A 57,671-nucleotide genomic window follows, 5' to 3' on the forward strand; every position below is an offset into this window, starting at 1 on the left:
GACCGATGTCCTGGAGAACAAGAGGCGATTCAGATCCTTCAACATTATTGATGACTTTAACAGGGAAGCCTTACATATTGAAGTAGATTTTTCCCTTCCCAGCAACCGTGTGGTCTGGGTGCTAAACCATCTGATAAACCGCAGGAAAAAACCCAAGAAAATAAGGATGGACAATGGTCCCGAGTTTATTGCACAGCTTACGGCAGAATGGAGCAAAATGCATGAAATAGAGTTCCAATATATCCAACCGGGCAAGCCAACACAAAATGCGTTTATAGAGCGTTTTAATGGTTCTTATAGAAGAGGGGTGCTCAATAAATACGTCTTTGAAGATATCGATCAAGTAAGAGAACAAACACAAATATGGATGTACGATTATAATAATCATAGACCTCACGACGCACTAGAAAAAATGTCCCCGGTAGCATATGCAAAAAAATATTCTTCTGGGGCTAGCCCCAGAAGAATAAAAAATAATAACTTTATCGAAGTTTTAGAAAAATGAACAGTTCTAATTAAGGGAAGCTTACAGGACGTTTTGTTTTGGGATTGTCATCTCGACGGTAGGAGAGATCTTTTTTCAGGCGCTGTAGGCTGTAGGCAATAAGCAGTAAGCGAGAAATATTTCTCAGCTGCTTCTGTATCGAAAAGACACAGTAGAATGTTTTGTTTTGGGAGTGTCATCTCGACCTTAGGAGAGATCTCTTCTCCGAGTGTTAATAAGCAGTAAGCGAGAGAGATTTCTCAGTCGTACCTCCATTGAAATGACAGCGGAAAGATTTCTCAGTCATACCTCCATCGAAAAGATAGGTGGTTTAAAGCTTTCTTGCAGCTTTACACTTACAAAAAACCGCATAAAAAAAGCAGGTTGTTTGAACCTGCTTTTTAAAAACTAAATAACTTAATTTTTAATTCTTTATAAACTTTTTCTGTAAAGTTTTACCAACAGATTTGTTAGTGATGCTGAGGTTGTAAACGCCACTTTGTAAATGCGACAAGTTTAAGGCTGAGTTAACTTCGGTAAATGAGTTTTCAAAAACCTTTTGTCCAAGCATATTGTATATAACAAAGTTTGTTTCGCCAGTCCAATTTTGTGGCAATTGAACATTTAGGCTCTCCGCGTCCGTTAAGGGATTGGGATAGATAGTTAGATTAGTGCTTTCAAAACTATCTGTTGCTAAATTTTCTTCACCAAAAACAATAGCAAAACGATCTGGCGCAATGCTGGCGCTTTGCTCATTGTCTACGTTAAATGCTATATGGTTTATACCGTTGTCTAAAACTGTGCTTTCTTCTAAATAGTTGTCTTTTAAATAAGCTTGGTAGCCTAAGTTTCCGTTTACTTCTATTACAAAAGTATATGCTTGTTCGCGGTATTGTTCTAAGGTCAATTGCAATACTTCTTCGCTTTGCGGTAAGCTTCTGTATTCTAAAGCTAAGGTTTTTCCGTTAAGGCTGCGACCAAGATTTTCGTCTAAATTGAAAATCTTTTCTGCATCTCGCATTGTTTTATTATTGTCAAAATTTTCGCTAAAATTAATGCGTAAACCATCTGCCGGACTTTCGTTAGCATCAAAAGCTGTTTGGTTATATAGTTTAAGGTTGATAAACGAATGCATTTGACTACGCATAGTTGTTGTAGGGACTGCAGCTGTGTTTTTATAATTTTCCGTAAAGTTTAAAACGGGAGCGCCTCCAGCTGCCGTAGTTTGGAAAAAGGCCGATTGCATTGGTTGTAAAAACTGATTTGCATCACTACCAACGGGATTTGTAGACGCATCGCTTAAATCTATGGTTACATAAGCGCCACGATCACTGATAGTTGGATCCCAAATTGTGTAATGATTTGTATTTACATTGGTGCTGTTGGCCATTACCTGGGTCATATCTACCGCTGCGTGATACGGATTACTAAACAAGTTATAAGCATTTGCTATAGCGTTAAAGTTGGTATAGGTCTGGTTGCCTTGCAAAATGCTTCCTTTTGCGCGCAATTTTGTGTTAGAAGGCGCAGCAGCGTTGCTGGTAATATCGGTACTTCTATCGCCACGAATCATTAATAAATACGGTGTTGTTACAGCAAGTTGGTTATTTTCGGTATCGGTAATGGTTATCCACTCTTGGTTTAGGTTATCAAACCTAAACATAGAAGGGTTTCCGGAAGGAGTCAGATCCAATCCGTTTGTTTGGTCTGCAGTTGTGCCCGTGATATGTGTTCCGTAACCCGGATTTGGATTATCGTTCCAAGCGTTTGCTCCTTCTTGCCAAGCATCATGAATGCTGGTAGAAGTGTTTACAGAAGAATTTACCAATCTAAATGCTCTTTGGGCAGGGAAACATTGTTCTGTAGTAACATCTCCGTTTATCGTGCCGCCAATTGGGGCTATTTGCGCAGTTTTTGCAGGACTTCCAAAATTGCAACGCATATAAATTTTTCCTGCAGTATTTAGCGTGCCGTTAGTAACATTCAGTACGTTGGTAACATTAATAGTTTCGTTAAGTGCTGCATCTATGGTAAGTCCGTTCGAATTGGAGAGAATTAGGTCTCTAATCTCAAAACCGTTACCAGTTATATTCTGCGCTTGACTGCTAGAAGCAAAGTCTAATTTATTGATTGGGTCCGGAAAATTACCTTCATTAATAAAATCGCCAGTTATAGTAAGTTGGTAGTTATTGGATAAGTCTACATAAGCATTTGGTTGAACCACCAAATCACGAATAGAAAAATTAGTTGATAAAACCGGAAAATTAGGTGCATCTGACACTATTAAAATATTTGCAGAACCATTTCCCGGTGGAACATCAGGACACCAATTAGCAGCATTAGAGGTGTTAGAGCTTACTTCCCCAGTCCAAATATAGTCATTAGAACTGCCATATAAATTAGTAAACGCTAAGGCACCTATAGAATTACCGCCATCTTCTTGAATAGAGAATTCTATAGTAGAATTTGGTCCTAAGTACCCGCGCCAAACATCTGGAGTAGGGGCTCCGCCATCCCAAGTGTTGTCAGAATATTCTACAACGCCATCTATGGTTAAAGCTACATCATCATCGTAGCGCGGAATGTCTATTTGATAGTATCCGCAAGGAAAACCTTCTCTTCTGTAAATAAAGGCGTGATTTTCTGAAGTTACGGCGTTTCCATTGTAACCGGGGGCATCGGAAGGGGCGTTGGTAGAGCCCCAAGTTATATTGGTATTAAAATCTAAAGTGTTTTCTGTATAATAACCAGCATACTGGTTAAAATTTCTGTCGGAAAAAACAGCTACGTGCCAAAGATCGCTTCCAAATACTTCAGGATCCGGAGCCGTTTGTGTCATGTGTATAGCGCCGTAAGACGCTCCCTGTCTTTCCATCCAAACCATTTCTACTTCATCGGTTGGTTGCAATTGGCCGGTCCACGCATTATTATGTACATCACAGCAGCTGGTATGGCTCCAAACTACGGTACCATTTACTAGTAATCTAGCGGAATCGTCGTGACCGTCTGCTCCGTTTCTTCCTCGTATATTAAATGTATACGAACCACTTGCAAAACCTTTACGACGGTAAGAAACCATGTGAAAATCATCGGTTACAGCGCAACCTTGATAGGCGGCATTACTGCTTGCGCTTGGACTATTAGTTGTGCCCCAGTAGTCACGAGAATCAAAATTATTGTTTCCAGAACCGTAGCCCGCATCTATATAGTACCCGCGGTAGGTGCTATAATCAAAATTGTTGGCATTGTAAGTGTTTAGGTTGTAGACATAAGCGGTCCATTGTCCATCAATAAACTCGCCTTCTGTAGGATGCGATGAACCTGTTGGAATGCAAGCTTGTGCGTAACTAAAAGAGATGGAGAAAATACTAAGTATTACTAAATAGAATGTTCTTTTTAAAATCATAATCGATATTTATTTTATGGTTTATCCCTTTTATAGGATAACTTGTAATAATATTAACTGTTGGCATAGATGATTTTTATAAAAAAAACACAACTATGCCTTATTTTATCGGCGTAGCTTCTTATATCCTAAAGCTGTTCCTGCAACTAAACCGGCAACCAATAAACCATCAATAGGTACCGTTGGATTTTCATCGTCTACATCGTCTGGAAAACCAATTTGTGCATAGGCATTTGAAATAAACAAAAGACCAAAAACCACTAAGCCTGTCGAGATTATATTTTTAAAAGATTTTTTCACGTTAAAAATGATTAAGGTTTGATAATTTTTAATGTTTCTTGTATGCCTTCTTCTTTGTTTTTCAGTATCAAATAATATAAACCGCTTGGAAAGTCTAAGTTTCTAACGTGCAACTTGCCGTTTTGATTAGCAGGTTGCTGTATTAAAACTTGCTGTCCTAAAACATTATAAATAGTTATTTGATAAGAGGTGTTGCTTTGCGTTCCTACTTCAATAAATAATTGGTTATCTTGAATAGGGTTTGGATAATAGCTAAGCACCCGTTGCTCTATAGTATCTGTATTTAAATTGTCGTCTCCAAAACGTAGACTAAATCTGTCTAAAGCACCACTGGAAGAAGAACTTGGATCTACTGTAAAGCTAAGTGTGTTTTCTGCATTCTCTAATAAAGTAGAGGTGCCAAGATAATTGTCTTCCAAATAAACTTCTTTTTCTATGTTAGAAATATTGATTTGAATTATATACGAATTGGTTCGGTATTGACTAATCTGTAAAGGCAATATTTCTCCAACTTCCGGAAGTTGACGTTTTTCTATACTAAGTAAATTACCGGTTTCGTTACGGGATAAATTTTCATCTTGGTTAAATAATTTAGGTGCATCTTGAAAATCTACAGCATTGGTGTAATTTTCAGAAAAGTTTACTTTCAATCTGTCTGAATAAGAAGCGCCATTGGTAAAGGCTTCTTCTGTAAAGAGATAAAGTCGAATATTTTTATTAGTAACATCGGTAATAGCAGAATTAGATCGGAATACATCACTTCCTGCTTCGTCTGTATTCTTATAGTCTTCTTGAAACTTTATTACGGGTTGAACATTTTGGTTACCGGTAACAAAAAATGCGGCTTGCATAGGTTGTAAAAAACGGTTTGCTTCTGTTGTTCCCTGCGTACCATTAGGTAGTATTTCCGTAGATAAATTGTCTACATCTATTGCTACATAAGCGCCACGTCCTCCAGGTTGACCTGGTGTTGGCGTTCCGCCTAAAGTAGGATCAAAAATATAAAAATACCTTCCTGCATTAGTAGTTGCCGGGTCGTTTAGAACTTCAAGCATATCTACAGCAGCCGGATATGGATTGCCAAAAGCATTAAAATCTCCTTCTACATTGCTAAAGCCTGTATTAAAAGTCTGGTCGCCACTAAGAATAGTACCGGTAGCTCTAATTTTTGTATTGGTTGGGGTAGCAGCGTTAGAAGTTACGTCTATAGCTCTGCTACCGCGTACCATAAGTAAATAGGGCTCGGCAGCTTGCAAGCTGTTAGTTAGCGTGTTGTTAACTGCATCCCATTGTTGGGTGCTATTATCAAAACGGAATAAAGAAGGGTTGCCGCTTGGAGTAGCATCAAAACCGTTGTTTCCATTTATTGAACCGGTAATGTGGGTGCCGTAACCATTGTTTGGATTAAGATTATCTGTAGGTTGTACCCCAGTGTTGTGCACACCTTCCTGCCAATTTGTGTTTATACTGGTACTAGTTGTAACCGGGGACGCGAGCAATCTAAAAGCTCTTCTGGCAGGGAAGCATTGCTCTGTAGTTACTTTTCCGTTGATGGTTCCGTTAGATAAATTGGCTATTTGAGCCATTTCCTGCACAGGTCCTGTAAAATCGCATTGTAAAGTAAGGTTGTCGTTCGTGTTCAAAACACCGCCTTGGTTTACCTCTACCAACTTTTGGACATAAAAAGTTTCTTGGGTAGCCAGATTTATATTTGCGCCCGCAGGATTGGAAATAATAAAGTTGCCAACATTCATTGTATTTCCTGTAAGTTGCTGTGCGCTATCACCAGATAGGCTTAAAATACCATCGCTTGCATTAAATATTCCTTGATTATTTAAATCGTCACTTAAATTTAAGTTTACGTTAGCATCTAGAGTCAATTCAGCACTGTTTACAATAGTAACACACTTTACGGAAGCATCATTTTCTAACAAAGCAGGCAAACCGTTGTTAATTACTAGTTTTCGTTGTGCATCTTCTATTCCCGGAGCACCATTTGAACCGGTACCATATAAAAACTGACTACCATCCCAGGTTATGGGTTGTAAATTATTTATTCTAAAGGTAAAATAGTCTCCGTTGCTAAAATTAACGTTACTAAAACTAACAGTTTCACAAGCATTGGTAACTGAAGAAATTACGGTTGGCGAGGTGAAATTTTCATTATCATCAATCAATAATTCTATGTCTGTATATGCATTGTTTGGAATGTTAAGAGAAGATAGCGCGAGCTCCAAATCAAGCGAGCCAAGATTTCCTATCTTGCCTACACGCCAAATAGCATTTAGTTTTAGATTATCTTCCGCTGTTGCATTACAGTTTAGATCATTTAAATTTAACTTACTATATTCTTTGGTATTAGAGACGATAAAAAGGTATTTTCCTGTGCTAAAATTACTTGGATTTGATAATCTTACAATACCAGTACCAAATTGCGAATCTGTTTTGTTGGTTAATTCTAAACCGGCAATTACAGCTACTAAATCGTGGTCAAAATTTCCTGCTGCAGTAGTATTAAATATATTAATGTATGCGGTAGTTAAATTAATATCGTACTTAGATGCTAAGTAGTTTTGGAGCAATAATATTTCTTCAGAATTTAAAGCGTAATCATGAATGATAAACTCTGCCATTTTTCCGTCAAAATAATTATTGCTGGCGCTGCTTCCATTTAGAATTATACTGTCTGGGTTGCCGCCAATATTTATGTTACCAGAATGTGCATATAACAATCCCACACCAGAAACGCTACCAATGGTATCGCCGTTTAGATACATCGTAAAATCGCCATCTGTTGCGGAAGTTCCGTTGTACGTAAAGGTTAGTACATAACGTTCATTGGGTACAATAGGGGCAGAAATTTGCTTATTGTTCCAATTGTCTCCGGCTCCATCTGAATTTGGTATATTATAGCCACCAACGTATAAATTATTGTTTTCTATAAATACGTGTAAATTCCTTTGGTTTCCTCCCTCTTCGTATAAAACTTGTGTAGTTGCTACATCTAAAGAAGTTTCGAAAGCTACGCTAAAGCTGCGTTGGGAAAAAGGCCCACCAACGTTTAGGTTTATATTATTTGGAATCTCTAAATTATCGTCTATTCCATCAAACTGTATAGCAGGATAGGTGTTGAATTGGTTTTCTAAAAATAAAGGTTGTCTTGAAGTCGAAGTTTGGTTTGCATTATTTGGGTCGTCACCTTCATTTTCCCAGTTGGCTACATTGCTGTTGTTAGCAAGATTTGAATTCTCTGCTCGCCACCAAAATTTTGTATTAGATAGTGTGCTAAGTCCTGCGGGTAGTTCTCTGCTAATTGGTGTAGCCGATGGCAGTAAAAACTTAATATAGTTGCCATCTGCAACGTTTACGTTATCAAAAGTTATTGTACTTCCGTTTACGCTACTAACGTTAAAAAGAGTTGTAGAACCGGTTGTAAAATTACTAGTAGAAGATACTTCTAGTTGAACATCATCAAAGGGTGTGTTGCTGTAATTAAAACTGTCTATATCGAGTCTAAAGGTTGTATTGTTAAAAGAACCGTTTTTAGAAACCCGCCAAGTAGATTCTGTACGGTACAAATTGGTTGCGTTACTACTGCATCCTACAGGAGCAGGAGATAGGTTTGTATTAGAAAGTTGATTACTAGCTATAATTAAGAAATTGCCATCGTTTAGGGTGTTGTTCTGTATTGCGACAATGCCGGTTCCTATAGAAGAAGTTAAATAAGAATCTAAATTATCATTACGACCTATTCCTACAGAATGAAAATCAAAATCACCTTCCGTAGCTGTATCATAAGAATTACGATCGCTTCCCGCGGATATTGCTACGGCATATTTGGAAGATAAATAGTTTTCTAAAGTAATTCGCTCAGAAACATTTAAAGCCTTGGCATAAACTGCCATCTCGGAAATTAAGCCGGTAAAATGAAACTTTTCACTGCCACTATTATTACCATCGTGATAATAACTATCAGCAACCTGTGCCCCAATCACCGCATTATTATGATTATATAATTGCCCAATGTTATTTGCACTTCCTATAGCAACTCCGTTTACAAACGCAGATAATGTACCTGTTTTTGCAGCGTTTCCGTCAAATCTAAAAACGAGAATATAATTGGTGTTTGTTGTTATACTTGTAGAAGCAGAAACATATCCCCACGGGCTATCACTACCATCACTATTTTGTAAGTTATAACCGCCAAAATATAGCATGCCGTTATCTATATAGATATTTAGACCACGTATACTTCCTCCCTCTTCGTAAACAACCTGTCTAGTATTTATATCTCCCCCGGTTGTTATAGCTAGAGCAAAAGTTCGTTTTGAAAATGGCCCGCCATCGTTTAAAAGTCCGGAATCCCCAATTTCTAAATAATCGTTTCCACCGAAAGCTATTGCAGGCAAAGCGTTTACTTGACTATCTAAGAAAACGGGTCTTTTACCAGCAGTGTTTTGAGTAGCATTTAAGATGCTACCGCCAATATTTGTCCAAGAATTTATAGCAGTATTATTGCTAGCAGATGCTAATTGGTCTGCAGCAAACCAAAAAGGGTTATTAGCACTAGTGCCAACCCCGCCAGGACCTTCTTGTGCGCTAAGGTGCGCGCTAAAAGAAGTAAAAATAAGTAATAGAATTGGTAGAAAAGTAGTTTTTTTCATGCAGATAGATGCTTTTGGAATTATATAAATACCTAGAATTCTTATTTCTTTAATTTTTTATAACCTAAGGCTGTTCCGGCAACTAAACCGGCCAGCAATAAACTGTCAATGGGAGCTGCAGGATTTTCGTCATCTACATCGTCATTTCCTCCGGGGAAGCCAGGTTGCGCGTAAGCATTAGAGATAAACAAAAGGCCAAAAACCACTAAGGCTGTCGAGATTGTATTTTTAAAAGATCTTTTCACGTTAAATATATTTAAGGTTTTATAATTTTTATAGTTTCTTGGGTTTTGGTAGTAGCATTGTGCAATACTAAATAATAGATACCGCTAGGGAAGTCTAAGCCGTTAACCTGCAATTTCCCATTTTGAGATTCAAGCGTCTTGGCTAGCACCGTTTGGCCTAGTACATTGTATATTTTTACGGAATAATTAGTATCTGCTTGTCTTCCCAATTCAATAAAAAGCTGGTTATTTTTGATTGGATTAGGATAATAAGAGCGTATAGTCTTTTCAAGATTATCAGTTGCCAAATCGTTGTTTGTAAAACGCAAGCTAAAACGGTCTGTAGCTGTGCTTAATGCATTACCGTCTACTTGAAAACTAATGCTGTTACCACCGGCATTTAATAAAGTAGTGCTTTCTAAATAATTGTCTTCCAAATATACCGGTATATCTAGATTGGAAACGTTAATATGTAGTACATAGTTTTCGTTGCGATATTGGTTAATGTCTAAAGCCAAAACTTCACCTTCTGTTGGGAGGAAACGTTTTTCCATTCCTAGTAAAATGCCATTTTCTGCGCGAGAAAGATTTTCATCTAAATTAGATAATTTTGGCGCGTCTTTATACGTAATGGCATTATCAAAATTAGAAGAAAAATTAATCTTTAAACGATCAGAATAAGAATATCCGTTATCGAAAGCTTCTTCCGTAAAGAGGTATAATTGAATATTTTTAGCTATGGAAGTTGTATTAGTAGTTTCTGAACGAAACACTGAAGTTCCAGCTTGATTGACGTTTTTATAACTTTCTTTAAATTGTATTGCCGGTTGTATATTCTGATTGGCCGTTACAAAAAATGCAGCTTGCATAGGTTGTAAAAACCGATTTGCTTCTGATGTTCCACCAGTGCCATTTGGTAGTATTTCGGTAGATAAATCGTCTACATCTATTATCACATAAGCACCACGGCCACCAGGTTCACCTACGGTTGGATTTCCACCTAAAGTAGGATCGTAAATATAAAAGTGTCTTCCCGCGTTTTTGGTGTTTGGGTCGTTTAATACCTTGCGCATATCTACTGCTGCAGCATACGGATTTCCAAATGCATTAAAATCTCCTTGTGTAACGCTAAAATTGGAAGTAAAGGCTTTATCACCTTGCACAATTGTTCCTTTTGCTCTTATTTTTGTATTGGTTGGTGCAGCAGCGTTAGAAGTCACATTTATAGCCCGGCTTCCTCTTACCATTAACAAATACGGTTCCCCTGCAGTTAATGTATTAGCAAGCGTATTGGTAATCGCTGTCCAATTTTGTGTAGGGTTATCAAATTGAAATAAAGAAGGATTTCCGCTTGGTGTGGCGTCCAAACCGTTATTGCCGGTAGTAGAGCCCGTTATATGCGTGCCGTAGCCATTATTTGGGTTTTGGAAATCACTATCTGTTGTGCCGGTATTATTAGAGCCTTCTTGCCAGTTTGCATTGATGCTGGTAGTAGTTGTTACCGGAGAACTTACCATTCTGAATGCCCGTCTAGCGGGAAAACATTGCTCGGTTGTAATTTTACCTGAAACAACACCGGTAACTGGCGCTACTTGTCCCATTGTTAGGGTAGCAAAATCACAGGTTAACGTAATTTGATCATTGGTAGACAATGTACCTTCTTTTACTTGAAGTACTTCGCTTATTTTTAAAGCTTGTAAAACATCTAATCCAAAAGAGTTTTCCAGCGTTAAATTAGCTAATTCGCCGTTAGCAATTAGATTATTCTGAATAGTTTGCGTGGCAATGCCGGTAAAATATAAAGTAGAACCGGGAGCATCTCCAAAAATTTGCGCGCCGCCATTGGGGTTGAAACTTATGTCGCCGCTAATGTTAAATAAAAAACCATTTAAATCTAAGCTGCTGCCAATTTGTAAAGTAAAATTTTTAGCTCCGGTGTTAGAATTTAACTGAGGGTAATTGGTTGCGCCGGTAGGAATGATAACATCAAAGTTCGCATTGGGTACTTCGTTATTAGACCAATTTCCAGGCTTGTCCCAATCGGTATCAATATTACCTGTCCAGACTGCAGAAGTACAATTGGGACCAGTAATTGTTGTCGTAATTGCTGGTTCTAAGCTAGTACTTTCAAAAATTATTTTATGGTCACCGCCAACTTCAAAACTTAAATCATCAAAAACAACTTGTCCATTGGAGTCGGTTTGTTTTGTAGTTGTGCCAAGTAAAACTCCGGCACCTGTATAAATAGATGCGCTAACACTATAACCGCTTTGCTGAATTGCAAAACCATTAAAATCTTGCAGTTCTAAAGAAATATTCGAATTTAAAACGCCATTACAGTCGGCATTGCTAGCAGAACTTAGAATTTCTAATTTACTGGCTACGCTAATTGCTTCTTCATTATAGGCTAAAAAAGCTGGATCAGATGTCCCGCCTGAGGTATATACTATAGCTGCCGCGTTTTGATAGTTTGTATTGGTAATGCCCATTGTAGATAATTCTGCTGCAAAAAACCTAATATTTCTACTCGTGTTATGAAGCCCGGAATTAGTTTGGGTACTGTTAAAATTATAATAGTCTGCAGTCCAAGACGCAAGCGGCGGATTTGCAGAAGTATTCATCTGAATGGTTATTTCGTTACCGACCGTATTTCCAGAGCCGTCTACGAATTTAATTTTATCTATATTATTACCGGAAGGAGTAGCAATATTAGAAATTACGATATCTGGCGTTCCGTCTCCAATTTTACTTTGCGTAATGCCGTTAGAACTTAATTGAAAAGTAGAAGTCGTACCTGGATCTATATTGGCTATTCCGGTACCCAGATCTAAACCTCTTGGGCCGTCTGTAAGAAAATATGCAGCTTCTGAACCATCTGTAATTGCAGGAAACGGATTTTGATTACCATTATCCACACCGTTGTCTATACCATCATAAATCTGACCTAAACCTATGTAGGCGCTGGAAGAATTGATGTTTGCCAATTCTGCCAGAGGTAAAGCCCGGTAATTTTCAGCAATAAAACTAACGCCTTGATTGGTTAAAATAGCATCGTTAACGCCCGTGGAATATGTATTTCCGTTGTATTCAAAACCTAATAAATGATGTGAATTTATCGGTTTTACTGAATTGATGTTGCCTTGAAAGGAAGACCAGTAGCCTTGATAATCTGTGTAAATTCCGGTTACCTGAGCTTTAAGCCCAATACAAGTGAAAATCGATAAAAGAATTAATACATAGTATTTTTTCATATTTACGCAATTTAATGTACTTCTATACCGTACAGTCTAACAAATTTAAAGTCAATAGTTTGCTCAATAGGTCGAGTTCTACTATTTTAGTTAAAGTGTAGAAAAAAATCGATGAAATGCACTCAATATCGTTTAAAGGTGGTTGAATTTATGTAATTACGAGCAATTTATGTTAAAATTTATGATTTTCACGTGTTAGAGGTAGGTTTTGCGGATTTTTAGTTAATAATATTAATAAAAAATAATAAGTTGTGTAGGGTCATTGTTTATTTAACGTCTCTATGTAAAAAAAGTTGGAGTACTATAAAAGTAACTCCAACTTATTAAAGCTTTTATCTTCTAAAAGAGATAAAACGGTAATAGGATATATTTCCTAAAACGGCAATTTATCTTCTTTAAAATGTAAAAGTAAATTAATCTTTTAGTAAGCCACGCGAAATAACAATCTTCTGTATTTCAGAAGTGCCTTCGTATATCTGGGTAATTTTTGCATCGCGCATTAGGCGTTCTACGTGGTATTCTTTTACATAACCGTTACCGCCGTGAATTTGTACAGCTTCTACACTAGCGTTCATAGCGGTACGTGATGCATGTAATTTTGCCATTGCCCCGCTCATATCATAATTATTACCTTGGTCTTTATCCCACGCAGCTTGCATCACCAAATGTCTGGCGGCGTGAATTTCGGTATACATATCTGCTAATTTGAAGGCGATAGCTTGGTGGTTGCAAATCTCGGTACCAAAAGCTTTTCTTATTTTAGAATATTCTCTAGCCAATTCATAAGCTCCACTGGCAATACCCAGAGCTTGAGCAGCAATTCCTATTCGTCCTCCAGAAAGGGTTTTCATTGCAAATTTAAATCCGAACCCATCGTCTCCAATTCTATTTTCTTTAGGAACTTTTACATCATTAAAATTAAGCGTATGTGTATCGCTTCCTCTAATTCCTAATTTCTGTTCTTTTGGGCCTACTTCAAACCCATCCCAACCTTTTTCTACGATAAAAGCATTAATGCCTTTATGTTTTTTCTCACGGTCTGTTTGGGCAATTACCAAATAATAATCAGCACTGTTTCCGTTGGTAATCCAGTTTTTAGTACCATTTAAAACGTAATGGTCTCCTTTATCTATTGCGGTAGTTTTTTGCGATGTCGCATCACTACCAGCTTCCGGTTCGCTCAAGCAAAAAGCTCCAATCGACTCTCCGGTGGCTAATTTTTCTAAGTATTTGTCTTTTTGTTCTTTTGTTCCGTAAGTCTCCAGTCCCCAACAAACTAAAGAATTGTTTACCGAAACGATAACCGAGGAAGAAGCGTCTATTTTGGAGAGTTCTTCCATTGCCAATACATACGAGATCGTATCCATACCGCCACCGCCGTAATCCGGTGAAACCATCATTCCTAAAAAGCCAAGTTCCCCCATTTTCTTTACTTGTTCTGTAGGGAAGCTTTGCTTCTCATCTCTCTCTATAACACCTGGTAACAGCTCGTTTTTAGCAAAATCGCGGGCTGCATCCCTAATCATTATGTGCTCTTCCGTAAGCTTAAAATCCATCTAATCTATTTTTGTTTATGATATATTTAATGAAACGCTACAAATATAGCTTTTAACTGTCAAATTTTCAATAAATATTACTTAATTTCACAGATTATGAAAAAACAAAGTTATACCGTAGTAGGGGTTATGTCCGGTACTTCCCTTGACGGAATAGACCTTGCTTGGGTAAAATTTGAGTTGCAAAACAACCAATGGAAAATACAACTACTTGCAGCGCAAACCCTTGCCTATACCGAAACTTGGCAAAAGCGACTACAAAATGCAGTTTCTTTATCTGGTTTTCAAATAGAAGAATTAGATAAGGATTATACGCTTTATCTAACCGATATAATTAGTACGTTTTTAAAAGAAAATAAAATTGAAAATTTAGATGCTGTTTGCAGTCACGGGCACACTGTTTTGCACCAACCACAAAAAAAGCTTACCAAACAAATAGGTAATTTGCCAAAATTAGCGCAATTAATACAAGAGCCTGTCGTGTGCGATTTTAGAACGCAAGATGTAGCATTGGGCGGACAAGGAGCGCCTTTAGTACCCATTGGAGATGCTTTACTCTTTACGGAATATGATTTTTGTTTAAACCTTGGCGGCTTTGCAAATCTCTCTACCGTAAAAAACAGAAAGCGTATAGCTTATGATATTACCGCCGTAAACACCGTTCTTAATTTTCTGGCCAAGCAATTAGGAGAAAAATTTGATTGTGATGGAAAGCTGGCTGCTTCGGGTAAAATAAACCAAGAATTACTTAAAAAATTAGATGCCGTTGCTTTTTATCAACAAAAACCTCCAAAATCTTTAGGTATAGAATGGGTAGAAGCTACTATTTTACCTTTACTGAAAGCTTCAAACGCTACAACTGCTAATAAAATGGCTACTTATAATGCGCATATTTCTACTCAAATAGCGACCAATTTATCTACTTCTCAAAAAACTACTTGCTTGGTCACAGGCGGCGGAGCCTTCAATAAACATTTAATAAAAAGTATTGCTGCAAAAACCAAAACCCGTTTAGTTTTACCTGCTTCACAAATAATCGATTTTAAAGAAGCAATAATTTTTGGTTTGTTGGGCGTTTTAAAGTTACGAGACGAAATCAACGTGTTTCAGAGCGTTACCGGAGCTTCTAAAGACCACGTTGCAGGAAAAGTTTATTCTTATCGAAAATCTTCTTAATAAAGTGTTAAGAAGTTTAGGCTTTGTTTATCTTTGTGCAACCCAAAAATCAGCAAACTTATAATGAAAGAATTACTTAGAAAATACGAAAAAAAGCAACCGGAAATTGTTTTTAATTGGAAAGACCCAGAAACCGAGGCAGAGGGCTGGACGGTAATCAATTCTTTACGGGGCGGAGCAGCTGGTGGCGGCACCAGAATGCGTAAAGGTCTCGATAAAAATGAGGTTTTATCGTTAGCAAAAACAATGGAGATAAAATTTACCGTCTCGGGGCCGGCAATTGGTGGTGCTAAATCGGGTATAAATTTCGATCCGACAGACCCGCGAAAAGAAGGTGTTTTAAAAAGATGGTTTAAAGCTGTTTCTCCGCTTTTGAAAACATATTATGGTACCGGTGGCGACATGAATGTAGACCAACGTACAGATGTTATTCCCATTACGCAAGGTTATGGCGTGAGTCATCCGCAAGAGGGGGTATTTCAAGGACACTTTCAAACCAGTGAGCAAGAAAAAGAAATTAGAATAGGGCAACTCCGCAAAGGGGTTTCCAAAATAATAGAAGAAACAAAGTTTCTTCCTAATACACAAAAGCAATATACAATTGGCGATATGGTTACCGGTTTTGGAGTTGCCGAAGCGGTAAAGCATTATTATACTATTTACAACAAAGATATAATAGGTAAAAAAGCTATTGTACAAGGTTTTGGCAATGTAGGCGGCGCGGCCGCTTTTTATTTGGCACAAATGGGCGTTCGCGTGGTTGGAATTATAGATAAAAACGGTGGACTAATAAAAGAGGATGGTTTTGGTCTAGAAGAAATAAAAGAGCTTTATGAAAATCGAAAAGGCAATGCGCTGTATGCAGATAAGATGCTTTCTTTTCATAAAGTTAATGAGGAAATCTGGAAAATGGGAGCTCAAATTTTTGCGCCCTGTGCGGCTTCCAGACTGGTTACTAAAAATCAGGTAGAAAGTATGGTAAATAATGGTTTAGAAGTTATTTCTTCTGGAGCTAATGTCCCTTTTGCAGATAAAGAAATATTTTTTGGTTCTATAATGGAGTATACAGATGAACGAGTAGCTTTACTACCGGACTTTATTTCCAATTGTGGTATGGCACGCGTTTTCAATTACCTTATGCAAGAAGATGCAGTTATAACAGATTCTGCTATTTTTGAAGATACTTCGGCTACTATAAAGGACGGTATACAGCGTATTTACGATAAAAACCCTGAAAATTCTAACCTAAGTAAAACGGCTTTCGAGATAGCCCTAAAACAACTTTTATAGTTTTTTGAAATGACAAGTTTAGTAATCGTAATCTTTGTGCTGGGTTATTTAACCATCACATTGGAACATCCGTTAAAATTAGACAAAGCCGTTCCCGCCTTGCTCATGGGAACCCTAATGTGGGCCATTTTATCTATCGGCTTTAATTATGGTTGGTTTGATATTATTAATTATAAAGGAGACGTGTTTAGCCTTATTGAAGGCGAATCTGCCCAAGATGCCTACGGTTTTAAAAGAAACCTTATGCATCACTTTAGCGAAATAGGTGAAATTCTGTTCTTTTTGCTTGGTGCGATGACCATTGTAGAAATTATAGATTTACACCGTGGTTTCGGGATAATCAAAAAAGTAATTCAGCCTAAAAGCAAACGGAAACTTCTTTGGATAATGGGTATTCTAGCCTTTGTTCTTTCAGCAATAATAGACAACCTAACCGCTACAATAATTTTAATGACACTATTACGAAAAATAGTGGCGCGTAAGCAATACCGCATTTGGTATGCCGGTCTTATTGTAATTGCGGCCAACGCCGGCGGAGCCTGGTCTCCAATTGGAGATGTTACTACCACTATGTTGTGGATAGGAGGCAAAGTGACCGCTTTAGGATTGTCTGAATATGTTATCGTGCCTTCTATATTATGTTTTATTGTACCGTTTTTTATTGCTTCCAGAATGAAAGCATTTAAAGGCAAAGCTATACGAAAAGAATTAATCGTACACGAAGATATGGAGCGTTTGCTAAGTAGTAAAACTATGTTATACGTAGGATTGTCTGCAATTGTTTTTGTGCCAATTTTTAAAGGCATTACCGGTTTACCGCCTTATTTGGGTATGATGTTTAGTTTAGGCGTAGTGTGGTTGGTTTCAGAATATATTCAACCGGTTAAAAACCTTCCGAAAAGACAGAAATACTTATACTCTACACACCGGGCGCTTTCTAAAATTGAATTTTCCAGTATTTTATTTTTCTTAGGAATCTTACTGGCTGTAGCAGCTTTACAAAGCATGGTTTTTGGTGATATAGAAGGCGTGCAAGTAGGTACTTTGCGTTATGCGGCAGAAAGTATATCTAACACAATTCCTAATATGGATGTGGTGGTTATACTGTTGGGAGCTTTATCTTCTTTAATAGATAATGTGCCAATGGTGGCTGCAACAATGGGTATGTATACGTTTGAAGTAGATAGTCCTATTTGGCATTTTATAGCTTATTCTGCCGGGACCGGTGGTAGCTTGCTTATTATTGGCTCTGCAGCCGGCGTAGCCGCAATGGGTATAGAGAAAATAGATTTTATTTGGTATTTAAAAAAAATAAGTTGGTTAGCCTTAATCGGGTTTTTATCTGGAGGGCTAGTCTTTATATTTATTGAGAAATTTTTATATAGTTAAAATTTCAAAGCTAAAAAATTGCTATAAATTTGCCTTTAGGGAAGTAAAATTTTAGAAACCGGATAATTTAAGCCGGGAAAACACGTTATTCAACTTAAACACTACTATTTATGCTAACAATTTTATTGCAGGATGCGGCGCAACAAATTACAGAAGAGACCGATCCGGCGACACAAGAAAAGACCTTATCGTTTATCGAGCTAATTTTTAGCGGCGGCGTGGCCGGAACGGTAATAATTGCAATTTTGTTTGTCTTACTAATAGTAGCTATGTATATTTATTTTGAACGCTTGTTTGCCGTAAAAGGAGCCTCTAAAACAGATCCTAATTTTATGGCGCAAATAAAAGATAATGTTGCCAATGGTAATATAGAAGCTGCAAAAATTAGATGTGCACAAGAAAACTCGCCGGTTGCACGCCTTACCGAAAAAGGAATTTCCAGAATTGGTAGTCCGTTAGAAGACATCAATACCGCCATAGAAAATGCCGGTAGGTTAGAGGTTTATAAGTTAGAAAAAAACGTAAGTATTCTAGCTACAATTGCCGGTGCCGCCCCAATGATTGGTTTCTTAGGAACCGTAATTGGTATGGTCTTGGCTTTTCACGAATTGGCAACCAGTAGCGGTCAAGCTGAAATGGGTAATTTGGCAGAAGGTATTTATATTGCCATGACAACCACAGTTGCCGGTCTAATTGTGGGAATTATTGCCTATATTGGTTACAACCATTTAGTAGTAAAAACAGATAAAGTGGTGCACCAAATGGAAGCAACAGCAGTAGACTTTTTAGATCTTTTAAACGAACCTGCTTAATATGAATTTAAGAGGAAGAAATAAAGTTAGTCCGGAGTTTAGTATGTCTTCCATGACAGATATTGTATTTCTGTTATTGATCTTTTTTATGCTAACCTCTCCGGTAATTACACCAGAAGCTTTAGATTTAATTTTACCCCAAGCCAAAGGTAAAACTACCAACAAGCATAATGTTTCGGTAAGCATTAATAAAGATTTGCAAGTTTTTATCAATTCCGAAAAGATAGCGGGAGATCGTTTAGAATTAGAATTACAAAAACGCCTTAAAGGCGTAGAAGATCCTACTATAATTTTACGTGCAGAAGAAAGCGTGCCTATTCAAGATGCGGTAAATGTGATGGATATTGCCAAACGCAACAAATATAAAATTGTCTTGGCAGTAAAACCCTGATTATGGCTTTTATAAAAACCAAATACGAAAAGAAATCTTTTGTCATAACGACAATAATAACCTTGCTATTGCTTTTTTTGCTTTTCTTTTTTGGATTAACCTATTTAGATCCGCCACCAGAAAACGGTATCGCTGTTAATTTTGGTACCACAGATACCGGTGCCGGAGAACAGCAACCTACACAGCCGGTAAAAACAGCGCCACAGCAAAACACGCCTGCGCCAACTCCGCAACAGCAAGAGGCAACGCCAAATGTTACAGAAGAAGTAATTAACCAAGATACCGAAGAAGCGCCGGTAATAGAAGAAAAAGAAGAGAAGAAAGAAGTTTCTGAAGAGAAAAAACCGGAAGAAGAAGTAAAAGAACCGGTAAAAACCGAAACGCCCCCTAAAGAAGTAGAAGAAAAACCTGAGCCAAAGCCAGATCCAAAACCAGATAAAGCTACTACAGATGCTATGAATAGCATTTTAAATGGTCCAGAGAATAACGGACAAGAAACAGAGGGAGAAGGTAACGATGCCAGTGGTGGCGATAAAGGCGATCCGGATGGAGATCCAACGGCTTCTTCTTATTACGGACAAGGAAAAGGTTTAGACGGAGATGGTAACTATCGCCTTGGCGGAAGAAAAGCTTTAAATAAAGAAAAATTTGTGCAAGATTGTAACGAGTCTGGTGTAGTGGTTGTAAAAATAGAAGTAAACCAAAAAGGCGAAGTAATCAATGCAGTGCCGGGCGTTAAAGGGACCACCAACACGGCCAATTGCTTGTTAAAACCTGCAAAAAAGGCAGCCATGGCAACCAAATTTAACAGTGATGTCAATGCTCCAATAAAGCAAACAGGCTATATAGAATACGAGTTTAAACTTTCTGAATAATAGTATATGAACTATTCTGAAACCCTACAATGGATGTTTCAGCAGTTACCCATGTATCAAAAGCAGGGGAAAACCGCTTTTAAAAAAGACCTTACCAATTCCTTAGCACTTAGCAAACATTTAGGCCAGCCGCAAGAAAAATTTAAAAGTATTCACGTGGGCGGCACTAACGGCAAAGGATCTGTAAGTCATATTTTAGCTGCAATTTTACAAGCGAATAATTATAAAGTTGGGCTGTATACCTCGCCGCACTTAAAAGATTTTAGAGAACGCATAAAAGTAAATGGTAAGGAAGTTTCGCAAGATTTTGTAGTAAATTTTATTGCAGACAATAAGCTATTTTTAGAAAAGCAAAAACTATCCTTTTTTGAAATGAGTGTTGGGATGGCCTTTGACTATTTTGCACAACAAAAAGTAGATATAGCTATAATAGAAGTTGGTTTGGGCGGACGTCTAGATTCTACTAATATTATTCAACCAATTTTAAGCATTATAACAAACATTGGTTTAGACCATATACAATTGCTTGGTGATAGTTTGCAAAAAATTGCAGTAGAGAAAGCGGGCATTATAAAAGAGAATACCCCGGTTATAATTGGAGAAACGCAAAAAGAAACGAAAGATGTTTTTGAAGAAACGGCCAAAAATAGGCAAGCTTCTATAATTTTTGCCGATAAAGAAAACGAGAAAACCTATACCAGCGATTTAAAAGGCAACTACCAACAAAAAAACATACAGACAGCTGTAGCCGCTGTTAAGGTTTTAAAAGATTTGGGGTGGAAGTTAGCAGAGATAAAAACACTTGCTGCTTTAAAACAGGTAAAGCAACTTACAGGCTTTAAAGGTCGATGGCATATTTTACAGAAGGCTCCCAAAATAATTGCGGATACGGCGCATAATGCAGAAGGTTTGCAATATGTTTTACGACAACTGCAAGAAGAAGAATTCGAACAGCTGCACCTTGTTTTTGGCGTGGTAAACGATAAAAATCTGGATACTATTTTGCCGATGCTACCAAAAAAAGGATTGTATTATTTTTGTTGCCCGAATATTCCGCGTGGTAAACCGGTAAAAGAATTACAAGCAGAAGCGGCTAAAGCAAACTTAAAAGGAGACGTATTTAACACAGTTTCAGAAGCTTTAAATGAGGCGAGAGCTAATGCAGATAAGAAGGATTTAATCTTTGTGGGTGGCAGCACTTTTACCGTAGCAGAAATAATTTAATTTTTTTCGATTTTTATTTTGTACAATGTAAAAATGGTTTATATTTGCATCCGCATTACAGCAGTAAGGGCGCGTAGCTCAGTTGGTTCAGAGCACTTGGTTTACACCCAAGGGGTCAGGGGTTCGAATCCCTTCGCGCCCACAGAAAATAAAAGTTGGTAAGAAATTACCAACTTTTTTATTTTTATACCTGGTTCAATTTTCTTGAAAAATTTTTATCACAAATAATCTAAACTTCTTTCTAGGGCCATTTTTCGGGATCCCTTAATCAAAACAGTTCCGGTTTTTATCGGATTTTTTTCTAAGTGATTTGCAAAATCTTTCCAATCAATAAATTTTTTTGCAGCAGAAGAAGTTTTGGTTTTTGAAAAATAACTACCTATTAGAAAAACATTATCTAGATGTAAATTACTCAGTTTATCTACTATCGCCTGGTGTTCTTCTAATGCTTTTTCCCCAATCTCCAACATATCTCCCAGAATAACAGATTTAGATTCGGTTTCTAAGCCTTTAAGATTTTGCAAGGCTAATGTCATGCTAGTTGGGTTTGCGTTATAAGCGTCTAAGATTATTTTAAGCTTATTTTTATTAAGAAGCTGGCTGCGGTTGTTGGAAGGTGTATATTCTTCTAACGCAATTTTAATCTGTTTATCCGGAACTTTAAAATATAAACCAATAGCAACAGCTGCCGAAAGATTTTTAGCATTATAAACACCAATCAAGCGGCTGGTAAGCGTTGTATTGTTATAACAGAGTTTTACAAACGGATCGGCTTCTAAGAAAGTTATCTGAAAGTCTGCCGATTTTCCTTCGCTAAAACTAATAACCTGAGAAAATTCACTTTGTTTTACTTGTAAATCGTCGTCGCGATTGATAAAAATAGTAGCGTTTTTCTTCCGTAAATAGGTATAGAGTTCACTTTTTCCTTTTATCACACCTTCAAATCCTCCAAAACCTTCTAAGTGTGCTTTTCCAAAATTGGTTATATAACCAAAGTCTGGTTCTGCTATTTTACATAGATTCTCAATTTCTTTTTGATGGTTTGCACCCATTTCTACAATGCCTACTTCGGTTTCTTTGGTAAACTCCAGTAAGGTAAGTGGCACGCCAATATGGTTGTTAAGATTGCCGCTAGTGGCTTTTACTTTGTACTTTTTAGATAAAACTGCTTTTACCAGCTCTTTTGTGGTAGTTTTACCGTTGCTGCCGGTAATGGCAATGATATTGAGGTTTAAATAATTTCGGTGGTAGTTGGCTAGGTTTTGTAAACTTTCTAAAACATCGTGTACTAAAATGCACCGGCTGTTTTTTACGTATTTTTCTTCATCAACCACAGCGTAACTAGCCCCGCTGTCTAAGGCTTTCTCAGCAAAAGTATTCGCATTAAAATTTTCGCCCTTTAAGGCAAAAAATAATTGATTGGATTTTAGTTTTCTGGTATCTGTGCAAACGCCGCTACTATTTAAAAAAAGCTGATGAATTTCTGAGGTGGTGGTCATAAGTGTAAAAATAAAAAGTCCTTTAATATAAAATTAAAGGACTTTTGCGAATTAGAATAGCTTTTATAGAAATTTTAATTTCTAGACTTGGTTCCTTTTTGTGATTTTGAACCTACTCGAGACATTGCATTTCTAAACCCGATATAGTCGGTTGCCATATCTTGTGGAAAATATCTACGTTGCGCAGGATCTAGCCAATAAGCACGATCTCTCCAAGAACCGCCTTTATATACACGAACTTCGTTATCTATGAGTGTTGTTCTGCTAGAAGAGCTGTCATATTCGCGTGCCATTTCTCCGGCACCGGTAGAGTCTCTTTCTACGCTTACTTTATGCTTAGGAGCATTATACATACGTTCTGATTCTGCTAAATCGCCAGCTTCACGAAAGTATTTAGAAGATTCTTTATCTCCGTCTCTAAAATCTCTATTATCGCTTTTTGTAAATTGTGTTCTTAGGTAAGTGTCTTCTTCCGTAACGGCTTCTTGTTTAATTTCTCCAGGAAGCGTGCGTGCTACAATGTTACCATTACTTAAGGTGTCAAACTCTATAGAGTCTGAGGTCACTATTTCTACTTTTCCATCTTTACCAATAGCGTTTTTGGTATAAACGTTACCACGGTAATAATTAAAGTCATTAAACTCATCGTCTACGATTGGTCGGTATACATCGGCTACCCATTCGGCTACGTTTCCGGCCATATCATAAAGACCGTAATCGTTTGGAGGGTAACTTTTAATTTCGTTGGTTATATCTGCGCCATCATCACTCCATCCGGCAATACCGCCGTAATCACCATCTCCTTGTTTAAAGTTGGCTAATTGATCTCCGCGGGTTCTTCTTTTTCCGGCTCTAGTATATTGACCGTCCCAAGGATATTTTTTTCTTCCACGATATTTGTTGTAGTCTCTAACACTAGACATTCCTAAAGCAGCGTATTCCCATTCTGCTTCTGTAGGTAAACGGTAAGCCGGTTGTAAAATACCGTCTTTACGCTGTACGTAAGAAGGGGCTTTTGTTCCGGTGCTATCACCTGCGCCGCCTCTTCTGTTGGCCATTCGTTCTGATTCTCTACCGCCTTTGGTCATTTCTTCGTCACCGCCATAAACTTGTGATGGTGCGTTGATATAGGTTTCTGTGTTAAAAGTTTTATCAGCATCTGTTTCAAAGCGAGCACCATCTTTGGTGTACCCTTTTTCTTCTAATAATGCTTCGTTAACACGATCTGTACGCCATTGGCTAAATTCTGTAGCCTGTATCCAGTTTACACCTACTACCGGATAGTTTTGATAAGCCGGGTGACGTAAATAATTATTGGTCATAGTTTCGTTATACCCTAGACGGTTTCTCCATACCAAAGTATCTGGTAATGCGCCTACATAAATAGTTTTATAACGATCTTCCGAAGGAGGGAAAGTCATTTTTAACCAATCTAAGTATTGCAAATACATTCTGTTGGTTACCTCTGTCTCATCCATATAGAAAGATTGTACGTGTTGTTGGGTTGGAGTGTTATTCCAATCATGCATCACGTCGTCCTGCACACGTCCCATTGTGAAGGTTCCTCCTTCAACAAAAACTAGACCTGGCGCGGCTTCTTGTCCACTATATTTGGTTTGATACTTCATATTCCCGTCTTTTCCGGTTAAGTCCCAACCGGTTGCGCGAGAATTATTCTTATAATCTCTAGAGTTGTTACATCCTATTAAAAGGCCTGTAAATACAACTGCAGATAAGGTTTTAAGAGCGATTTTAAATCTCATAATACTCAATAAGTTTGTAAAAATTTTGGGGTTGCAATATAATAATTCGTGCTAAATTAACAAGTTTCTTTTAAGATTTTAGGATTTAAACGTATTTAACGTTTCTAAGTTAATAACGATATGGCTACGAATATAGTATGTTTCTAACAAAAAATATATTTTTGCAGCAATAAATATAATACAAAAAATTATTTAACGTTATCCTTGTTCTATGAAGTTAACCTACGTCATACTTATCTCTGTGCTATTCCCGGCAATGCTTTTAGGGCAACAAAAAAAATTTGTAATAGACTGGCAAGGACAAGCAGATATAAAAACCCTACCAGAACACAAGACGTTTTTTCTTCCTGTTTTTCAAAGCGAAAATTATCAATACGATTATTATAAGGATGCGATTTCATTTGTAGCACAATGGCAAGAAACCGGGCAAATTGAGTCATCTAAGCTTACGCAGGTTTCTTACGCTTCTATTACTGCTACCGAATTAAAAAATCTAAACACCAATAATATACCGCAAGAGCCAAAGTTGCAACTCTCTGCTGCCAAGGCAAAAAACCGTTCTTATTTCGTGTTAGAATTATCGCCCATTGTAAAGCAAAACGGTACTTTTAAAAAAATAACTTCCTTTAGTATAGCCTATACAAAATCTAGCAGTCGTTCGGCAGCTTCTCTTATCAATGCGGTTCCGCCAATTAGTAATTCTGTATTGAGCTCCGGAGATTGGTTTCGGTTTTATGTAGATAAATCGGGGGTATATAAATTGTCTAGATCTTTTTTAGAAAGTTTAGGACTGAACCTGAACAATATTGACCCTAGAACTATTCGTATTCATGGCCACGGCGGTGATATGTTGCCTTTACGGAATAGCGTAAATTTGCACTACGACATTCCGGAAACGGCAATTCAAGTAATTGGAGAAGAAGACGGAAGTTTTGATAACCAAGATTATATTTTGTTTTATGCCAAAGCTGTAAACGATAAATGGAGCCAAGAAAACAAAACCAACCTTAATTTATATGCAAAACGCTCCTATTATTATATAAGTGCTGGCGCGCAAAATGGTTTGCGTATAAATAATTATGCAGAACCAAGTGCTAGCGCCACGCAAACCATCTCTACTTTTGATGCTTACCAATATTATGAGGTAGACGAGCATAGCGTGGCAAAAACCGGCCGGCGATGGTTTGGCGATAGATTTGATGTGCAGAACGAAAAAGAATACACCTTTAATTTTCCCAATTTAGATACTTCCGAACCTATAGAAATCACGGTAAATGCAATTTCTGCATCAGAATCTTCTTCCAGTAGTTTTGCAATTTCCGTAAACGGAAGTCAAACAGACCAACTTACTTATGCTGCTATCAATGATAATGTATATGCAAGAGAAGCAGAAACCACGCAAAATGTTTCGGTTAGTAACGACGAAGTAAAAGTAAAATTAACCTATAATAATGGTGGTAATCCTGCCAGTTTGGGATTTTTAGATTATATAAACATTCACGCCAAACGCCAATTAATTGCTGCTAATAAGCAGTTTGAGTTTAGCTTTACGGAAGCTGCTCTGGCTAACGGAATTGCAGCATATCAAATTTCTAATGCCGCTGCAATAGAGCAGGTTTGGGATATTACCAATTTGCAAAACGTTAGTACAATCTTTAATCAGGACAGTCAAAATACCTTTAGTTTTAAAGCAAACTTAGGCGAAGAGCGAAAGTATATTGCCATAAGTCCACAAGATTATTACACACCTTTAAAAGAAGGAAACCCAAAAGTTGCTAATCAAAACCTAAAAGGAAACGTCTTTAAAGGACAAGACGGTAATTTTCAAGATATAGATTACCTTATTATTAGTCCGGCATTTTTAATGCAACAAGCCAACAGATTGGCCCAGCATCGTTCGCAGCGCGATAATTTAAATATTAAAGTAGTATTAGATACAGATATTTATACCGAGTTTAATAGCGGGAAACAAGATATTGGTGCCATAAGAAATTTTATAAAATACATTTATGACAATGGCAGTCCGGGAAACAAAATTAAATATGTTGGTTTATTAGGCGATGCCTCGGTAGATTTTAAAGACCGCTTGCAAAACAACAATAACATTCTTCCTATTTATCAAAGTTTATCCAGTTTTAGTTTAGGAGCGCGTACCACTGCTTCAGACGATTTTTACGGAATGATGGACCCAGAAGAAGGGACAATGATTACTAACGATAAGCTAGATATTGCCGTAGGAAGAATTTTAGCAGATTCGCCGCAGAGTGCAAAAACCTTTATAGATAAAATAATAGATTACGAAAGTAGAGAGGCCTACGGTAGATGGCGCAACAATTTCTTGCTTATTTCAGACGATGCAGATGTGCCAGGTTCGGGCGGATTTCAGTTGCAAGAAGATTTAGATAGCATTGGCGAAAATATTCGAATAAATAAACCTTTTATTAATGTAAAGAAAATACATAGCGATGCTTTTCAACAAGTTTCTACTGCCGGCGGGCAACGTTACCCAAAAGTAAACGAAGCAATTTCTAATGCTATAGAAGTTGGGGCTTGCGTGGTAAACTATTTCGGGCACGGCGGTGAAAACGGTTTAGCTTCTGAGAGAATTATAACCATAGACGATATAGAAAGCTGGCAAAACAAAAACAAATACAATCTTTTTGTCACGGTAACTTGCGAGTTTACCCGTTTCGATAATCCGTTGCGCTTGTCTCCGGGAGAAATTAATTTAGCAAAGGACCAAGCCGGTTCTGTAGCTATGGTGACCACCACACGAAAAATTAGCGTTATAACTGGGAAGCAGTTTAATTTTGCTCTGGGGCCTTATTTGTTTGACTATGGCAACACCAATAATTCTATTGCCGAGTCCGTTCGGTTAACCAAAAATGAAATCTCCGGTTCAGACAGGCGTGTGGTATTTTATTTTGGCGATCCAGCCATGAAATTAGCCTTGCCCGAACCAAAAATAAGATTAACAGCTATTAACGATAAACCTTTTCCGCAGCAAAACGATACCTTAAAAGCTTTGGATAGAATAAAATTTGCCGGCGAGGTGGTTAATGAAAATGGTAGTTTGTTATCTAATTACAACGGAATTTTATCTACCAGCGTTTTTGATAAGAGAATAGATCGGGAAACTTTAGGGAATGATGGCACAATGGTAGACCACGATGATAATTCTCAAACACCGAGTGTTTTAGGTATTATGGATTTTACCACCTTGGGCGAAATTATTTTTCGCGGACAAGCGTCTGTAAATAACGGCAAATTTGAATTTGATTTTGTAGTGCCCAAAGACATCACAATTCCTGTAGGCAATGGCCGGGTTAGTTTTTATGCAGAAAACAAAGAAGTACTATTAGATAATCGCGGGTATAGCAATTCTATTTTGGTAGGAGGTATAAATGAAAACGCCCCCGAGGATAATTTAGGACCGGAAATACAGTTATATATGAACGACGAAACTTTTGTTTCCGGTGGCATTACCAATTCTTCGCCATTTATTTTGGCAAAACTCGCAGACGAAAACGGTATAAATACTGCCAGTGGCATTGGTCATGATTTGGTTGCCATTTTAGACGGCGATGAAACCGACCCAATTGTTCTAAACGACTATTATGAGACAGAAGTAGACGATTATGCCCAAGGCACGGTAAATTATAAATTGCGCAACCTAGAAGAAGGTTTGCACACTTTGACTTTTAAAGCTTGGGATGTGTATAATAATTCCAGTACAGCAGAAATTCAATTTCGTGTAGCAGACAATCAGGATTTAAAAATTACCAAAGTGCTTAATTATCCAAATCCGTTTCATACTTATACCGAGTTTTGGTTTAACCACAACCGCCCGTTTGAGCCGTTAGAAGTACAAGTGCAGGTATTTACCGTTTCCGGAAAAATAGTCTGGACGCATAACCAATTAATAAATACAGAAGGCTTTTTATCGCGCGAAATAACTTGGGACGGCCGGGACGATTTTGGTGATAGAATAGGAAAAGGCGTATACATTTATAAGTTAAGCGTAAAATCTACGTTATCTAACAAGAAAGTCGAGAAATTTGAAAAGCTCGTTATCCTCTAATTATAATAAAAATCTATATTTGTCAAAATATTTTATACTTGTATGAGAAAAATAACTTTTTTACTGCTAACCGCAATTTTGTTTATTAGCAACAAAACCAAAGCGCAAGACGAAATCACAATTAAAGATAGAACCATTACCACGGCAGTACCGTTTTTATTAATCTCCGGAGACGCTAGAGCTTCTGGTATGGCAGACCAAGGTGTTGCAACCCCCGTAGACGCTTATTCCCAGCAATGGAACCCCGCAAAATATGTTTTTTCCGAAAAGCAGCAAGGCGTAGGTATTTCGTATGTGCCTTATCTTAGAGAATTGGCCAACGATATTAACGTAGGGCAAGTAAATTATTTTAACCGTATTAACGAACGAAGTGCTTTTGCTGCAAGTTTACGCTATTTTAATTTAGGTGAAATTGAAGCGCGAGATACGCCAGATCAAGAAGCCTTATTATTAAAACCTAATCAGCTTTCTTTTGATTTAACCTACGCTTTACGCCTTTCGGAACAATTTTCTATGGCGGTAACCGGTAGGTACATCCGTTCAGATTTACAATTACAAACCTCTAATGAAGACGCTTCTGCAGCAAACTCATTTGGGGTAGATGTTTCTGCTTTTTACCAATCAGAAGAGATTGCTTATAGCGATTTTAATGGGCGTTGGAGAGGTGGTATCAATATCTCTAATATTGGTCCAAAAATAAAATACGACGATGCCGGACAAGAAAGTTTTATACCTACCAATTTTAAAGCCGGTGCCGGTTTCGATTTTATCTTAGACGCCGCTAATACTGTTGGAGTGTATGGCGAGATAAATAAACTCTTAGTGCCAACGCCAAGCGATTCTAATGACGATGGTCGTATAGACCGCGAAGACGATTGGTATAACGAGAGTCCGTTTGGCGCTATATTTTCTTCTTGGGGAGACGCACCAGATGGCTTTAGCGAAGAGTTAAAAGAAATTACTTGGGCTTTAGGAGCAGAATACCGTTATGAAGATAGCTTTGCTTTTAGGTTAGGATATTTTAACGAGAGCGATGTAAAAGGGTTTAGAAAATTTTTATCGCTAGGAGCAGGGTTTAAATACTCTGTAATTAATATAGACGCGTCATATTTGTTTTCTACTGCCAAGAAAACCACCAATCCCTTAGAAGGAAGTTTGCGTTTTAGTCTTTCCTTTAACTTTGGCGAAGAATATACAGAGTACTAAAAATGTTTAGTTAAATCAACAAAATAAAAAGCATCAATTTTTTTAATTGGTGCTTTTTATTTTAGCACAACTATTTGTAACTTTAACCTATGAAAGAAACCGAAATACGGGTAAAATTCGAAGTTTACCAAGACTTGCAAGAATTGCCGGAAAATACCCGAAATTTAATGTCGCACGCCTTTGCGGCAAGAGACAAAGCTTACGCCCCTTATTCAGAATTTTTGGTAGGAGCCGCGCTGCTTCTGGAAAACGGCGAAATTATAACCGGTAGCAATCAAGAAAACGCTGCTTATCCCTCGGGTTTATGTGCAGAAAGAACCGCCATATTTTATGCTGGTGCAAAATACCCGGATGTAAAAATAAAGCAGTTGGTTATTTCGGTAAAATCGCTTAAACGCACCATAAAAGTTCCCACGCCACCTTGTGGTTCTTGTCGTCAAGCTATAGCCGAATATGAGTTTAAACAAAAGCAACCCATTGCAATTTATTTTATGGGAGAAAGCGGAGAAATACTAAAATCAGACTCCTTAATAAATATTTTACCCTTGGCATTTGACAGTAGTTTTATGTAGACCGCTTTTTTAAATCAAAAGTGTTTTGCTTTAAGGCTTATTGTCTTATTTTTGTGCTTGCGTTTCTGGTAACGCCTTAAAAATTAATTTCATGAAAGAGATAACTAAAGAGACATACATTAAGTGGTATGAAGATATGCTGTTTTGGCGCAAGTTTGAAGACAAGTTGGCGCAAGTATACATTCAGCAAAAAGTAAGAGGATTTTTGCATTTGTATAACGGGCAAGAAGCTATTTTGGCCGGGGCATTGCACGCGATGGATTTGAAAAAAGATCGTATGATAACCGCTTACCGTAACCACGTACAACCAATAGGTTTGGGTGCAGACCCAAAACGTGTCATGGCAGAACTTTACGGAAAAAAAACAGGAACTTCAAAAGGTTTAGGAGGTTCTATGCACATTTTTTCTAAAGAACACCGTTTTTATGGCGGTCATGGTATTGTTGGTGGGCAAATTCCGTTGGGAGCAGGATTGGCTTTTGGCGATAAATACCACAAGCGCGATAATGTAACCTTAACCTTTTTAGGAGATGGCGCCGCCAGACAAGGAACGCTACACGAAACGCTAAACTTAGCAATGACGTGGAAACTTCCGGTAGTTTTTTGTGTAGAAAACAATGGTTACGCAATGGGAACTTCCGTAAAGCGAACTTCTAACAGCCTAGATATTTGGAAACTAGGTTTAGGATACGAAATGCCTTGCGGTCCTGTAGATGCTATGAATCCTGAAAAAGTTGCAGAAGCTTTAGACGAAGCTATCTCACGTGCCAGAGCAGGTAACGGCCCAACCTTTTTAGATTTAAAAACCTATCGTTATCGCGGTCACTCTATGAGTGATGCGCAAAAATACCGTACCAAAGACGAAGTAAAAGAGTACCAAAAAATAGATCCTATTATAACGGTATTAAACAAAATAAAAGAAAACGACTGGCTGTCTGAAGAAGAAATTAAAAAGATTAAGAAAGACGTAAAAGATCGTGTGGCAGAATGCGAAAAATTTGCAGACGAGTCAGAATTTCCGGAAACCAACGTAATGTACGATGCGGTTTACGAGCAAGAAGATTATCCTTTTTTATCACATAAATTATAAAACCTATGGCTGAAGTTATTAATATGCCAAGATTGAGCGACACTATGGAAGAAGGTGTGGTTGCAAAATGGCTAAAACAAAAAGGAGATAAAGTAGAAGAAGGCGATATTTTGGCCGAGATTGAGACAGATAAAGCCACAATGGAGTTTGAGTCTTTTCATAACGGTACGCTGCTTTATATTGGTATTGAAGAAGGAGAAGCTGCCCCGGTAGATTCGCTTTTAGCCATTATAGGAGAAGAAGACGAAGATATAGAAGATTTGATAAAAGAAGCTAAAAGCGCTGATAAAGAAGAAAAATCTGACGATAAAACCGAAGAAAAAGAAGAAACCAAAGAAACTTCAGATAAATCTACTACAGAAGAAAAGTCAAAAGAAGAAAGTGAAATACCAGATGGAGTAGAGGTTATAAATATGCCACGACTTTCTGACACGATGGAAGAAGGAACCGTTGCCCAATGGCTAAAACAAGAAGGTGATGAAGTAGAGGAAGGCGATATCTTAGCCGAGATAGAAACAGATAAAGCTACAATGGAGTTTGAAAGTTTCTACAGCGGTATTTTACTTTACATAGGCGTAAAAGAAGGCGAAACCTCACCAGTAGAAGAACTTTTAGCTATTATAGGTCCGGAAGGGACAGATGTTTCTGCTATTGTAGAAAAAACCAAGAACGGCGAAAGTCCTAAAAAATCCTCTTCTAAAGAAGATAAAGAAAACGAAGAAAATTCGGCAGAAAAAGATAGTCAACAAGAAACAGAGGTGCAACATACCAACGATTCTGGAGGACGTATTTTTGCTTCGCCATTGGCCAAGAAAATGGCGCAAGAAAAAAATATAGATTTAACCAATGTAAAAGGCTCGGGAGAAAATGGTCGCATTGTTAAAAAAGATATAGAAAATTACCAGCCTTCACAAAAACCGGCTGCTAAAAAAGAACAACCCACAAAAGCGCCACAAGCAGAAAAACCTGCTTCTAGTGCCGTAGAAGTTTTTACGCCGGCAGGAGAAGAAAGTTTTGAAGAGGTTAAAAACTCGCAAATGCGCAAAACTATTGCCAAGCGTCTTGCCGAATCAAAATTTAATGCGCCGCATTATTATCTAACAATAGAGTTAGATATGGATAAAGCAATGGAAGCTCGTAAACAAATAAACGAGATGCCGGACACTAAAATATCTTTTAATGATATGGCTATAAAGGCCTCGGCTATGGCTTTACGGAAACATCCGCAGGTGAATTCACAGTGGAAAGGAGAGGTTACTCAAATTGCCAAGCATATTCATATTGGCGTGGCCGTAGCAGTAGATGAAGGCTTGGTTGTACCGGTTTTAGAATTTGCAGACCAAATGCCAATGACGGCTATTAATGCTAACGTAAAAAACCTAGCAGGAAAAGCACGTGATAAAAAATTGCAACCCAAAGAGATGGAAGGTAGCACATTTACAGTTTCTAATTTAGGAATGTTTGGCATTGTAGAATTTACCAGTATTATTAACCAGCCTAATTCCGCAATTTTATCTATAGGTACAATTGTAGAAAAGCCGGTGGTTAGAAATGGCGAGATTCAAGTTGGTAACACAATGAAGGTGACTTTAGCCTGCGACCATAGAACGGTAGATGGCGCAACCGGAGCCAAATTTTTACAAACTTTTAAAACCTATATGGAAAATCCGGTAACTATGCTGGCATAACCCATTATATAATCGTATCAAAATCCCGTTTTCAACGGGATTTTTTTATCTTTAGGCTTTTGTCATTTATTTAAGCAACTTATGAAGAAAATTTATCATTTTGTAACACTCGTGTTTTTAGGTTTTGTTTCTTTCGCGCAAGAAACTACGCCAAAGTTAGAGAATAGATTTTTAGAAGAAACTTTAACCTATTTGGCTTCAGACGAGTTAGAAGGAAGAAAAACCGGCACCGAAGGAATAGAAAAAGCAGCGGTTTATATGGAAAATATCTTTACGGAAAGTAAACTGCAACCCTTTTTTACAACCTACAGAGATAGTTTTAAAGTTAAAGGTCAAACAGGTTATAATTTAGTAGCTTTAAAAGAAGGCAACGACCCAGAACTAAAAGAAGAATATATAGTTCTCGGCGCGCATTATGACCATATTGGCAAAGTAAAAAAAGATGTAGATGGCGATTTTATCGCCAACGGCGCCAACGATAATGCTGCCGGTACCACAGCGGTTGTGGCCTTAGCAAAGCAATTTGCGCAAATAGAAACCAAGCGCAGTATTTTGTTTGTACTTTTTTCTGCCGAAGAAGAAGGTTTAGAAGGTTCTAAACATCTGGCTAAGAAATTGGACGAAGCAGAGACAGATATATATGTTTTATTAAATTTCGAAATGATTGGTGTTCCTTTAAAAGGAGAAAGTTACCAAGCTTATTTAACCGGCTACGAAAAATCTAATCTGGCAGAGAAGTTTAACCATTATGCCGGAGAAAAAGTATTAGGTTTTTTCCCGAAAGCGCAAGAATTTCAGCTTTTTAAACGTAGCGATAACTATCCTTTTTATAAGTATTTAAACATTCCGGCGCAAAGCCTAAGCACCTTCGATTTTTCTAACTACGATTATTATCATCACGTAAAAGACGAAAGTGATTTAATGGATTTTGCCCATATGCGCAAACTCATAGAAAGTATGTCGCGCGGAATTGAAAAAATGGCCAACACTCCCGAAAAAGAAATTTACTTAACCCCGAAAAAATAAGACAATGTCTAAAAATATAATTATTACCGGTACCAGCAGAGGTATAGGTTTTGAATTGGTGCAAATTTTAGCCAAAATGGGTCATTCTATTTTGGCACTTTCCCGACAAGAAAAGACGGTAACAGATTTGCAATTAGAAAACGTTCACGCTTTTTCTTGCGATATCAACAACCCGCAGGACTTAAAAAAAGTAAAAGAATATATAGAAGGCAATTGGAAACAGGTAGATGTGTTAATTAATAACGCCGGTAAAATTGTAAATAAAGCCTTTACGGAAATAAATGTAGAAGAGCTGGAAGCGGTTTATAAAACCAATGTTTTTGGGGTTTTCGAAATCACCAAGCTTATCTTGCCTTATTCAAACAAAGAAAGTCATGTACTAACCATTAGCAGTATGGGCGGGATACAAGGCAGTGTAAAATTTCCTGGACTATCAGCTTATAGTTCCAGTAAAGGCGCGGTAATGACCTTAACAGAAGTATTGGCAGAAGAATATAAAGATAACGGTCCAGCATTTAATGTATTGGCACTTGGCGCAGTACAAACCGAAATGTTAGAAGAGGCTTTCCCGGGTTATAAAGCGCCCGTAAGCGCTAATAAAATGGCGCACTATATTGCAGATTTCGCCTTAACCGGACAAGAATTCTATAATGGTAAACTCTTACAAGTTTCCAACTCTACGCCGTAGATAAATGAAAAATATCCTACAGAAATATTTACCCGAGCGGGCTGTAGAACCGGTTTTTGCCTTAATAACGCAAAACGGAGTACATTTAAAAATTGTAAACGAGCGTAAAACCCGCCATGGCGATTATCGTAAAATAAACGGGCATGTAATTATTACCGTAAATGCCAATCTAAATAAGTACAAATTTCTAATTACCCTGGTACACGAAATCGCGCATCTTGTAGCATTCGAAAAATATGGTATGTACATAAAACCGCACGGCAGGGAGTGGAAACACACTTTTAAACATTTAATGCTGCCTTTTATAAATCCGGCGGTTTTTCCGCAGCAACTTTTACCGGTTTTGGCCAAGCATTTTAGAAACCCCAAAGCCAGTAGCGATACAGACGCTCATCTTTCTATTGCCTTAAAAGAATTTGATGCTAAAAACGATAAAAACTATATCTTTGAAATTCCTATTGGCAGTACCTTTAGAATTTATAATGGGCGCGTTTTTAAAAAAGGAAGAAAGCGCGTAAAACGTTATGAATGTTTAGAACTTGCAACCGGGCAAACCTATATTTTTCAGCCCAATGCAGAAGTAGAATTGTTAAAAACCCAAGTTAATGAATAAGAATTATTATGCAGTTATTATGGCCGGAGGCGTTGGTTCTCGATTTTGGCCGGTGAGCACGCAGGCTTTTCCAAAACAATTTCATGATATTTTGGGAACGGGAGATACCCTTATTCAAACTACTTATAAACGTTTAAACAAGTTGGTACCGCAAGAGAATATTTTGGTGTTAACCAATTCTGCATATAAAACTTTGGTGCAACAACAGTTGCCCGACTTAGAAGAAAACCAAATTGTATTAGAACCGGCTATGCGCAATACTGCACCTTGCATTTTATTGGCGGCATTAAAAATTCAGGAAGAAAATCCCGATGCTTTAATGATGGTAGCGCCCAGCGACCATTGGATAGAAGATGAAAAAGCTTTTGTAGAAAATTTACAAATGGCTTATGACGCATGCCAACGACAAGATTTATTAATGACTTTAGGCATTAAACCAACATTTCCCAACACCGGATATGGTTATATACAATACGCAGAAGAAGGTAATACACCTATAAAACCCGTAGTGAAATTTACAGAAAAACCAGATTATAAAACCGCTCAATCTTTTTTAGAAAAGGGAACGTATTTATGGAATGCCGGTATATTTATCTGGAGTATTAAAAGCATTACCAAGGCTTTTGAAAAGCATATGACGCAATTATACACGATGTTTTTAGAAGTTAAATCGGCTTTAAATACCGAAAAAGAAGAAAGTGCTTTATTGCAATTTTATCCGCAGGCAGAAAACCTTTCTATAGATTATGCCATTATGGAAAAAGCCGATAATGTATGTGTGATTCCGGCTAATTTTGATTGGAATGATCTGGGCTCGTGGGGAGCTTTGCACGAACAGCTACCAAAAGATGAAAATAACAATGTGGTAATGCAAGCCAAACCGCATCTTATTAATACCAAAAATACCATTGTTCGTACGCAAAAAGATAAAGTAACTATTATAGATGGTTTGGAAGATTATATAGTGGTAGAAAATAAAAAAGTTTTACTTATCTTTCCGCAGGATAAACAACAAGAAATCAAAGAAATTCGTTCTGCTATTGGGCAAAAATATGGCGAAGATTTGGTCTAATATTTAATGGAAAAAGAACAAAACGCACAAGAAACTTCTAACCAAAAGCTTTCTGAAGACCTTAAAGGAACAGCACAAAGCTTGCGCAGTTTTATCTCGGAACTTTTAGATATTCGTAGTGATACAGACAGAGATTCTACCATAGAAGCGGTAAAAAAAGACATTCCCTTTAAAGGCCACAATGCGTGGATTCTTATCTTCTCTATTTTTGTGGCTTCTATTGGCTTAAACGTAAATAGTACAGCTGTAATTATTGGTGCGATGCTTATTTCTCCCTTAATGGGACCAATTGTAGGAATGGGACTTTCTGTTGCTATTAACGATATAGATACTTTGCGCCGCTCTTTGATAAATCTTGGTGTTATGGTGGGTCTTAGTGTACTTACCGCTTTTTTCTACTTTAGCATAACGCCGCTTACCGGCAGTAATTCTGAGCTGGAAGCGCGTACCTATCCTACTATTTTAGATGTTTTGGTAGCTATTTTTGGTGGTCTGGCACTGATTGTGGCAAAAACCAAAAAAGGAACCATTGCCAGTGTTATTTTTGGGGTGGCAATTGCAACCGCTTTAATGCCGCCTTTATGTACGGTAGGTTACGGTTTGGCAGAAGGTAATTGGTCAGACGCCGGTGGCGCTTTATATCTTTTTTCTATCAATGCAACTTTTATAGCACTTTCTACTTTTGTGGTTTCTAAACTATTGGGCTTTCCTTTGGTAAAGTATGCCAATTCCAAACGTAGAAAAAGAATTGCACAAATGGCTTCTATCATTGCCATTATCGTGATGGTACCCAGCGTATATTTGTTTTATAATATGTTGCAGGAATCTTATTTTAAGCAAGATGCCAAGAAATTTGTAGAAGATGAATTGATGGTTTATAATGAATCTTTTCTGCAGAAAAATGCTACAATAACCGAGTATAATTCTGGGCTTGACCCTAAAATAGAAGTTTCCTTTTTAGGAAAAGAAATTCCTTCTTCTGTAATTGGTCTTTGGCGCGAAAAGATGAAAAAGTATCCTAATTTGCGTAACTCTTCGCTTATAATTTTACAAAATGAAAATACAGAATCTTTTGATAAGCTGCAGTATATGCAAGAATTTAAACGCAGAGATTCTATTAATTTACTGAATAAAGACGAGCGTATTGTTTATTTAGAACAAGAATTATCACGTTTACGGAAGTTTCAAAAGCAGCAAATACCTTTTGTGAGCATTAGTAAAGAAGTAGAGATAAACTACGAGAACCTTAGCGAAATTAGCTATGCAGATAAGATAATTAGTAATTTCAATACCATAGATACCTTGCCCGAAATCAGTTTGGTTTGGAAAGCAAATTTGCCCAAAGAAAAGCAATTGGCACAAGAAACTAAACTGCGTAAATGGTTAACTTATAAATTGAATTTAGACACCTTGGTAGTGGTAAGTAAATCGGCAGCTGTTAAAGCCCTTTAAGTTGTGCTTCGCGCACTTTTTTAAAGAGGTCTGAAGAATATACAAAGTTGGTAACTGCCTTATTCTCTGTCTTAAAAATTTCGCTGTTATTACCTTGCCAGGCTAAATTTCCTTTCTGGAGAAAAATAATATTTTCACCAATTTCCAGCACAGAGTTCATATCGTGGGTGTTGATAACAGTGGTAATATTATTTTCGTGGGTTATTTCTTGAATTAAATTATCTATAATCATAGCAGATTTTGGGTCTAAACCAGAGTTTGGCTCATCGCAAAACAAAAATGTTGGTTCGTTAACAATGGCTCTGGCAATGGCTACCCGTTTTTGCATTCCGCCACTAATTTCAGAAGGATATTTATGGTTTACATTTTTGAGGTTTACGCGCTTTAAAACTTTGTTTACACGCCCCATCATTTCGTCTTTTTTAAGTTTGGTAAACATCCGTAAAGGAAACATTACGTTTTCTGCAATTGTCATAGAGTCAAACAAGGCGCTTCCTTGAAAAACCATACCCATTTTCTTTCGTAAATCTCGTTTTTCTTCCGCGTTAAGCGTAGAATAATCTACATCGTTATATTTTATAGTGCCTTGTTCAGGGCTAAATAAACCCAAAAGACATTTCATAAAAACGGTTTTACCAGAACCTGATTGCCCGATTATTAAATTGGTCTTACCTTGAAAAAATTCGGTAGTAATACCTTTTAATATCTCTTCGCCATTAAATCCTTTATGTAAATCTTCTACTTTTATCATTAACTAAGCAATAATTGGGTTAAAATATAATTTACGATAATAAGCATTACGCTAGTCCACACAAAAGATGTAGTACTGGCTTGCCCAACTTCTAATGCGCCGCCCTTCATATAATAACCGTGATAGGATGGTACGGTAGCCAAAATAAGGGCAAAAAAGAAACTCTTTATAAAAGCATAAGCCAAATGGTACGGGATAAAATCTTCTTGCAAGCCGCTTAAAAATTGATCGCTTGCTATAAACCCGCCAAAAACACCTGCCATATAAGCACCCAAAATACCAAGAAACATAGAAATAGCAATTACAAACGGATAGAGTAAAAGCGCTATTATTTTGGGGAAAACCAGATAATTGGTAGAGTTTATACCCATAACTTCCAATGCGTCTATTTGCTCTGTTACGCGCATTGTACCAATACTAGATGTGATATAACTGCCCACTTTTCCTGCCATTATAATAGAAATAAAAGTAGGCGAGAACTCTAAGATAATAGATTGGCGCGCAGTAAAGGCAATTAAACTCTTAGGTATTAACGGATTGTTGAGGTTTAACGCAGTTTGAATAGTTACTACCGCGCCCAAAAAAAAGGAAATAAATATAACAATTCCCATAGAATTGATAATTAAATCGTCTATCTCCTTAAAAATTAATTGACGTAGAACAGAAGCTTTGGTCATTCTTCTAAACACGTCTTTTAACATGATGAAATATTGACCTATATCGTGAAGGTATTTCATTAAAAGTGTTTTTGTAAAGCTAAAATAGCAAAAATAATTACCAAAGTATTTAACTTACAATTAATCTTTAAGCTCAAAACATTTATAACTTTGTAAAAAAATAATATTCTTATGAAAAAAATGCTCTATAGCCTTTTTGGGGCTTTTTTAATTATGAGTTGCAATACTTCGCAAGAGACTGTTGCCACTCAAACAGAAACAACTGTAAAAACAGATAGTGTTAAACAAAACACCAACCATAAACCCAAACTAATTGTAGGAATTGTAGTAGACCAAATGCGCGCCGATTATATTTCCAGATTTTGGGAAAAATATGGCGAAAAAGGTTTTAAACGAATGATTAATAATGGATTTCATCTTAAAAATACCCATTTTAATTATGTGCCAACCTATACCGGTCCCGGGCACGCTTCTGTTTATACCGGCACCACGCCCCGCAACCACGGCATAATTGCCAACAATTGGTTTGATAAACAAATTGCAGAACGCGTGTATTGCGCCGGAGACAATTCCGTAAAGCCTGTTGGCACAAATTCTAAAGCTGGGAAAATGTCGCCTTCGCGTATGAAAACCACCACTTTTGGCGACCAAAACCGTTTGCATACGCAATTTCGCGGAAAAACTATTGGTATTGCTTTAAAAGACAGAGGCGCAATTTTGCCTTCGGGTCACACTGCCAATGCAGCTTATTGGTTTTATGGGGAAGATGAAGGGAACTTTATAAGCAGCAGTTTTTACCAAGAAGACTTACCAGAATGGGTACAAAGTTTTAATCAAAGTGGTAAAGCAGCATCTTATTTAAAAATATGGAACACGCTTTATCCTATAGAAAATTATACCGAAAGTGGAACCGATAAAAACTCCTACGAGTTTGGCTTTGACGGAAAAGAAGATGCAACTTTTCCGTACGATTTAGCAGGGTTAAAAGCAGAAAACGACAATTTTGATATTTTAAAAGCCACGCCTTACGGTAATAATCTTACAACAGACTTTGCCATAGCAGCCATAAAAGCTGAAAATTTGGGGAAAGACAACTTTACAGATGTGCTAACGCTTAGTTACTCCAGTACAGATTATGTTGGGCACAATTTCGGTGTAAACTCCAAAGAAGTACAAGATACTTATTTGCGTTTAGATCAAGATATTGCTCGTTTATTAGAGACCTTAGACCAAGAAGTAGGGAAAGGGAAATATACGGTATTTTTAACCGCAGATCACGGCGGGGTTAATGTTCCTAATTTCTTAAAAGACCATAAAATTCCTGCTGGTTATTTTAGCAATTCTACTTTACGGAAAGAACTCAATAAATTTTTAGGAAACAATTATGCTGCTACCAATTTGATTGCCAACGTTTCTAACAACCAAGTGTTTTTTGATTACAATGCGTTGGGAGAAAAAAATATTAAGGCTAAAGATTTGGAAGCAGAAATTGCTAATTTTTTGTTACAACAAGAAGGCATTTACCAAGTATACACGCGTAGCAATATGCAAAATGCAGGCTTTACGGAAAAAAGGGCTAAATTGATACAAAATGGTTTTAATCAAAAACGAAGTGGTGATGTTGTTTATGTGTTAGACCCGGCGCATGTTTCTTATCCGTCTAAAGGTTCTACCCACGGCAGCGCTTTAAATTATGATACGCACGTACCATTAATTTTTTACGGAAATGGCATTAAAAAAGGAAAAACTTACCGCGAATCACATATCACCGACATTGCGCCAACTATTTCTGCTTTATTAGAAATAGCTTTTCCTAACAATGCAACAGGAGATGTTTTATACGAGATATTAAAAACCACTGATTAAAATAATTTTTCCTTTATTTTTTTCCAGCGGTATTTTCTAATCCATTTGCCTTCCTTGGCTGTAACGAGGTAAGGCAATTTTTTTTTCTTGGCAAGTTTATATCCTTTTAAGTACTGAAAAAACAAGGCCGGTTTTTTCTTTAAAAAGCTTAATTTAAAAGCCGCAATGGCCGTAATTAAATATCCGTAGCGCAATTTATAAAAAGCTTCCCCTTGTTTAAATTTAGAAGATTTGTGGTAGGTTTTTCCGGTAGGTCTTAGGTGTTTTACTTTTAATTCTGATATGGTTTTAATTTCCCAGCCGTGATATTGTGCCAAAAGTTCGTCTACCGTGTCCCAACCCATAGAAGGTTTTAGACCGCCAATTTCTTGGAAGCATTTTTTACGGTAAGCTTTTAACGCCCCCCGAATATGGTCTTTGTTGGTTAAACTTTCTAAAACCCAATTTTTGTTTTGTTGTAGATAGCAAAAACCGCCGGCCATTCCTGTTTTGGTATTCTCTTCAAAAGCTTGTTTTAGTTTTTCTAAATAATTTTCCGGAAAAATTAAATCGGCATCAAATTTACAGATAACATCATAAGCTTCATCTAAGTATTTTAAACCATGCATAAAAGTTGCCACCACTTTTGCGCCGGGAATCCTGTTGGGCTCAGAGCCGCGTTTTATTGTATCTATAAAGGTATAATCTTGTGCGAATTTCTCGGCAATTTTTGCGGTATTATCGGTGGAATTATCGTCTACTACTAAAATTTTGGTAGGAAGAAAACTTTGCCGGGTTAATGAGGCTAAAGTTTTTGCTAAATGTTCTTCTTCGTTATAAGCCGGGATTATAATATAAAACCGCATTGGTTAGATTTTTCTTTCTGCGTAAACAATATAATATCTCGGCGTAAACCTGCGTAATATTGGCCTGATACCTATTTTATTTACGGGGTTGGTCCATTTTTCACTAGCTTTAATTTCCCAGCCTGCTTTTTCCAATAACCAATCGAACTGCCAATCTTCAAATTCGTGGAAATGCCGGTCCCATTTTTCTGTTTTGCTTCTGTAAGCCGAAGAAAACCATAATTTTAGAGGTACGCTTGCTATAAGTTTAGTAGCTTTTATTTCTTTTAAAATATTGAAAGGGGCTAACAAGTGCTCAAAAATTTCAAAAGCGGTTACTACTTCCGCAGTAGCGTGCTGCACAGAAGTAAAATCTACGTCCAGATCTTCGCCTTTTGTATTGTTTACTTGATAACCGGCATCTTTCATAATTTCCGTAAACGGATTTTTTACACCAAGGTCTAAGATTTTTTGTGGGGGCGGAGCTACTTTTTCTAAAAAAGCAAGCGTGTGTTTATAGCGTTTATTTGGATAATTGTTTTCGTACACGTATTAATATTGATAAAGCATCGCGTTAATATTCATACCTGCGCCTACGCTTGCAAGCAAAATTTTATCGCCGGGTTGTAGGTCTTGGTTTTTTAGTTGTTTTCTGCTTACCAAGTCTAAAAGTGTGGGCAAAGTGGCAACAGAACTGTTGCCCAATTCGGCTATACTCATAGGCATAATATGTTCCGGTGGCGCGCTGTCGTACAACTTATAAAAACGCTCGCAAATAGCCTCGTCCATTTTTTCGTTGGCTTGGTGTAAAAAGAGTTTTTTTACATCTTTTGCTTCAAAACCGGCTTTGTCTAAGCATTTTTTCATTGCTGCCGGTACTCTGGTTAGAGCAAAGTTGTAAATCTTTCTACCGTTCATTTTTATATAGCGGGTTTCTTCCTGCTTTTCTTTGTTATACGATTTCTCGAAAGTTAAATAATAGGCTTCATTTTTGCTGTAGGTTGCAGATTCGTGGCTTAAAATTCCGCCACTTGTGTCTTTGGTTTCTTCAATTATTGCTGCGCCGGCACCATCGCTAAAAATCATACTATCTCTGTCGTGCTTATCTATAACACGCGACAAAGTTTCTGCGCCAATAACCAAACATTTTTTGGCAATTCCTGCTTTTATAAAAGCATTGGCTTGGATAACTCCTTCTAACCAGCCGGGGCAACCAAAAACAACATCATAGGCAACGCAAGACGGATTTTCTATTTTTAAGTAATGTTTTACCCGGGAAGCCAAACTTGGTACCGCATCACTTTGGGTATTTTTGTGTCTTACATCGCCAAAGTTTTGGGCTACGATTACGTAATCTAAACTTTCTTTGTCTATTCCCGCATTTTCTATAGCTCTTTCTGCGGCAATACTGGCTAAATCAGACGCGGTAACTTTGTTATCTGCATAACGCCGTTCTTTAATACCGGTAATAGCCCTGAATTTTTTAATAATCGTTTCGTTGCTACCGGGTATGGCGCTACCATCAGGATTTTTAAATTCACTTTCTAAAAATGCTGTGTTTTTTACACTGTTTTCAGGAATACAACTTCCTATGCCGGTTATTTTTATTGCCATATTTGTTTTGATATTGTTACTAACAAAATAATAATAAATTCTTAAAACAAGCTAATAATTGACGGTTTATATAAAAAAACCGGCCTTAATTTACGTTTAAAACCGGTTTTGCTTATTTACATCTCGTCTGCGGTCATATATTCTTCTATAGGATCGCAAGTACACATTAAATTTCTATCGCCAAAAGCGTCGTCTACTCTGCGTACGGCCGGCCAAAATTTATTTTCGGCAACCCAAGGTAATGGAAATGCTGCTTCTTGTCTGCTGTAAGGCAAATCCCAATTATCTGCAGTTAGCATTTGCATGGTATGTGGTGCATTTTTTAGCAGATTGTTTTCTTGGTCTTCTATAGCATCAATTTCTTCCTTAATCGAATTTAAAGCATCGCAAAAACGATCTAATTCTGCTTTGCTTTCACTTTCTGTTGGTTCTATCATCATTGTTCCGGCAACGGGAAAAGAAACGGTAGGCGAGTGAAAACCATAATCTATAAGTCGTTTAGCAATGTCTCCTACTTCTACGCCTTTTACTTTAAAAGGCCGCAGGTCTAAAATCATCTCGTGAGCCGCTCTGCCACGTTCTCCGGAATATAAGGTTTTAAAGTTTTTGTCTAAACGCGCTTTTATGTAATTGGCATTTAAAATAGCGTGTTCTGTCGCGCTTTTCAAGCCTTTAGGCCCTAACATAGAAATGTATGCATACGAAATTAAACAAACCAAAGAAGAACCCCAAGGCGCGGCAGAAATAGCTTTAATTGCCTGCCCTCCGCCGGTTTTAATAAGCGGATTGGAAGGTAAATATGGTACTAAATCTTTTGCAACACAAATTGGTCCTACGCCAGGTCCGCCGCCTCCATGCGGAATAGCAAAGGTTTTATGCAGGTTTAAATGGCATACATCTGCGCCAATTCTACCAGGATTGGTTAAACCTACCTGCGCGTTTAAGTTGGCGCCATCCATATAGACTTTTCCGCCGTTGTTGTGCACAATTTTGGTTATATCTCTAATGGCAGATTCAAAAACCCCGTGTGTAGAAGGATAAGTTACCATTAACGCGGCCAAGTTATCTTTGTGTTTTTCTGCTTTTTCCCGAAGATCGTCTACGTCTATATTTCCTTTGTCGGTAGCTTTGGTTACTACCACTTTCATTCCTGCCATAACTGCACTTGCCGGATTGGTACCGTGTGCGGAAGAAGGAATCAAACAAATATTTCTATGACTTTCTCCGTTGGCTTCATGATAGGCTTTAATCGTCATTAAGCCGGCATATTCTCCCTGCGCACCGGAGTTAGGTTGTAAGGAAGTAGCGGCAAAACCTGTAATTTCGGTAAGTTGTTCTTCTAAACGTTTTAAAACAATTTGATAACCTTCTGCTTGTTCTATTGGTACAAACGGATGAATATTGCCCCATTGCGGATAACTTAACGGAAGCATTTCTGAAGCTGCGTTTAGTTTCATCGTACAAGAACCCAACGAAATCATCGAGTGGTTTAACGATAAATCTTTACGCTCTAGTTTTTTGATGTATCGCATCAATTCGGTTTCGGAATGGTAGCTGTTAAAAACCTCGTTGGTTAAAAACTCTGTATTTCTACTTACCGGAGTTTCTTCTAAAAGACCTTTCTCTAAATTCGAAATTTTAGAACTGGATTTTCCTGCCACGTGTGCAAAAACCGCCACAATATTGTTTAAATCTGTAAGCGAAGTTGCTTCGTTTAAAGCAATGGCTACGGTATTTTTATCCGGATAATAGAAATTTATCTCACTTGCTTCGGCTACAGCCTTTACTTTTTGAGCATCTGCTTTTATTTGCAGCGTATCAAAATAAAGTTTATTTACCTGTTCAAAACCTAAATTTTCTAAAGCTGTTGCTAACTCTACCGCAGAAGAGTGTACTTTATTTCCAATATATTCCAGTCCTTTCGGGCCGTGATAAACCGCATACATTCCTGCCATTACAGCCAGCAATACTTGTGCGGTACAAATATTAGAAGTTGCGCGGTCGCGTTTTATATGTTGTTCTCTGGTTTGCAAAGCCATCCGTAAAGCAAAGTCGCCATTTTTATCTTTAGAAACGCCAATTATCCTTCCGGGGATGTTACGCTTGTAAGTTTCTTTGGTAGCAAAGTAAGCAGCGTGTGGACCGCCATAGCCTAACGGAATCCCGAAGCGCTGGGTAGAACCAACAACAACATCTACTCCAAAATCTCCCGGAGCACGTAGTTTTACCAAGCTTAAAATATCTGCTGCAACTGCAACTTTTATGTTGTTAGCATTGGCTTTTTCTACAAAATCTTCATAATCGTAAATCTCTCCGGTTTTACCGGGATATTGTAATAAAGCACCAAAAAAACCTTCCGAAAAATCGAAATTCTCATGCGAGTCAAAAACCAATTCTATGCCAACAGATTCTGCGCGGGTTTTTAAAACTGCGATTGTTTGTGGCAAAACTTCTTCCGAAACAAAGAACTTATCGGCTTTACTTTTCTTTTTGCTACGTTCGCGGACGGCATAAAGCAAGCTCATTGCCTCGGCGGCTGCGGTAGCTTCATCTAATAAAGAAGCATTTGCCAGCTCCATTCCGGTTAAATCTACCACCATAGTCTGAAAATTAATCAAAGCCTCTAAACGGCCTTGTGCAATTTCTGCCTGATATGGCGTATAGGCAGTATACCAACCCGGGTTTTCAAAAACATTACGCTGTATTACCGCCGGCATTATAGCTTGATGATAACCCAAGCCAATGTAGGTTTTAAATAACTTGTTTTTGGAGGCAAGTTTAATAATGTGTTCTAAATATTCTTGCTCGCTTAAAGCGTCTGGAAGGTCAAGTTCTTTTTCCAGCTTTATACCGTCTGGTAAGGTCTCAAATATTAATTGATCTAAAGAATCTACTTCTATGGTCTCGAGCATTTCTGCAATGTTTTCTGGTCTCGGACCTATATGTCTTAGGGCAAAATTATCTGTGTTCATTTAGTTTTAAAAATTGCTGTGTTTGTGTGGTGCAAAAATACAATTTTAAAGTGAGAAAGAGGCTTGCGCCTGCGGCATTAATTTTTTAGGCTTGTGCTTTTTTTAACAAAAAAATCTCGTCGTATCTTTGTAGTGTGAAAATCTTTAAACAAGCATTCAATTTTTATATAGATAGTAGCATTCATGTGTCCTTGGCTATTTGTGCTTTGTTTATTATTAGTTTTTTACGATTTGATTTACCTATAGATATAGATTTATTATTTTTTGTTTTTTTTGCCAGCATTACCGCGTATAACTTTGTAAAATATGCCGGGATTGCAAAATTGCATCATCGCAGTTTGACCTCGCAATTAAAAGTTATTCAGGTCTTCTCGTTGGTATGTTTTTTAGTATTGCTGTATTTGATTTCTTTACAAAGTAGATTAACCTTGCTAATTTGCAGCATTCTGGCAGTCTTTACTTTTTTATACGCTGTACCTTTTTTACCGAATAAGAAAAATCTTCGAAATTTAAAAAGTTTAAAAATCTTTATCATTGCTTTTGTTTGGGCGGCAGTTGGTGCTTTTTTGCCTTGGCAAAATCTAGAAAGTTTACTGCAAGTTGAGGTGTTTTGGTTATTTGTGCAGTATTTTCTTTTTGTGGTGAGTATAACCTTGCCTTTTGAGCTAAGAGATTTACATTATGATAAACTTGCTTTGGGCACTATTCCGCAAAAAATTGGCGTTCCCAAAACGAAACGCTTAGGAATGGTTTTTTTAATATTGGTACTCCTAATACAATTTTTATTTTTTAAAGAAAATTGGCAGGTAGATTTAAGTTTGCTTTTTATCTGTTTGGTGGCAAGTTTGTTTCTAATTTTTTCTTCCGTAAAGCAAAAAAAATATTTTGCTTCATTTTGGGTAGAGGCACTGCCAATATTTTGGATTATTTTGCTGTATAGTCTTCTCTAAAGATGATTTTTAAAACTTCTTTAATTTTGTAATTATACTTTCTTTTAACCGAATAGTCTCTGCTTCTGTAAGACTTTGTAAATCTGCTTTTTGAATTAAAAAACCCAGTTTTTTGTTTCGCTTAGAGAAATTTCGGCATTTTTCACAGAAAGTTAAATGCATTTTTAATTTAAAACACTCTATCCATCCGGCTTCGCGATATTGGTGTTTTTGACAATATATTTTAGCTTTTTCGCACTTCAAAAATTGTATAATTTTATTTATAGAAACATTAATTTAACCACTTTTCTTCCAAGCAAGCTGCCAAGGCTGTGCGCGCACGATGAATGATTACCCACAAATTAGACGCAGTGATATTATGTTCATTACAAATTACTTTGGTTGGGCGATTGTCTATGGTTTTTTCCTTAAAGATTTTGGCGTGTTTTGGGTTTATCTCATCCAAACAAGTAAAAATTGCTTCGCGCAGCTCTGTATTTAGTATTTTGTCTTCTGCGTTACCGGTAGATTTTGCGGCCACTTGTTCTTCTAACCAATCTCCCTCCCGACCGCTTTGATTATAGTTTATTTTTACTTCGGCTTTTCCTTTTTTAGAATTAATTTTGCGGTAATAATCTATAATTTTTCGTTTTAAAATAGCTACCAGCCAAGTGCGTTCTGTAGCATTACCTTTAAAATTTCTTTTGGCCTTAAGACCGGCCAAAAAAGTTTCGGAAATCAAATCTTTGGCAATATCTCTGTTATTAACCCTACCTATAGCATAGTTAAAGAGGTAGTCAGAATATTTGTCTACCCATTTATTTGGATTAATTTTGTAAGCTTTGCTAGACATAAGTTTTTGTATGTTCTAAAATTACAAAAAATAAAACCTTAGTCTAGGTGGTAATTGTGAAAATAAGCATAAAATGAAGAAGCTATTGGTAATTGGCTATGTATGGCCGGAGCCCGCGTCTTCTGCGGCGGGAAGCAGAATGATGCAGCTCTTAAAGATTTTTTTGAATAAAAATTGGAAAATTTGGTATGCCAGCCCGGCAGCAAACAGTTTATATGCCGAAAAATTGGAAAACCTTTCTATACAAAGCGTTAAAATAAAAACTAACGATTCTAGCTTTACGGATTTTCTTAAAGAAATTAAACCCAATGTTGTTATGTTTGATCGTTTTATGATGGAAGAACAATTTGGCTGGCGTGTAGCAGAAAACTGTCCAAAAGCACTACGAATTTTAGACACAGAAGATTTGCATTTTTTTAGAAAAGCTCGGTACGAAGCTTTTAAACAAAATAGAAATTTAAAAAAATCTGATCTGCATAGCGACGAAGCGCGTCGCGAAATTGCCAGTATTTTACGTTGTGATCTTTCGCTTATTATTTCGGAAGCAGAAAAAGATTTGCTTTTAAAGAAGTTTGGCATTAACCCGGCTTTGTTGTTATACCTTCCCTTTTTACTTCCTAAATTAGAACAGGCAAGCTTAGAGGCTTATCCCAATTTTAACGAGCGTAAGAATTTTATGTTTATCGGTAATTTTTTGCACCAACCCAATTGGGACGCAGTTTTGTTTCTCAAACAAAATATTTGGCCGCTTATTCGGCAGCAATTACCGCAAGCCGAGTTGCATATTTACGGAGCTTACACCAGAAAAAAAGTCAAGCAACTGCATAATACGCAAGAAAATTTTTTGGTGCAAGGTCGCGCAGAAAATGCCGGAAAAACTATGCAAAATGCCAAAGTACTTTTGGCGCCATTACGTTTTGGCGCGGGTATTAAAGGCAAGTTTATAGAAGCTATGCAAAATGGTACGCCAAGCGTTACAACTACTATTGGCGCAGAAGGTATTGGCGGCCCACACCCGTGGAATGGCGAAATTGCCAACACAGATCAAGAAGTTGCCAGTGCTGCCGTGCGCTTATATACCAACCAAAAAAGATGGGAAAAAGCACAACAGTATGGTTTAAAAATTATTAATAATCGTTTTCAAAAAGATTTGTTTACAGATGCGTTTATTGAAGAATTAGAAAACCTGCAAAAAAGTCTGACTACGCATCGTGCCAATAATTTTATGGGTTCTATGTTAATGCACCACAGCTTAAAAAGCACCAAATATATGGCGCTTTGGATAGAGGCAAAAAACAAATTAAAAGCTTTAGAAAAAGAATAATGGCAGGAATTTATATACATATCCCGTTTTGTAAGCAAGCTTGTCATTACTGCGATTTTCATTTTTCTACCAGTTTAAAGAAAAAAATACCACTCATAAATGCTTTACGGAAGGAACTCGGCTTGCGTAAAAACGAATTGCAAGAAAGCATAGAAACCATCTATTTTGGCGGTGGAACCCCGAGTTTGCTTAGCGCGGAAGAAATTAAACTTTTGCTGGATAGCGTAGCAGAAAACTACACTATAGCTCCCAATCCCGAAATTACCCTAGAAGCCAATCCCGATGATCTTTCCGAAGAAGTTTTAGAAAAACTAGCACAAACCAACATAAACAGATTAAGCATTGGCGTGCAATCTTTTTTTGAAAGAGATTTACAATTAATGAATCGTGCGCACAATGCAAAAGAAGCAACCAAATGCATAGAGTTAGCAAATAAATACTTTGATAATGTTTCTATAGATCTCATTTACGGTATTCCGGGTTTAAACAACAAACAATGGCAAGAAAATTTGGATACCGCTTTAGCTTTAAATGTACCACATATTTCCAGCTATGCGTTAACGGTAGAACCCAATACGGCTTTAAAAATTTTTATAGAAAAAGGTAAAGTAAAACCAATTGATGAAGACCAAGCCAAAGAACAATTTGATATTTTAGTGGAAACCTTAACTGCAAACGGCTTTATAAATTACGAGTTTTCTAATTTTGGAAAACCAGGTTTTTTCTCGCAAAACAACACCGCTTATTGGCTGGGAAAACCGTATTTGGGCATCGGGCCTTCTGCACACAGTTTTAATAAAAACACCCGTAGTTGGAATGTTGCTAATAACACCAAATATATTAAAGCAATAGAGCAAGACGCTTTACCCGCGCAAAAAGAAGTGCTTTCTATAACAGATTCTTATAACGAATATATAATGACGCGTTTAAGAACAATGTGGGGAATTTCTAAAAAAGAGATTAAAAGAGAGTTTGGTCTTATCTATCTAGAGCATTTTGAAAGAGAAGCAAAGCAATTTTTTGAAAAAGGAATGCTTCAAAAACAGGAAGAAAAAATAACCATCGCTCCAAAAGCAAAATTCTTGAGCGATGGTATTGCTGCCGATTTGTTTTATTTAGATTAATCTAAAATTTTAGCTACTTCCTCGTTTACAAATTCTAAAAAAGCTTCGTCTTTTTCCGTAAAGGGATTTACAGAATGCGAGTCGATATCTATCTGACCAATATTTTCGCCATCTACAAATAACGGAATCACAATTTCTGCTTTTACATTAATGCTGCATGCAATATAATTATCTTGGGCTTTTACATCGGGTACTACAAAGTTTGCATTAGATTCTGCAACCTGTCCGCAAATACCTTTTCCGTACGGAATTATAGTGTGATCTGTTGGCTCGCCGGCAAAGGCGCGTAATTTAAGCTCATTTTTATTGTCGTTTTTAAAATAAAAACCAACCCAATCGTAATAATCTACTTGTTTTTGCAGCAAATCACATACCTCGTTTAGGCGTTCGTCTACAGACAAACTTTTTTCTTGAAGCAAACTGGTAAGCTTCGGTTTTAACTCGTTTAAATTCATAGCAATTTTTTTTCAAAAGTATTTAATAAATCGCTTATTTTAAAGTTGTATTTCTATAAATTTGATTTTTTAAAAGAAAGTATTTTTGCAGGAAATTTTTAGAAAAAATAAAGCGGTAATAAAGTTTTTGGTCTTGTTTTTTGGCAGCTATTTGTTGTTGGCTTTTTTATATGATTTTTATTTAGAATACGGTCAATCTGCCGTTTATTACCCAGATTATGTAACGCATTTGGTAAGTTTACAAAGCGAAAAAGTGGTAGAGTTATTTGGGTATACTTCGCGGGTTTTACCGCATCCCAACGAAGCTTCTATGAAATTATATGTAAACGACACCTATTTGGCCCGAATAGTAGAGGGTTGCAATGCCATTAGTGTCTTAATACTTTTTGTAGCGTTTATTATAGCCTTCCACTCAAAGTGGAAACCTACTATTTTATATGCTTTGGCGGGTTGTGTACTTTTATATGCGTTTAATATTTTGCGCATTGCTTTACTGAGTATTGGTTTGTATGAATATCCAGAATCTAAAGATTTACTACACGATATTTTATTTCCGGCGGTTATTTATGGCTCGGTTTTTATTTTATGGGTAATTTGGGTGCGTTGGGTTACTGCTTCAAAACCTAAAAAAAATGCATAAATTTTTAAAAATAGCTCTAATAGGTTTGCTGTTTGTTTGTTTGGCGGGTATTCGTTTTTTTGAGAGTAGTTTGTTTTACGACCCTTTAATTGCTTTTTATAAAGATAATTATTTGCAAATGGCGCCACCAAAATTAGAAGTTGGTCGTCTCTTGCTTTCTACCGGTTTACGTTTCTTACTTAACAGTTTTGTGTCTTTGGTTATTTTGTATATTGCTTTTCAGCAGAAAAATGTGCTTAAAATAAGCGGAATTATCTATTTGTTAGTGCTCGTAATATTACTGCCGGTTTTTTATTATTTGTTGATAAATATGCAGCCCGATAATTATTTTACGTTGTTTTATGTGCGTAGATTTTTGATACAGCCGGTTTTAATATTGGTATTATTGCCAGCTTTTTATTACCAAGAGTATATAAAAAAAACCGACTAATGCCGGTTTTTTGTGTAATCTTAAAAATGTAAAATTTAGAACTCTTTTATTCTTTTCTTTCTACACCTTCTCCGCTTTTGTTTAAATCTTTAAACTTTTCGAATTGTGCAGGATTTAAAACTTTTTTGGTGTTGCGAATTAATTCGCCTTCAAACTTTTGTTTTTTCTGGAAATACGTTTTGTTTTTTTCGGCGCCAGCCAAATTACGGTCATAATTTAAATTGTACGCGTAAAAATAACGAACCATTAGGTCTTTTTGCTCTGTAGTTAATTCTAATTGTACACCCAAATCACTCACTTGGTCGCGAGTTTCTTGCATAATTTCTTTCTCGCTGGTATTTTGTGCAAAACCTGCATTGGCAAATACCAAGCTTGCAAAAACGAATGTAAAAAGGGTAATTATTTTTTTCATTTTGGTCTAAGTTTTAGTTTAATTTTGCCTTAAATGTACTATTTTTTTTCGAAATAACAGAAAGCTTTTTATTTTTCGGTAGGTCTAAGCTTTTCGGAATTAAAAATACATCCTGTCTTTTTTGTCCAATAACATTCTAACATAAAAATATTTGCATAAATTATTTAGCTTTTTGTTACGATAAATAATTGCTTTAGTGTTACACTTTCGTGAAGTTTACTCATACTTAATTAAATAAAGTGCGTTTAGAAAACATTTCCGTAAAGCCATTATTAATATAAGGAAGTGGCATAAATTGTTTGGTAGCAAAACTTTGGTGCATAATATTTTTCTAAGAAAGTCCGGTTCCAAAACTGTTTTTTGAATATAAATAACGGATCTTCTACCATAAACTGCGGAATAAAATGATACCATTTAATACCACGAAGTTGTAAAAAACGTTTTGCTTCTTTTTGCAATCCCAATTCTTTGCAAGCTATGCTAAGCGCGTGGCGTTGGCATTTTGATGAGGTATAATTGTTGGCAATTTTTGGTTTAAAACCATAAAGATACAGTTGATCTTTTATGCGTTTATAGTTTTGAAACCGCGACCAACTATCCATAAAAACCAAAAAAATATGCAGAAAGGCAAATAAAAAGCAAGACCACCAAAAGCCAATCCAAAACACAGAGTTTTGCATTTCTGCTTGTTGCAATTGCCCCCAATAAATTAAAGACTCTGCTATAAAAAGTCCTTGTGAGACAAGCAGCCATTTACTTACGTGCAAATAAGACGCAAATAAAGATGGTTGTTTTGGCAGCATTTCCGGTTTCATCTTTCTAAGATAAAGAAATAATCTTGAAATTTTAGGGATTAGGAAATTGGACTTTAGGAAATTAAATACCCGTTAAATTAAAAAGCTTGCCCGATAAGCAGATTTATCAGGCAAGCAGGGTGAAATTTTTTCTTATTTAAAACTACATTTTCTCTACAAACAAACCTTCGTCTGTTTTATTTACGTTGGCGAGCTCGTGGTTGCGCAGACCTTTTAGGGCTTTGTCCCATTTTTTGTTGCTCAGACCACTTTTAGCTTTTAAATCGTTTAATTCTTGTGGCGATTCTTTTTTCAGTAACTCAAAAACCACTTTTTCTTCCTCTTTCAAATCGATTTTTTTAGCTTCCGGTTTCATTTGAGGAAAGAACAAAACTTCTTGAATAGAAGGATTGTTGGTCAAAAACATAATTAGCCTGTCCATTCCAATTCCCAAACCAGAAGTTGGCGGCATACCGTATTCTAAAGCACGCAAGAAATCTTGGTCAATATGTCCGGTTGCTTCTTCGTCTCCTTTTTTAGCAAGCTTTAACTGATCTTCAAAACGAGCGCGTTGCTCAATTGGGTCGTTAAGCTCAGAATAAGCATTGGCAATTTCTTTTCCGCAAACCATCAATTCAAAACGCTCTGTCAACTCCGGGTTGTCGCGGTGTTCTTTGGTAAGCGGACTCATTTCTTTTGGATAATCTGTAATAAAAGTTGGCTGAATAAAATTAGGTTCGCATTTTTCGCCAAAAATCTCATCAATCAATTTGCCTTTTCCCATAGTATCGTCAATCTCGATATCCATATTTTTGGCGGCTTCCCGTATTTCTTCTTCGGTTTTACCGGTAATATCAAAATTGGTAAATTGCTTAATCGCGTCTGTCATTGTTACTCTGGCATACGGTGCTTTAAAGTCTATTTCGTGTTCTTTAAAAGTAGCTTTTGTGGTTCCGTTTACGGCAATGGCGCAATGCTCCAAAAGATTTTCCGTAAAGTTCATCATCCAATTATAATCTTTATAGGCCACATAAATTTCCATAGCGGTAAACTCCGGATTGTGCGTGCGGTCCATACCTTCGTTACGGAAGTTTTTAGAAAACTCATAAACGCCATCAAAACCACCAACTATAAGTCGTTTTAAATATAACTCATTGGCAATACGCAAATAAAGCGGAATATCTAAAGCGTTGTGGTGTGTTACAAAAGGCTTTGCCGCCGCCCCGCCCGGAATTGATTGTAAAATTGGAGTTTCTACCTCAAAATAACCCTGACTGTTAAAAAACTCGCGCATTGCTGTAAACAAACGCGATCTTTTTATGAAAATTTCTTTTACGTGCGGATTTACAGCCAAATCTGCATAACGTTGGCGGTAACGCGTTTCCGGATCTATAAATTTATCAAACTCTTTTCCTTCTTTATCTTTTTTAGGAATAGGCAAAGGTTTTAAAGCTTTACTCAACAAGCTAAAGTTTTTTACCATAATGGTTTTTTCGCCCACCTTGGTGGTAAAAAGCTCGCCTTCTATCCCGATAAAATCGCCTATATCTAACAATTTTTTATACACATCGTTGTAGAGGGTTTTATCTTCGCCGGGACAAATTTCGTCGCGGTTAAAATAAACCTGAATGCGGCCATCAGAGTCCTGCAATTCTGCAAACGAAGCTTTACCTTGTATTCTTCTAGACATTAGCCTTCCTGCAACTACCACCTTTTTACCCTCTTCAAAATCCTGTTTTATGGTTTTAGAAGTTTTGTTAACCGGATATAAATCTGCCGGATACGGATTGATGCCCATTTTTTTTAAGGAAGCTAATTTTTCCCTGCGTACAAGTTCTTGCTCAGATAATTGCATAACGTTTATTTAATTTGAATCCGCAAAGGTAATTACAAAGTTTTTAGCAATCAAAAAAGCTTGCAAAAGCTTTTTAAATAATCTAGAATTAGGATGATTTTAGTTATTTTTACCAGAATAAAGGCAATTTTATGAAAAACACTCTACTCCTTTTGGCTTTTTTAAGCACTATCGGCACTTTTGCTCAAGTAAATGCAAACGATGCTAATCTTTTGGTTTGCGAAGAAGACACAGATGGTTATGCTACTTTTGACTTAACCCAAGCAAATACCGCTATTTTAAACGGGCAATCGCCCGCAGATTTAGAGGTGAGTTATTATTCAACAGAGGTAGATGCAGAAAGTGCCACTAACCCTCTAATGCCCACCTACTCAAATGTTATTCCCTTTACGGAAACACTTTATACGCGCGTAGAAAACATAGGGACTGGAAATTTTGCTACTGGTTTATTGGTTTTGGAAGTTGGCGAAGCTTTTCAAATCTTGCAAGACATTCCGGATAATGTTGCCTGCGATCAAGACGACGAACCTATGGATGGAATTACGCAATTTAATTTAACCACTGCCGAAAGTCTAATTCTTGGAGATTTGAATCCTGCCAATCACTCGTTTCATTATTACTTAACGGAAGACGATGCCGAAAACGCTATAAACGAAATTACAGACCCTGAGAACTTCACAAATATTTACAATCCGATAACTATTTTTGTGATGGTTAAAAATGAATCCGGTTGTACAGCAATGAGTAGTTTTGAATTGTACCCAAGCGGTTGCTGGGAAGATTATGATAACGATTTGGTAAGCGGCGCGGACGAAGATGTAAATAATAACGGAAACTTAAACGATGACGATACAGACGGCGATGGCCTAAAAAACTATATGGATAACGACGATGATGGCGATGGTATTTTAACTGCCGATGAAGATTATAACGGCAATGGCGACCCAACAGACGATGATACAGATAATAGTGACGTAGCAGATTATTTGGAAGAAAATGTAGCACTTGCTACAACGTCTTACACAAAAAATCAATTTTCGGTTTACCCGAATCCTGCCAAAGAAGCTTTTTTTATTGAATTTACTAAAGCAGAAAAAAGCAGAAGCCTACAAATTTTCACCTTTGCAGGGAAGATGATAAAAGAGATTTCCTTTGAAAATTCCGTAAAGAAACAAAGAATTTCTATTACAGATTTCCCGGCCGGCATCTATTTTCTTAGATTAAACACTGCAGAAAACACAGGAGTTAGAAAGCTAATTGTACGATAAGGTAGTTCCAATTACTGAAATAAGGTAAAGCTTTGCTGATTAAATTTATCACAATAAAAATAAAAGTCTAGTTTTTCAATTAAGGAAGCTAGACTTTTTGCTTGCGCAAAATTGTAGTTTTATCAACCAAAAAAATAAATAATTGTACATTCGCAATCAAAAAAAGAATGGATTTTTGGCGCGTACTCCTCGCAATATTGTTTCCGCCTTTGAGCGTAATAGACAAAGGTTGTGGTTCTATCTTAATCGTACTTATTTTAACGCTTTTGGGCTGGATTCCCGGCGTTATTGCTGCCTTAATTATTTTAAACCGTCCGCCACATGCAAAATAAAGCTATCTATTTTCAAGATTTAGGGAGAGAAGACTATAAAACCGTTTGGCAATTGCAAGAAAAATATTTTGATGGCATTCTATTGCAGAAAAAAGAAAACCGGCAACTTAGCAAACAGGGTTTACAACCAAATTTAACTAAAAATCAATTAATTTTTGTAGAACATCCGCACGTTTATACTTTAGGTAAAAATGGCGATGAAGCGAATTTACTTTTATCAAAAAAACAATTAGCTGCCAAAAAAGCGAGTTTTTACAAAATAAATAGAGGAGGCGATATTACTTACCACGGTCCCGGACAAATTGTAGGTTATCCCGTTTTAGATTTAGAAAACTTCTTTACAGATATTCATAAATATTTACGTTTACTGGAAGAAATGGTAATTCTAACCTTGGCAGAATATGGCATAAAAGGCGAGCGCAGCAAAGGCGAAACCGGTGTTTGGTTAGACGTGGGAACACCGGCAGCCAGAAAAATTTGTGCTTTGGGCGTTCGTGCCAGCAGATGGGTAACTATGCACGGGTTTGCGTTTAATGTAAATGCAGATTTATCTTATTTTGATAATATTGTTCCCTGCGGAATAAAAGATAAAGCGGTTACTTCTTTACATACAGAATTGCGTGAAAAAGAAGTTAATATACAGGAAGTTAAGCAGAAGTTGTTAAAGCATTTTGTAAGTTTGTTTGAAGCCAGATTTATACAACAAAATGAAAACAAAAAAAATTCACTTTAAAAATAGAAACGGACAAGAATTAACCG

General features: G+C 37.0%; 47 protein-coding genes and 1 tRNA gene (1 of these 48 running past the window's edge). 29 read left to right on the plus strand and 19 right to left on the minus strand.

The window, feature by feature from the left end; all coding sequences use genetic code 11:
* Positions 1 to 505 (plus strand): integrase core domain-containing protein (locus tag FKR84_RS11895; RefSeq protein WP_141422540.1); only part of this gene is annotated, 505 nt, incomplete at its 5' end.
* Between the two features lie 403 nt (positions 506 to 908).
* Here the strand turns inward: FKR84_RS11895 and FKR84_RS11900 are convergent.
* From FKR84_RS11900 to FKR84_RS11925, 6 genes are all read right to left on the minus strand, one after another.
* Positions 909 to 3,890, minus strand: coding sequence for a T9SS type A sorting domain-containing protein (locus FKR84_RS11900; RefSeq protein WP_141422541.1), 2,982 nt, complete (start codon positions 3,888 to 3,890; stop codon positions 909 to 911).
* 105 nt (positions 3,891 to 3,995) lie between these two features.
* Positions 3,996 to 4,190 (minus strand): PID-CTERM protein-sorting domain-containing protein, encoded by a 195-nt coding sequence (locus FKR84_RS11905; protein ID WP_141422542.1) that lies wholly within the window; start codon positions 4,188 to 4,190, stop codon positions 3,996 to 3,998.
* Positions 4,191 to 4,201: 11 nt separating this feature from the next.
* Positions 4,202 to 8,854 carry a LamG-like jellyroll fold domain-containing protein gene (locus tag FKR84_RS11910; protein ID WP_141422543.1) on the minus strand — a complete coding sequence of 1,551 codons (4,653 nt, stop codon included), beginning with the start codon at positions 8,852 to 8,854 and terminating at the stop codon, positions 4,202 to 4,204.
* 41 nt (positions 8,855 to 8,895) lie between these two features.
* Positions 8,896 to 9,099 carry a hypothetical protein gene (locus FKR84_RS11915; protein ID WP_141422544.1) on the minus strand — a complete coding sequence of 68 codons (204 nt, stop codon included), beginning with the start codon at positions 9,097 to 9,099 and terminating at the stop codon, positions 8,896 to 8,898.
* Between the two features lie 11 nt (positions 9,100 to 9,110).
* Positions 9,111 to 12,329 (minus strand): T9SS type A sorting domain-containing protein, encoded by a 3,219-nt coding sequence (locus FKR84_RS11920; RefSeq protein WP_141422545.1) that lies wholly within the window; start codon positions 12,327 to 12,329, stop codon positions 9,111 to 9,113.
* Positions 12,330 to 12,742: 413 nt separating this feature from the next.
* Complete coding sequence (locus tag FKR84_RS11925) at positions 12,743 to 13,885, minus strand: acyl-CoA dehydrogenase (protein WP_141422546.1); 1,143 nt, start codon at positions 13,883 to 13,885, stop codon at positions 12,743 to 12,745.
* A gap of 96 nt (positions 13,886 to 13,981) precedes the next feature.
* Here FKR84_RS11925 and FKR84_RS11930 point away from each other — a divergent pair, with 96 nt between their 5' ends.
* The 8 genes from FKR84_RS11930 (at position 13,982) to FKR84_RS11965 (ending at position 21,184) form a co-directional block, all read left to right on the plus strand.
* Positions 13,982 to 15,061, plus strand: coding sequence for an anhydro-N-acetylmuramic acid kinase (locus FKR84_RS11930; RefSeq protein ID WP_141422547.1), 1,080 nt, complete (start codon positions 13,982 to 13,984; stop codon positions 15,059 to 15,061).
* A 63-nt stretch (positions 15,062 to 15,124) separates the two neighbouring features.
* Positions 15,125 to 16,351, plus strand: coding sequence for a Glu/Leu/Phe/Val dehydrogenase dimerization domain-containing protein (locus FKR84_RS11935; protein ID WP_141422548.1), 1,227 nt, complete (start codon positions 15,125 to 15,127; stop codon positions 16,349 to 16,351).
* Between the two features lie 9 nt (positions 16,352 to 16,360).
* On the plus strand, positions 16,361 to 17,740 hold the full coding sequence (gene nhaD / locus FKR84_RS11940; RefSeq protein WP_141422549.1) for a sodium:proton antiporter NhaD: 1,380 nt from the start codon (positions 16,361 to 16,363) through the stop codon (positions 17,738 to 17,740).
* Between the two features lie 110 nt (positions 17,741 to 17,850).
* Complete coding sequence (locus tag FKR84_RS11945; RefSeq protein WP_141422550.1) at positions 17,851 to 18,552, plus strand: MotA/TolQ/ExbB proton channel family protein; 702 nt, start codon at positions 17,851 to 17,853, stop codon at positions 18,550 to 18,552.
* Position 18,553: 1 nt separating this feature from the next.
* The gene (locus tag FKR84_RS11950; protein ID WP_141422551.1) at positions 18,554 to 18,943 is read left to right on the plus strand and encodes an ExbD/TolR family protein; all 390 of its coding nucleotides are present in this window, start codon (positions 18,554 to 18,556) and stop codon (positions 18,941 to 18,943) included.
* Positions 18,944 to 18,945: 2 nt separating this feature from the next.
* Entirely contained in the window at positions 18,946 to 19,818 is an 873-nt protein-coding gene (locus FKR84_RS11955) for an energy transducer TonB (protein WP_141422552.1), read from the plus strand.
* Positions 19,819 to 19,824: 6 nt separating this feature from the next.
* Complete coding sequence (locus FKR84_RS11960) at positions 19,825 to 21,042, plus strand: bifunctional folylpolyglutamate synthase/dihydrofolate synthase (protein WP_141422553.1); 1,218 nt, start codon at positions 19,825 to 19,827, stop codon at positions 21,040 to 21,042.
* A gap of 67 nt (positions 21,043 to 21,109) precedes the next feature.
* Positions 21,110 to 21,184: transfer RNA gene (locus tag FKR84_RS11965), tRNA-Val, on the plus strand.
* Positions 21,185 to 21,260: 76 nt separating this feature from the next.
* Here FKR84_RS11965 and FKR84_RS11970 read toward each other — a convergent pair.
* Both FKR84_RS11970 and gldJ read right to left on the minus strand, forming a co-directional pair.
* Complete coding sequence (locus FKR84_RS11970) at positions 21,261 to 22,541, minus strand: UDP-N-acetylmuramoyl-tripeptide--D-alanyl-D-alanine ligase (protein ID WP_141422554.1); 1,281 nt, start codon at positions 22,539 to 22,541, stop codon at positions 21,261 to 21,263.
* Between the two features lie 74 nt (positions 22,542 to 22,615).
* A complete protein-coding gene (gene gldJ / locus FKR84_RS11975; RefSeq protein WP_141422555.1) occupies positions 22,616 to 24,304 on the minus strand; it encodes a gliding motility lipoprotein GldJ in 1,689 nt (562 codons plus the stop codon).
* 211 nt (positions 24,305 to 24,515) lie between these two features.
* Between gldJ and porU the strand changes: the two genes are divergently transcribed.
* The 10 genes from porU to FKR84_RS12025 all read left to right on the plus strand — a co-directional run bounded on the left by porU (position 24,516) and on the right by FKR84_RS12025 (position 37,792).
* Entirely contained in the window at positions 24,516 to 28,385 is a 3,870-nt protein-coding gene (porU, locus tag FKR84_RS11980) for a type IX secretion system sortase PorU (RefSeq protein WP_141422556.1), read from the plus strand.
* 42 nt (positions 28,386 to 28,427) lie between these two features.
* Positions 28,428 to 29,591, plus strand: a complete 1,164-nt coding sequence (gene porV / locus FKR84_RS11985) for a type IX secretion system outer membrane channel protein PorV (protein ID WP_141422557.1) — start codon at positions 28,428 to 28,430, stop codon at positions 29,589 to 29,591.
* Between the two features lie 89 nt (positions 29,592 to 29,680).
* Positions 29,681 to 30,163 carry a cytidine deaminase gene (locus tag FKR84_RS11990; RefSeq protein ID WP_141422558.1) on the plus strand — a complete coding sequence of 161 codons (483 nt, stop codon included), beginning with the start codon at positions 29,681 to 29,683 and terminating at the stop codon, positions 30,161 to 30,163.
* 91 nt (positions 30,164 to 30,254) lie between these two features.
* Positions 30,255 to 31,253 (plus strand): pyruvate dehydrogenase (acetyl-transferring) E1 component subunit alpha, encoded by a 999-nt coding sequence (pdhA, locus tag FKR84_RS11995; protein WP_141422559.1) that lies wholly within the window; start codon positions 30,255 to 30,257, stop codon positions 31,251 to 31,253.
* Positions 31,254 to 31,258: 5 nt separating this feature from the next.
* Complete coding sequence (locus FKR84_RS12000) at positions 31,259 to 32,941, plus strand: pyruvate dehydrogenase complex dihydrolipoamide acetyltransferase (protein ID WP_141422560.1); 1,683 nt, start codon at positions 31,259 to 31,261, stop codon at positions 32,939 to 32,941.
* A gap of 81 nt (positions 32,942 to 33,022) precedes the next feature.
* Entirely contained in the window at positions 33,023 to 33,967 is a 945-nt protein-coding gene (locus tag FKR84_RS12005; protein WP_141422561.1) for a M20/M25/M40 family metallo-hydrolase, read from the plus strand.
* A gap of 4 nt (positions 33,968 to 33,971) precedes the next feature.
* On the plus strand, positions 33,972 to 34,655 hold the full coding sequence (locus tag FKR84_RS12010; RefSeq protein ID WP_141422562.1) for an SDR family NAD(P)-dependent oxidoreductase: 684 nt from the start codon (positions 33,972 to 33,974) through the stop codon (positions 34,653 to 34,655).
* A 4-nt stretch (positions 34,656 to 34,659) separates the two neighbouring features.
* Complete coding sequence (locus tag FKR84_RS12015; protein ID WP_141422563.1) at positions 34,660 to 35,268, plus strand: SprT-like domain-containing protein; 609 nt, start codon at positions 34,660 to 34,662, stop codon at positions 35,266 to 35,268.
* Positions 35,261 to 36,340, plus strand: coding sequence for a mannose-1-phosphate guanylyltransferase (locus tag FKR84_RS12020; protein ID WP_141422564.1), 1,080 nt, complete (start codon positions 35,261 to 35,263; stop codon positions 36,338 to 36,340). The genes FKR84_RS12015 and FKR84_RS12020 overlap by 8 nt, the downstream gene beginning before the upstream one ends.
* A gap of 6 nt (positions 36,341 to 36,346) precedes the next feature.
* Complete coding sequence (locus FKR84_RS12025) at positions 36,347 to 37,792, plus strand: DUF389 domain-containing protein (RefSeq protein ID WP_141422565.1); 1,446 nt, start codon at positions 36,347 to 36,349, stop codon at positions 37,790 to 37,792.
* On the opposite strand, the gene FKR84_RS12030 is transcribed toward FKR84_RS12025, so the two are convergent.
* Positions 37,779 to 38,543 carry an ABC transporter ATP-binding protein gene (locus FKR84_RS12030; RefSeq protein WP_141422566.1) on the minus strand — a complete coding sequence of 255 codons (765 nt, stop codon included), beginning with the start codon at positions 38,541 to 38,543 and terminating at the stop codon, positions 37,779 to 37,781. The two genes, FKR84_RS12025 and FKR84_RS12030, sit on opposite strands and share 14 nt — an antisense overlap.
* On the minus strand, positions 38,543 to 39,280 hold the full coding sequence (locus FKR84_RS12035; protein ID WP_141422567.1) for an MlaE family ABC transporter permease: 738 nt from the start codon (positions 39,278 to 39,280) through the stop codon (positions 38,543 to 38,545). The genes FKR84_RS12030 and FKR84_RS12035 overlap by 1 nt, the downstream gene beginning before the upstream one ends.
* Before the next feature lie 111 nt (positions 39,281 to 39,391).
* Between FKR84_RS12035 and pafA the strand changes: the two genes are divergently transcribed.
* Positions 39,392 to 41,086 carry an alkaline phosphatase PafA gene (gene pafA / locus FKR84_RS12040; RefSeq protein WP_141422568.1) on the plus strand — a complete coding sequence of 565 codons (1,695 nt, stop codon included), beginning with the start codon at positions 39,392 to 39,394 and terminating at the stop codon, positions 41,084 to 41,086.
* Here the strand turns inward: pafA and FKR84_RS12045 are convergent.
* The 4 genes from FKR84_RS12045 to gcvP all read right to left on the minus strand — a co-directional run bounded on the left by FKR84_RS12045 (position 41,083) and on the right by gcvP (position 46,496).
* Complete coding sequence (locus FKR84_RS12045) at positions 41,083 to 41,931, minus strand: glycosyltransferase family 2 protein (RefSeq protein ID WP_141422569.1); 849 nt, start codon at positions 41,929 to 41,931, stop codon at positions 41,083 to 41,085. The two genes, pafA and FKR84_RS12045, sit on opposite strands and share 4 nt — an antisense overlap.
* A 3-nt stretch (positions 41,932 to 41,934) precedes the next feature.
* Positions 41,935 to 42,459: a class I SAM-dependent methyltransferase gene (locus FKR84_RS12050; RefSeq protein WP_141422570.1), complete on the minus strand. Its 525-nt coding sequence runs from the start codon at positions 42,457 to 42,459 to the stop codon at positions 41,935 to 41,937.
* Positions 42,460 to 42,462: 3 nt separating this feature from the next.
* Positions 42,463 to 43,524: a 3-oxoacyl-ACP synthase III family protein gene (locus tag FKR84_RS12055; protein ID WP_141422571.1), complete on the minus strand. Its 1,062-nt coding sequence runs from the start codon at positions 43,522 to 43,524 to the stop codon at positions 42,463 to 42,465.
* Between the two features lie 116 nt (positions 43,525 to 43,640).
* Positions 43,641 to 46,496, minus strand: a complete 2,856-nt coding sequence (gcvP, locus tag FKR84_RS12060; RefSeq protein ID WP_141422572.1) for an aminomethyl-transferring glycine dehydrogenase — start codon at positions 46,494 to 46,496, stop codon at positions 43,641 to 43,643.
* Positions 46,497 to 46,630: 134 nt separating this feature from the next.
* Here gcvP and FKR84_RS12065 point away from each other — a divergent pair, with 134 nt between their 5' ends.
* Positions 46,631 to 47,446 carry a UbiA prenyltransferase family protein gene (locus FKR84_RS12065; RefSeq protein WP_141422573.1) on the plus strand — a complete coding sequence of 272 codons (816 nt, stop codon included), beginning with the start codon at positions 46,631 to 46,633 and terminating at the stop codon, positions 47,444 to 47,446.
* Between the two features lie 271 nt (positions 47,447 to 47,717).
* On the opposite strand, the gene FKR84_RS12075 is transcribed toward FKR84_RS12065, so the two are convergent.
* Entirely contained in the window at positions 47,718 to 48,278 is a 561-nt protein-coding gene (locus tag FKR84_RS12075; protein WP_141422575.1) for a sigma-70 family RNA polymerase sigma factor, read from the minus strand.
* Between the two features lie 73 nt (positions 48,279 to 48,351).
* Here FKR84_RS12075 and FKR84_RS12080 point away from each other — a divergent pair, with 73 nt between their 5' ends.
* Positions 48,352 to 49,602, plus strand: coding sequence for a glycosyltransferase (locus tag FKR84_RS12080; protein ID WP_141422576.1), 1,251 nt, complete (start codon positions 48,352 to 48,354; stop codon positions 49,600 to 49,602).
* The gene (gene hemW, locus FKR84_RS12085; protein WP_141422577.1) at positions 49,602 to 50,726 is read left to right on the plus strand and encodes a radical SAM family heme chaperone HemW; all 1,125 of its coding nucleotides are present in this window, start codon (positions 49,602 to 49,604) and stop codon (positions 50,724 to 50,726) included. The genes FKR84_RS12080 and hemW overlap by 1 nt, the downstream gene beginning before the upstream one ends.
* Here the strand turns inward: hemW and FKR84_RS12090 are convergent.
* Entirely contained in the window at positions 50,723 to 51,181 is a 459-nt protein-coding gene (locus tag FKR84_RS12090) for a GAF domain-containing protein (RefSeq protein ID WP_141422578.1), read from the minus strand. The genes hemW and FKR84_RS12090 overlap by 4 nt on opposite strands.
* Before the next feature lie 85 nt (positions 51,182 to 51,266).
* Here FKR84_RS12090 and xrtF point away from each other — a divergent pair, with 85 nt between their 5' ends.
* Together xrtF and FKR84_RS12100 are read left to right on the plus strand one after the other, a co-directional pair.
* The gene (gene xrtF, locus FKR84_RS12095; protein ID WP_141422579.1) at positions 51,267 to 51,821 is read left to right on the plus strand and encodes an exosortase family protein XrtF; all 555 of its coding nucleotides are present in this window, start codon (positions 51,267 to 51,269) and stop codon (positions 51,819 to 51,821) included.
* The gene (locus FKR84_RS12100) at positions 51,814 to 52,251 is read left to right on the plus strand and encodes an exosortase F system-associated membrane protein (RefSeq protein ID WP_141422580.1); all 438 of its coding nucleotides are present in this window, start codon (positions 51,814 to 51,816) and stop codon (positions 52,249 to 52,251) included. The genes xrtF and FKR84_RS12100 overlap by 8 nt, the downstream gene beginning before the upstream one ends.
* Before the next feature lie 46 nt (positions 52,252 to 52,297).
* Here FKR84_RS12100 and FKR84_RS12105 read toward each other — a convergent pair whose 3' ends face one another.
* From FKR84_RS12105 to lysS, 3 genes are all read right to left on the minus strand, one after another.
* Complete coding sequence (locus FKR84_RS12105; protein WP_141422581.1) at positions 52,298 to 52,663, minus strand: hypothetical protein; 366 nt, start codon at positions 52,661 to 52,663, stop codon at positions 52,298 to 52,300.
* A 272-nt stretch (positions 52,664 to 52,935) separates the two neighbouring features.
* Entirely contained in the window at positions 52,936 to 53,478 is a 543-nt protein-coding gene (locus FKR84_RS12110; RefSeq protein ID WP_141422582.1) for a hypothetical protein, read from the minus strand.
* 142 nt (positions 53,479 to 53,620) lie between these two features.
* Positions 53,621 to 55,312, minus strand: coding sequence for a lysine--tRNA ligase (lysS, locus tag FKR84_RS12115; RefSeq protein ID WP_141422583.1), 1,692 nt, complete (start codon positions 55,310 to 55,312; stop codon positions 53,621 to 53,623).
* A 131-nt stretch (positions 55,313 to 55,443) separates the two neighbouring features.
* Here lysS and FKR84_RS12120 point away from each other — a divergent pair, with 131 nt between their 5' ends.
* The 4 genes from FKR84_RS12120 to FKR84_RS12135 all read left to right on the plus strand — a co-directional run.
* Positions 55,444 to 56,580 (plus strand): T9SS type A sorting domain-containing protein, encoded by a 1,137-nt coding sequence (locus FKR84_RS12120; RefSeq protein ID WP_141422584.1) that lies wholly within the window; start codon positions 55,444 to 55,446, stop codon positions 56,578 to 56,580.
* 167 nt (positions 56,581 to 56,747) lie between these two features.
* Complete coding sequence (locus FKR84_RS12125; RefSeq protein ID WP_141422585.1) at positions 56,748 to 56,912, plus strand: YqaE/Pmp3 family membrane protein; 165 nt, start codon at positions 56,748 to 56,750, stop codon at positions 56,910 to 56,912.
* Complete coding sequence (lipB, locus tag FKR84_RS12130; RefSeq protein WP_141422586.1) at positions 56,902 to 57,645, plus strand: lipoyl(octanoyl) transferase LipB; 744 nt, start codon at positions 56,902 to 56,904, stop codon at positions 57,643 to 57,645. The genes FKR84_RS12125 and lipB overlap by 11 nt, the downstream gene beginning before the upstream one ends.
* On the plus strand, positions 57,620 to 57,671 hold the start of the coding sequence (locus tag FKR84_RS12135) for a bifunctional alpha/beta hydrolase/OsmC family protein (protein WP_141422587.1). Its footprint extends 1,163 nt past the window's final position; only the first 52 of its 1,215 coding nucleotides appear in the window; the start codon lies at positions 57,620 to 57,622; its stop codon lies beyond the right edge, outside the window. Before lipB ends, FKR84_RS12135 begins: the two co-directional genes overlap by 26 nt.

Source organism: Haloflavibacter putidus (genome assembly GCF_006546625.1).
Classification (GTDB): domain Bacteria; phylum Bacteroidota; class Bacteroidia; order Flavobacteriales; family Flavobacteriaceae; genus Mesonia; species Mesonia putida.

Coding starts and splice junctions, on each gene's coding strand:
- pafA (WP_141422568.1), top strand. CDS start 39,392: ATGAAAAAAATGCTCTATAGCCTTTTTGGGGCTTTTTTAATTATGAGT.
- FKR84_RS11955 (WP_141422552.1), top strand. CDS start 18,946: ATGGCTTTTATAAAAACCAAATACGAAAAGAAATCTTTTGTCATAACG.
- porU (WP_141422556.1), top strand. CDS start 24,516: ATGAAGTTAACCTACGTCATACTTATCTCTGTGCTATTCCCGGCAATG.
- FKR84_RS12105 (WP_141422581.1), bottom strand. CDS start 52,663: ATGAAAAAAATAATTACCCTTTTTACATTCGTTTTTGCAAGCTTGGTA.
- gcvP (WP_141422572.1), bottom strand. CDS start 46,496: ATGAACACAGATAATTTTGCCCTAAGACATATAGGTCCGAGACCAGAA.
- FKR84_RS12110 (WP_141422582.1), bottom strand. CDS start 53,478: ATGAAACCGGAAATGCTGCCAAAACAACCATCTTTATTTGCGTCTTAT.
- lysS (WP_141422583.1), bottom strand. CDS start 55,312: ATGCAATTATCTGAGCAAGAACTTGTACGCAGGGAAAAATTAGCTTCC.
- FKR84_RS12025 (WP_141422565.1), top strand. CDS start 36,347: ATGGAAAAAGAACAAAACGCACAAGAAACTTCTAACCAAAAGCTTTCT.
- FKR84_RS11910 (WP_141422543.1), bottom strand. CDS start 8,854: ATGAAAAAAACTACTTTTCTACCAATTCTATTACTTATTTTTACTTCT.
- FKR84_RS12055 (WP_141422571.1), bottom strand. CDS start 43,524: ATGGCAATAAAAATAACCGGCATAGGAAGTTGTATTCCTGAAAACAGT.
- FKR84_RS12045 (WP_141422569.1), bottom strand. CDS start 41,931: ATGCGGTTTTATATTATAATCCCGGCTTATAACGAAGAAGAACATTTA.
- FKR84_RS12035 (WP_141422567.1), bottom strand. CDS start 39,280: ATGAAATACCTTCACGATATAGGTCAATATTTCATCATGTTAAAAGAC.
- FKR84_RS11920 (WP_141422545.1), bottom strand. CDS start 12,329: ATGAAAAAATACTATGTATTAATTCTTTTATCGATTTTCACTTGTATT.
- FKR84_RS11990 (WP_141422558.1), top strand. CDS start 29,681: ATGAAAGAAACCGAAATACGGGTAAAATTCGAAGTTTACCAAGACTTG.
- FKR84_RS11930 (WP_141422547.1), top strand. CDS start 13,982: ATGAAAAAACAAAGTTATACCGTAGTAGGGGTTATGTCCGGTACTTCC.
- FKR84_RS11960 (WP_141422553.1), top strand. CDS start 19,825: ATGAACTATTCTGAAACCCTACAATGGATGTTTCAGCAGTTACCCATG.
- FKR84_RS12075 (WP_141422575.1), bottom strand. CDS start 48,278: ATGTCTAGCAAAGCTTACAAAATTAATCCAAATAAATGGGTAGACAAA.
- FKR84_RS12120 (WP_141422584.1), top strand. CDS start 55,444: ATGAAAAACACTCTACTCCTTTTGGCTTTTTTAAGCACTATCGGCACT.
- FKR84_RS12125 (WP_141422585.1), top strand. CDS start 56,748: ATGGATTTTTGGCGCGTACTCCTCGCAATATTGTTTCCGCCTTTGAGC.
- nhaD (WP_141422549.1), top strand. CDS start 16,361: ATGACAAGTTTAGTAATCGTAATCTTTGTGCTGGGTTATTTAACCATC.
- FKR84_RS12080 (WP_141422576.1), top strand. CDS start 48,352: ATGAAGAAGCTATTGGTAATTGGCTATGTATGGCCGGAGCCCGCGTCT.
- gldJ (WP_141422555.1), bottom strand. CDS start 24,304: ATGAGATTTAAAATCGCTCTTAAAACCTTATCTGCAGTTGTATTTACA.
- FKR84_RS11935 (WP_141422548.1), top strand. CDS start 15,125: ATGAAAGAATTACTTAGAAAATACGAAAAAAAGCAACCGGAAATTGTT.
- FKR84_RS12030 (WP_141422566.1), bottom strand. CDS start 38,543: ATGATAAAAGTAGAAGATTTACATAAAGGATTTAATGGCGAAGAGATA.
- FKR84_RS12005 (WP_141422561.1), top strand. CDS start 33,023: ATGAAGAAAATTTATCATTTTGTAACACTCGTGTTTTTAGGTTTTGTT.
- pdhA (WP_141422559.1), top strand. CDS start 30,255: ATGAAAGAGATAACTAAAGAGACATACATTAAGTGGTATGAAGATATG.
- FKR84_RS11900 (WP_141422541.1), bottom strand. CDS start 3,890: ATGATTTTAAAAAGAACATTCTATTTAGTAATACTTAGTATTTTCTCC.
- hemW (WP_141422577.1), top strand. CDS start 49,602: ATGGCAGGAATTTATATACATATCCCGTTTTGTAAGCAAGCTTGTCAT.
- FKR84_RS12100 (WP_141422580.1), top strand. CDS start 51,814: ATGCATAAATTTTTAAAAATAGCTCTAATAGGTTTGCTGTTTGTTTGT.
- FKR84_RS12015 (WP_141422563.1), top strand. CDS start 34,660: ATGAAAAATATCCTACAGAAATATTTACCCGAGCGGGCTGTAGAACCG.
- FKR84_RS11945 (WP_141422550.1), top strand. CDS start 17,851: ATGCTAACAATTTTATTGCAGGATGCGGCGCAACAAATTACAGAAGAG.
- FKR84_RS11925 (WP_141422546.1), bottom strand. CDS start 13,885: ATGGATTTTAAGCTTACGGAAGAGCACATAATGATTAGGGATGCAGCC.
- FKR84_RS11950 (WP_141422551.1), top strand. CDS start 18,554: ATGAATTTAAGAGGAAGAAATAAAGTTAGTCCGGAGTTTAGTATGTCT.
- FKR84_RS11970 (WP_141422554.1), bottom strand. CDS start 22,541: ATGACCACCACCTCAGAAATTCATCAGCTTTTTTTAAATAGTAGCGGC.
- FKR84_RS12020 (WP_141422564.1), top strand. CDS start 35,261: ATGAATAAGAATTATTATGCAGTTATTATGGCCGGAGGCGTTGGTTCT.
- FKR84_RS12000 (WP_141422560.1), top strand. CDS start 31,259: ATGGCTGAAGTTATTAATATGCCAAGATTGAGCGACACTATGGAAGAA.
- FKR84_RS12010 (WP_141422562.1), top strand. CDS start 33,972: ATGTCTAAAAATATAATTATTACCGGTACCAGCAGAGGTATAGGTTTT.
- lipB (WP_141422586.1), top strand. CDS start 56,902: ATGCAAAATAAAGCTATCTATTTTCAAGATTTAGGGAGAGAAGACTAT.
- porV (WP_141422557.1), top strand. CDS start 28,428: ATGAGAAAAATAACTTTTTTACTGCTAACCGCAATTTTGTTTATTAGC.
- FKR84_RS12090 (WP_141422578.1), bottom strand. CDS start 51,181: ATGAATTTAAACGAGTTAAAACCGAAGCTTACCAGTTTGCTTCAAGAA.